At 37.5% G+C, this 57,671-nt stretch carries 56 protein-coding genes and 1 other RNA gene (2 of these 57 only partly in view); 18 read left to right on the plus strand and 39 right to left on the minus strand.

What is annotated here, in order from left to right; all coding sequences use genetic code 11:
* The 4 genes in view from FVB32_RS10945 to FVB32_RS10960 are tightly spaced (at most 35 nt apart) and all read left to right on the plus strand, a layout consistent with a single transcriptional unit that may run on beyond the window.
* On the plus strand, positions 1–1,021 hold the 3' portion of the coding sequence (locus tag FVB32_RS10945) for an MATE family efflux transporter (protein WP_147743837.1). It extends 347 nt beyond the left edge of the window; 1,021 of the gene's 1,368 nt are visible here — the last part of the coding sequence; its start codon lies beyond the left edge, outside the window; its stop codon occupies positions 1,019–1,021.
* A gap of 35 nt (positions 1,022–1,056) precedes the next feature.
* Positions 1,057–1,284, plus strand: a complete 228-nt coding sequence (locus FVB32_RS10950; protein WP_147743838.1) for a hypothetical protein — start codon at positions 1,057–1,059, stop codon at positions 1,282–1,284.
* Between the two features lie 2 nt (positions 1,285–1,286).
* Entirely contained in the window at positions 1,287–1,856 is a 570-nt protein-coding gene (locus tag FVB32_RS10955; protein WP_147743839.1) for a phosphatase PAP2 family protein, read from the plus strand.
* Positions 1,853–3,511: an ArnT family glycosyltransferase gene (locus FVB32_RS10960; protein WP_147743840.1), complete on the plus strand. Its 1,659-nt coding sequence runs from the start codon at positions 1,853–1,855 to the stop codon at positions 3,509–3,511. Before FVB32_RS10955 ends, FVB32_RS10960 begins: the two co-directional genes overlap by 4 nt.
* Here FVB32_RS10960 and FVB32_RS10965 read toward each other — a convergent pair.
* From FVB32_RS10965 to meaB, 3 genes are read right to left on the minus strand one after another with little or no spacing between them, the layout of a single operon-like run.
* A complete protein-coding gene (locus tag FVB32_RS10965; protein WP_147743841.1) occupies positions 3,508–4,380 on the minus strand; it encodes a lysylphosphatidylglycerol synthase transmembrane domain-containing protein in 873 nt (290 codons plus the stop codon). The genes FVB32_RS10960 and FVB32_RS10965 overlap by 4 nt on opposite strands.
* Positions 4,361–5,323, minus strand: a complete 963-nt coding sequence (locus FVB32_RS10970) for a glycosyltransferase family 2 protein (RefSeq protein WP_147743842.1) — start codon at positions 5,321–5,323, stop codon at positions 4,361–4,363. Before FVB32_RS10970 ends, FVB32_RS10965 begins: the two co-directional genes overlap by 20 nt.
* A 34-nt stretch (positions 5,324–5,357) precedes the next feature.
* The gene (gene meaB / locus FVB32_RS10975; RefSeq protein ID WP_147743843.1) at positions 5,358–6,404 is read right to left on the minus strand and encodes a methylmalonyl Co-A mutase-associated GTPase MeaB; all 1,047 of its coding nucleotides are present in this window, start codon (positions 6,402–6,404) and stop codon (positions 5,358–5,360) included.
* 209 nt (positions 6,405–6,613) lie between these two features.
* Here meaB and FVB32_RS10980 point away from each other — a divergent pair, with 209 nt between their 5' ends.
* The 3 genes from FVB32_RS10980 to FVB32_RS10990 are packed head-to-tail and all read left to right on the plus strand — an operon-like array spanning position 6,614 to position 9,144.
* Complete coding sequence (locus FVB32_RS10980) at positions 6,614–7,156, plus strand: RNA polymerase sigma factor (protein WP_147743844.1); 543 nt, start codon at positions 6,614–6,616, stop codon at positions 7,154–7,156.
* Entirely contained in the window at positions 7,140–7,739 is a 600-nt protein-coding gene (locus FVB32_RS10985; RefSeq protein WP_147743845.1) for a hypothetical protein, read from the plus strand. The genes FVB32_RS10980 and FVB32_RS10985 overlap by 17 nt, the downstream gene beginning before the upstream one ends.
* A complete protein-coding gene (locus tag FVB32_RS10990; RefSeq protein WP_147743846.1) occupies positions 7,711–9,144 on the plus strand; it encodes a hypothetical protein in 1,434 nt (477 codons plus the stop codon). The genes FVB32_RS10985 and FVB32_RS10990 overlap by 29 nt, the downstream gene beginning before the upstream one ends.
* 82 nt (positions 9,145–9,226) lie before the next feature.
* Here the strand turns inward: FVB32_RS10990 and msrA are convergent, their stop codons facing one another.
* Complete coding sequence (msrA, locus tag FVB32_RS10995) at positions 9,227–9,910, minus strand: peptide-methionine (S)-S-oxide reductase MsrA (protein WP_147743847.1); 684 nt, start codon at positions 9,908–9,910, stop codon at positions 9,227–9,229.
* An 86-nt stretch (positions 9,911–9,996) separates the two neighbouring features.
* On the opposite strand from msrA, the gene FVB32_RS11000 reads away from it, so the two are divergent.
* Both FVB32_RS11000 and FVB32_RS11005 read left to right on the plus strand, forming a co-directional pair.
* A complete protein-coding gene (locus FVB32_RS11000; protein ID WP_147743848.1) occupies positions 9,997–10,674 on the plus strand; it encodes a peptidoglycan DD-metalloendopeptidase family protein in 678 nt (225 codons plus the stop codon).
* A 182-nt stretch (positions 10,675–10,856) separates the two neighbouring features.
* Positions 10,857–11,090 (plus strand): hypothetical protein, encoded by a 234-nt coding sequence (locus FVB32_RS11005; RefSeq protein ID WP_147743849.1) that lies wholly within the window; start codon positions 10,857–10,859, stop codon positions 11,088–11,090.
* A 256-nt stretch (positions 11,091–11,346) separates the two neighbouring features.
* Here the strand turns inward: FVB32_RS11005 and FVB32_RS11010 are convergent, their stop codons facing one another.
* The 9 genes from FVB32_RS11010 to FVB32_RS11055 all read right to left on the minus strand — a co-directional run bounded on the left by FVB32_RS11010 (position 11,347) and on the right by FVB32_RS11055 (position 25,088).
* The gene (locus FVB32_RS11010) at positions 11,347–12,924 is read right to left on the minus strand and encodes an amidohydrolase family protein (RefSeq protein WP_147743850.1); all 1,578 of its coding nucleotides are present in this window, start codon (positions 12,922–12,924) and stop codon (positions 11,347–11,349) included.
* Positions 12,925–12,932: 8 nt separating this feature from the next.
* Positions 12,933–15,446 carry a M14 family zinc carboxypeptidase gene (locus FVB32_RS11015; RefSeq protein ID WP_147743851.1) on the minus strand — a complete coding sequence of 838 codons (2,514 nt, stop codon included), beginning with the start codon at positions 15,444–15,446 and terminating at the stop codon, positions 12,933–12,935.
* Between the two features lie 43 nt (positions 15,447–15,489).
* Entirely contained in the window at positions 15,490–16,707 is a 1,218-nt protein-coding gene (locus tag FVB32_RS11020; RefSeq protein WP_147743852.1) for a sensor histidine kinase, read from the minus strand.
* Between the two features lie 163 nt (positions 16,708–16,870).
* Positions 16,871–20,233 carry a preprotein translocase subunit SecA gene (gene secA / locus FVB32_RS11025; RefSeq protein ID WP_147743853.1) on the minus strand — a complete coding sequence of 1,121 codons (3,363 nt, stop codon included), beginning with the start codon at positions 20,231–20,233 and terminating at the stop codon, positions 16,871–16,873.
* A 134-nt stretch (positions 20,234–20,367) separates the two neighbouring features.
* The gene (locus tag FVB32_RS11030) at positions 20,368–20,592 is read right to left on the minus strand and encodes a DUF2795 domain-containing protein (RefSeq protein ID WP_013551418.1); all 225 of its coding nucleotides are present in this window, start codon (positions 20,590–20,592) and stop codon (positions 20,368–20,370) included.
* Between the two features lie 122 nt (positions 20,593–20,714).
* Entirely contained in the window at positions 20,715–21,275 is a 561-nt protein-coding gene (locus FVB32_RS11035; protein ID WP_147743854.1) for a cob(I)yrinic acid a,c-diamide adenosyltransferase, read from the minus strand.
* A gap of 241 nt (positions 21,276–21,516) precedes the next feature.
* Positions 21,517–21,801, minus strand: a complete 285-nt coding sequence (locus tag FVB32_RS11045; protein ID WP_147743856.1) for a hypothetical protein — start codon at positions 21,799–21,801, stop codon at positions 21,517–21,519.
* A gap of 217 nt (positions 21,802–22,018) precedes the next feature.
* Entirely contained in the window at positions 22,019–23,896 is a 1,878-nt protein-coding gene (locus FVB32_RS11050) for an ABC-F family ATP-binding cassette domain-containing protein (RefSeq protein ID WP_147743857.1), read from the minus strand.
* A 22-nt stretch (positions 23,897–23,918) separates the two neighbouring features.
* Positions 23,919–25,088 carry a lipoprotein N-acyltransferase Lnb domain-containing protein gene (locus tag FVB32_RS11055; RefSeq protein WP_187269559.1) on the minus strand — a complete coding sequence of 390 codons (1,170 nt, stop codon included), beginning with the start codon at positions 25,086–25,088 and terminating at the stop codon, positions 23,919–23,921.
* 101 nt (positions 25,089–25,189) lie between these two features.
* Here FVB32_RS11055 and FVB32_RS11060 point away from each other — a divergent pair, with 101 nt between their 5' ends.
* Positions 25,190–25,945, plus strand: coding sequence for a CDP-alcohol phosphatidyltransferase family protein (locus FVB32_RS11060; RefSeq protein WP_147743859.1), 756 nt, complete (start codon positions 25,190–25,192; stop codon positions 25,943–25,945).
* Here the strand turns inward: FVB32_RS11060 and lptB are convergent.
* The 4 genes from lptB to FVB32_RS11080 are packed head-to-tail and all read right to left on the minus strand — an operon-like array spanning position 25,942 to position 28,881.
* Positions 25,942–26,682 (minus strand): LPS export ABC transporter ATP-binding protein, encoded by a 741-nt coding sequence (lptB, locus tag FVB32_RS11065; protein WP_147743860.1) that lies wholly within the window; start codon positions 26,680–26,682, stop codon positions 25,942–25,944. The genes FVB32_RS11060 and lptB overlap by 4 nt on opposite strands.
* Before the next feature lie 57 nt (positions 26,683–26,739).
* Positions 26,740–27,090: a carboxymuconolactone decarboxylase family protein gene (locus FVB32_RS11070; RefSeq protein WP_147743861.1), complete on the minus strand. Its 351-nt coding sequence runs from the start codon at positions 27,088–27,090 to the stop codon at positions 26,740–26,742.
* Positions 27,080–27,916 (minus strand): twin-arginine translocase subunit TatC, encoded by an 837-nt coding sequence (gene tatC / locus FVB32_RS11075; RefSeq protein WP_147743862.1) that lies wholly within the window; start codon positions 27,914–27,916, stop codon positions 27,080–27,082. Before tatC ends, FVB32_RS11070 begins: the two co-directional genes overlap by 11 nt.
* Positions 27,916–28,881 carry a KpsF/GutQ family sugar-phosphate isomerase gene (locus FVB32_RS11080; protein WP_147743863.1) on the minus strand — a complete coding sequence of 322 codons (966 nt, stop codon included), beginning with the start codon at positions 28,879–28,881 and terminating at the stop codon, positions 27,916–27,918. The genes tatC and FVB32_RS11080 overlap by 1 nt, the downstream gene beginning before the upstream one ends.
* A 190-nt stretch (positions 28,882–29,071) precedes the next feature.
* Between FVB32_RS11080 and FVB32_RS11085 the strand changes: the two genes are divergently transcribed.
* Positions 29,072–31,273, plus strand: coding sequence for an ATP-dependent DNA helicase RecQ (locus FVB32_RS11085; protein WP_147743864.1), 2,202 nt, complete (start codon positions 29,072–29,074; stop codon positions 31,271–31,273).
* Here FVB32_RS11085 and FVB32_RS11090 read toward each other — a convergent pair.
* Genes FVB32_RS11090 through FVB32_RS11100 form a run of 3 tightly spaced genes read right to left on the minus strand, consistent with a single transcriptional unit; the run spans position 31,270 to position 32,303 of the window.
* Positions 31,270–31,584: a CCC motif membrane protein gene (locus tag FVB32_RS11090; RefSeq protein ID WP_147743865.1), complete on the minus strand. Its 315-nt coding sequence runs from the start codon at positions 31,582–31,584 to the stop codon at positions 31,270–31,272. The two genes, FVB32_RS11085 and FVB32_RS11090, sit on opposite strands and share 4 nt — an antisense overlap.
* Before the next feature lie 4 nt (positions 31,585–31,588).
* The gene (locus FVB32_RS11095; RefSeq protein WP_147743866.1) at positions 31,589–31,915 is read right to left on the minus strand and encodes a CCC motif membrane protein; all 327 of its coding nucleotides are present in this window, start codon (positions 31,913–31,915) and stop codon (positions 31,589–31,591) included.
* Between the two features lie 10 nt (positions 31,916–31,925).
* Positions 31,926–32,303 carry a DUF2752 domain-containing protein gene (locus FVB32_RS11100; protein ID WP_317132209.1) on the minus strand — a complete coding sequence of 126 codons (378 nt, stop codon included), beginning with the start codon at positions 32,301–32,303 and terminating at the stop codon, positions 31,926–31,928.
* A 22-nt stretch (positions 32,304–32,325) separates the two neighbouring features.
* On the opposite strand from FVB32_RS11100, the gene FVB32_RS11105 reads away from it, so the two are divergent.
* Positions 32,326–32,868, plus strand: coding sequence for a Smr/MutS family protein (locus FVB32_RS11105; protein WP_147743867.1), 543 nt, complete (start codon positions 32,326–32,328; stop codon positions 32,866–32,868).
* On the opposite strand, the gene FVB32_RS11110 is transcribed toward FVB32_RS11105, so the two are convergent.
* Positions 32,865–33,383: a hypothetical protein gene (locus FVB32_RS11110; protein WP_147743868.1), complete on the minus strand. Its 519-nt coding sequence runs from the start codon at positions 33,381–33,383 to the stop codon at positions 32,865–32,867. The two genes, FVB32_RS11105 and FVB32_RS11110, sit on opposite strands and share 4 nt — an antisense overlap.
* Before the next feature lie 110 nt (positions 33,384–33,493).
* On the opposite strand from FVB32_RS11110, the gene FVB32_RS11115 reads away from it, so the two are divergent.
* Positions 33,494–34,642 carry a cysteine desulfurase family protein gene (locus FVB32_RS11115; protein WP_147743869.1) on the plus strand — a complete coding sequence of 383 codons (1,149 nt, stop codon included), beginning with the start codon at positions 33,494–33,496 and terminating at the stop codon, positions 34,640–34,642.
* Here the strand turns inward: FVB32_RS11115 and FVB32_RS11120 are convergent.
* From FVB32_RS11120 to FVB32_RS11130, 3 genes are read right to left on the minus strand one after another with little or no spacing between them, the layout of a single operon-like run.
* Positions 34,639–35,292, minus strand: a complete 654-nt coding sequence (locus FVB32_RS11120; RefSeq protein WP_147743870.1) for a hypothetical protein — start codon at positions 35,290–35,292, stop codon at positions 34,639–34,641. The two genes, FVB32_RS11115 and FVB32_RS11120, sit on opposite strands and share 4 nt — an antisense overlap.
* A 9-nt stretch (positions 35,293–35,301) precedes the next feature.
* On the minus strand, positions 35,302–37,770 hold the full coding sequence (locus FVB32_RS11125; protein ID WP_147743871.1) for a TonB-dependent receptor: 2,469 nt from the start codon (positions 37,768–37,770) through the stop codon (positions 35,302–35,304).
* On the minus strand, positions 37,770–39,461 hold the full coding sequence (locus FVB32_RS11130) for a M23 family metallopeptidase (RefSeq protein ID WP_147743872.1): 1,692 nt from the start codon (positions 39,459–39,461) through the stop codon (positions 37,770–37,772). Before FVB32_RS11130 ends, FVB32_RS11125 begins: the two co-directional genes overlap by 1 nt.
* A 144-nt stretch (positions 39,462–39,605) precedes the next feature.
* Here FVB32_RS11130 and FVB32_RS11135 point away from each other — a divergent pair, with 144 nt between their 5' ends.
* From FVB32_RS11135 to FVB32_RS11155, 5 genes are all read left to right on the plus strand, one after another.
* Positions 39,606–39,896 carry a hypothetical protein gene (locus tag FVB32_RS11135; protein ID WP_147743873.1) on the plus strand — a complete coding sequence of 97 codons (291 nt, stop codon included), beginning with the start codon at positions 39,606–39,608 and terminating at the stop codon, positions 39,894–39,896.
* Between the two features lie 12 nt (positions 39,897–39,908).
* Positions 39,909–40,202 (plus strand): cell division protein ZapA, encoded by a 294-nt coding sequence (locus FVB32_RS11140; protein WP_147743874.1) that lies wholly within the window; start codon positions 39,909–39,911, stop codon positions 40,200–40,202.
* A 53-nt stretch (positions 40,203–40,255) separates the two neighbouring features.
* Positions 40,256–40,365: non-coding RNA, 6S RNA (gene ssrS, locus FVB32_RS11145), on the plus strand.
* A 50-nt stretch (positions 40,366–40,415) separates the two neighbouring features.
* Positions 40,416–41,987 carry a ribonuclease Y gene (gene rny / locus FVB32_RS11150; protein WP_147743875.1) on the plus strand — a complete coding sequence of 524 codons (1,572 nt, stop codon included), beginning with the start codon at positions 40,416–40,418 and terminating at the stop codon, positions 41,985–41,987.
* 70 nt (positions 41,988–42,057) lie between these two features.
* Complete coding sequence (locus tag FVB32_RS11155; RefSeq protein WP_147743876.1) at positions 42,058–42,477, plus strand: CBS domain-containing protein; 420 nt, start codon at positions 42,058–42,060, stop codon at positions 42,475–42,477.
* Between the two features lie 84 nt (positions 42,478–42,561).
* On the opposite strand, the gene FVB32_RS11160 is transcribed toward FVB32_RS11155, so the two are convergent.
* The 15 genes from FVB32_RS11160 to FVB32_RS11230 all read right to left on the minus strand — a co-directional run.
* Positions 42,562–44,709: a DUF349 domain-containing protein gene (locus FVB32_RS11160; RefSeq protein ID WP_147743877.1), complete on the minus strand. Its 2,148-nt coding sequence runs from the start codon at positions 44,707–44,709 to the stop codon at positions 42,562–42,564.
* A gap of 139 nt (positions 44,710–44,848) precedes the next feature.
* On the minus strand, positions 44,849–45,601 hold the full coding sequence (locus tag FVB32_RS11165) for a shikimate dehydrogenase family protein (protein ID WP_147743878.1): 753 nt from the start codon (positions 45,599–45,601) through the stop codon (positions 44,849–44,851).
* On the minus strand, positions 45,555–46,592 hold the full coding sequence (locus tag FVB32_RS11170) for a DUF368 domain-containing protein (RefSeq protein ID WP_147743879.1): 1,038 nt from the start codon (positions 46,590–46,592) through the stop codon (positions 45,555–45,557). The genes FVB32_RS11165 and FVB32_RS11170 overlap by 47 nt, the downstream gene beginning before the upstream one ends.
* Positions 46,593–46,608: 16 nt before the next feature.
* Positions 46,609–47,526: a DUF368 domain-containing protein gene (locus tag FVB32_RS11175; protein WP_147743880.1), complete on the minus strand. Its 918-nt coding sequence runs from the start codon at positions 47,524–47,526 to the stop codon at positions 46,609–46,611.
* A 24-nt stretch (positions 47,527–47,550) separates the two neighbouring features.
* Positions 47,551–48,951, minus strand: coding sequence for a tetratricopeptide repeat protein (locus FVB32_RS11180; RefSeq protein WP_147743881.1), 1,401 nt, complete (start codon positions 48,949–48,951; stop codon positions 47,551–47,553).
* Between the two features lie 86 nt (positions 48,952–49,037).
* A complete protein-coding gene (locus tag FVB32_RS11185) occupies positions 49,038–50,234 on the minus strand; it encodes an aspartate aminotransferase family protein (protein ID WP_147743882.1) in 1,197 nt (398 codons plus the stop codon).
* The gene (locus tag FVB32_RS11190; protein WP_147743883.1) at positions 50,234–51,940 is read right to left on the minus strand and encodes an OstA-like protein; all 1,707 of its coding nucleotides are present in this window, start codon (positions 51,938–51,940) and stop codon (positions 50,234–50,236) included. The genes FVB32_RS11185 and FVB32_RS11190 overlap by 1 nt, the downstream gene beginning before the upstream one ends.
* Positions 51,941–52,091: 151 nt before the next feature.
* Positions 52,092–52,649, minus strand: a complete 558-nt coding sequence (locus FVB32_RS11195) for a DUF7010 family protein (protein ID WP_147743884.1) — start codon at positions 52,647–52,649, stop codon at positions 52,092–52,094.
* 6 nt (positions 52,650–52,655) lie between these two features.
* Positions 52,656–53,030, minus strand: coding sequence for a hypothetical protein (locus FVB32_RS11200; protein ID WP_187269560.1), 375 nt, complete (start codon positions 53,028–53,030; stop codon positions 52,656–52,658).
* A gap of 33 nt (positions 53,031–53,063) precedes the next feature.
* Entirely contained in the window at positions 53,064–53,441 is a 378-nt protein-coding gene (locus tag FVB32_RS11205; RefSeq protein ID WP_147743885.1) for a nuclear transport factor 2 family protein, read from the minus strand.
* Positions 53,442–53,569: 128 nt separating this feature from the next.
* Entirely contained in the window at positions 53,570–54,307 is a 738-nt protein-coding gene (bla, locus tag FVB32_RS11210) for a subclass B1 metallo-beta-lactamase (protein ID WP_147743886.1), read from the minus strand.
* A 43-nt stretch (positions 54,308–54,350) separates the two neighbouring features.
* Entirely contained in the window at positions 54,351–55,472 is a 1,122-nt protein-coding gene (gene chrA, locus FVB32_RS11215) for a chromate efflux transporter (protein WP_147743887.1), read from the minus strand.
* 24 nt (positions 55,473–55,496) lie between these two features.
* Positions 55,497–55,892 carry a hypothetical protein gene (locus FVB32_RS11220; protein ID WP_147743888.1) on the minus strand — a complete coding sequence of 132 codons (396 nt, stop codon included), beginning with the start codon at positions 55,890–55,892 and terminating at the stop codon, positions 55,497–55,499.
* Positions 55,893–56,051: 159 nt separating this feature from the next.
* Entirely contained in the window at positions 56,052–57,176 is a 1,125-nt protein-coding gene (locus tag FVB32_RS11225) for an inorganic phosphate transporter (protein ID WP_147743889.1), read from the minus strand.
* Positions 57,177–57,517: 341 nt separating this feature from the next.
* Positions 57,518–57,671, minus strand: the 3' end of a protein-coding gene (locus FVB32_RS11230; protein WP_147743890.1) for an adenylosuccinate synthase. 1,115 nt of this gene lie beyond the right edge of the window; only the last 154 of its 1,269 coding nucleotides appear in the window; the start codon falls outside the window, past its right edge; the stop codon is at positions 57,518–57,520.

A 57,671-nucleotide genomic window follows, 5' to 3' on the forward strand; every position in this document is an offset into this window, starting at 1 on the left:
CATGAAACAACCGCCAGAAGTGGTTGAGCTAGCCATTCCGTATTTGGAACTGGTCGCTTTTTCTTTGGTGCCTCTTATCATTTTTCAGGCTTTTAAGCAGTTTTCCGAGGGACTTTCACAGACAAAATACCCCATGTATGCCACCATTTTAGCAAATGTGGTGAATATCACCATTAACTACTTGTTGATTTTTGGTTCTTTCGGATTTCCAAAACTGGGAATAGTAGGTGCGGCGATTGGCACACTGGCTTCAAGGTTTATCATGGTAGGTTATATTTGGTTCCTGTTAAAGAGAAAAGAAAAATTTCAGCCTTATGTTACTGGATTCAATTTTAAGGTTATAGAAAGAAAAGTTATCAATAAAATTATCAGTTTAGGCTTTCCATCTGCGCTTCAAATGTTTTTTGAGGTAGCCATATTCACCGCTGCTATTTGGTTGAGTGGGGTATTGGGCAAAAATGCACAAGCAGCCAATCAGATTGCTTTAAACTTGAGCAGCATGACCTTTATGGTAGGTATGGGCTTAAGTGTGGCAGCCATGGTGAGGGTTGGGAATCAGAAAGGCCTACAGAATTTTAAAGAACTCCGAAGAATTGCCGAATCCATATTTTTTCTAACCTTATTGTTAGAGGTCGTTTTCGCCATACTTTTTCTAGTGGGCAGAAACTGGTTGCCTACCATTTATTTGGATGTGGATGATGTAATGAATCAAGCGGATAATTCAGAAGTGATTATAGTTGCAGCCAAGCTATTGTTGGTAGCGGCATTTTTTCAGATTTCAGACGGAATACAAGTGGTTGTATTGGGAGCGCTTCGGGGACTGCAAGATGTAAAGATTCCAACCCTAATAACGTTTATTGCTTATTGGTTGATTGGTTTTCCTGTTTCCTATTACTTTGGATTGTTTACCGAGTTTAAAAGTACAGGCATTTGGATGGGCTTGTTATTGGGGCTAACGGCTTCGGCGGTAATGTTGTATATTCGATTTCACTATTTAACCAAAAAGTTGATTCATAAATAATCAGATTTTGCTAAGCAAAATCCCAAGTGTAAAAAATGGAGTTACCCAAGTTTCTTTTAGGTGATAATACAGATCATCCAAATTCAATTTTCATTGTTCATACAGAATACCCGCGTTTTATTATCAATCTTGAAAATGACGAAGTGGAATGGTTAGAAGAATTTTCTAAAGAAGACGAAAAGGAATTGGCAGCGGAAGCAGAAAGCTTGATTGAGGCTGCCACCGCTTTTTATGACCGTGAGGTATCCAGATATGAGAAGTAAAGATGCTTGAGGAATTAATACAACTGGATAAGGAAGTTTTTTTGTTTCTCAATGGATTGGGAACAGATACCTGGGATGGTTTTTGGATGTTTATGACCAAGACCAGAAATTCATTTCCCTTATATGCTTTATTGTTATACCTATCATTCAAAAATTTTGGTTTGAAGCGAACAGCTATAATTTTGGTGAGCATAGCCCTGTTGATAACCTGCACGGATCAACTATCCAATTTTTTCAAATATGGTATTGGGCGCCTAAGACCATGCCATGACCCAGAAGTAAGTGGAATAATGCGTTTAGTAAAAAGTTATTGCGGTGGAAAGTTTGGCTATTTTTCTGCCCATGCGGCTAATTCATTTGCTCCTGCCACTTTTTTCTCCATTTTATTCTTTAAAAAGGTCAGGCATATTGGGGACTTTCTCATTTTGTGGGCTTTTATTGTGGCCTATAGTAGAATATATATTGGGGTACATTTTCCATTGGATGTCCTTACCGGAATTATAATTGGTGCTCTTTTTGGATGGCTATTTGCCAAGTTAGCTATATTTGCATTCCAAAAATTGGGGACATGATTTCACAAACCAGGTATTGGTTTTTACTTACCCTCGTTGTTCTGGTATATATAGCTGGGATGTTCGTGACCCTTTTCGAAAATGATTCCGCCCAATTTGCTGTTATGGCAATGCGGATGGTGCAAGAAAATGACTTCTTTACACTTATTAAGGGAACCGAGGAATATCTGGATAAACCACATATGCATTATTGGTTAGCAGCGCTATCCTTTAAAATTTTCGGAATTCACGACTGGGCGTATAGAATCCCTGCCATTTTAGCCACTTTACTTGGGGCTTATAGCTGTTATGGTTTAGGAAAACTCTTGTACAATAAAGATATTGGTAAGTTTTCTGCACTAATTTTTATGACAGCGCAGACCATAGTGCTGTCAACTATTGATGTGCGCACAGATGCAGTTTTAACCGGATTTACCATTTTCACTATTTGGCAGCTGGCACTCTATATAGAAAGAAACACCATTCAAAATATCATGTTAGGTGGTCTAGGAGCGGGGATAGCCTTTTCTACTAAAGGACAGATTGCTTTGGCAGTTATTGGTGTCTCAATCCTTTGCCATTTGGCATACACTCGAAAATGGAATCGTTTGTTCAATTGGAGGGTTTTGGTAGCTTTGGTCATTTTTGGAATGAGCATCGCCCCTATGCTCTATGCGTATTATCTTCAATTTGATTTACATCCCGAAAAAATTATAAGAGGACAAAGTAATAGAAGTGGAATATTTTTCATTTTCTGGGAGCAGAGCTTTGAACGACTCAGCGGAGAAGGAGTAGGGAAGAACAGCAACGATTTCTTTTTCTTTTTTCATACATTCCTTTGGGTTTTTCTTCCGTGGACGGTACTGGCTTTAATAGCATATTGGAGAAGGGCAAAAGCCTTTTGGAAAATGCGGTTTGAATATAGGCCTCAGTTCGAATTTCTCACCTTTGGTGGAATTACGATTTTATTTTTTTTAATAAGCTTCGCCCAGTTTAAGCTTCCCCATTATATTAATATTCTAATTCCATTATACTCCATTCTTTCAGCTTCCTATTTGCATAGTTTGTACAAACACTCCAAAGGCGCTATTATAAAAGGACTTTTGGGAGTGCAATACTTCATTCTTAGTTTGGTATTTATATTTACTCTTTTGGTATGTTTCCATGTGTTTAAGTTTGAAAAAATACATTGCTACTTTATACTATTAGCGTTGTTAGGGGTAATTACCTATTTCTGTTTAAAAAGGGAGGCGTATTATATCCGAATCATCACTTTATCTGTGTACAGTTCTTTGTTATTGAATGGGGTAATGAATACACATTTTTATCCGTCATTGTTAAAATATCAAGCTGGGTCGACCATGTCCGAAAAAATTGCTGAACAAAAGATTCCAGTGGATAATGTATTTAAGATTTCTAAGCGATTTACATGGGCGTTGGATTTTTATAATAAAAAGCCAGTGGCCATTGTTCCCGTAGCTGAGTTAATGGATAAAAAAGATGTCTGGATTTATGCCAATGATACTGAATTGGAAGAACTTTCAAAATCTGGAATTCATTGGCATGATCAAATAACAGTAGACCAGTTTAGGATTACGAGGTTGCAAATCAAGTTTTTAAATCCCCTCACACGTCAGAAAAAGCTAAACAAAATGCACTTGGTGCGTTTGGACTAATCTATTACTTCCAATTTTGGTTTTTTAAAATGGTATAGTATCCCAAAAAGGGATATCAATGCAGTGATTAAAAAGAAAATAAAGCTGATACTAATTGATGTGCTTGCATCTAACCCCAACCATTTAGCACCATACAGAAAAGTTACTTCTCTGCTTCCTATACCTCCAATAGTTAAAGGAATAACAGAAACTATCGAAGAGATTAAAAAGACAAATAAATACTCAATGGTACTCCCATTTATGGATAGTGCTTCTAAAATACAAAGGATGCAAATGAGTTGGGTAAGCTGCACCAATGTTGAATACCCAAAGGATTTCCAAAAAATGGGTAAGGTATAGGAAAAAAACCTTTTATTAAGAAACCAAAAAACAGTTATACTTAACGGAATGCCCAGTCCAATTAGCCAGTAAAAGCGTTCAAAAAAAGGAGTGTTGATAGAAAGTGCCAAAATACTGGCGTAAATGAAAATCAAGAGCATACCGCTTAAACGATCTAGGAGCAAAACAGAAACTACTTTTTTAGTGCCCGATTTGTACTTTTTTTGAATAACGTAGCCTTTATATGCATCGCCACCAATTCCACCCGGTAAAAAGAGATTGTAGAACATCCCAAGCAGGTATAATTTTAAGTTACTGATTTGGGAAATTCTAACATCAATTTGATGAAAATAGAGGTTTAGTCTAAAAGCTGCCAATACTTTTGAAAGAACCACAAGTAGAACTCCTAAAAAAAGGTAGAACGGATTGCTTTGCCTTACGGTTTGTGCAACATCTTCAAGGTCTATTTTGGTGAAAATGAAGTAGATTAAAGCTGCACTTACAACAATTTTTAGTGCGGTAATTAACTTTTTACGCAGCTTTTCCGTCACCTATTGTAATTTTTTTGACACGATACGGCCTTTTTTGTTGTGATTCATAATAAGTACGAATCAATAATTCCATAACAATACCAATGGTGAACAACTGAATTCCCCCTAAAATGAACATCATTCCAAAAATCAAGAGGGGTCTACTGCCAATATCCTCGCCAAAACCAAGTTTTACAATTAAGAGATAAATATTGATAAAGAACCCGAGTATAATTAACAAGACACCAAAAATTCCGAAAAGGTGGATGGGTCTTTGAAAATACTTTCGGATAAAAAGTAGTAACATCATATCTGCAACCACTTTAAAAACGCGTTCCAATCCGTACTTGGAGACTCCTGCATGACGGGCATGATGCTTTACAGGTACTTGCTTTATTTGTGCACCTTCTAAATGGGCCAGCAGTGTTATAAACCGGTGCATTTCGCCATATAGGTTCAGCCCTTTGGCGATGTTTTTTGTAAATACTTTTAATGCACAGCCATTATCTTTAATGTCTAATTTAGTCACCCTTCGCACCAAGAAATTTGCAATTTTGGAAGGTATTTTCTTCACAAGGGAATCTTTTCTTTTTTGGCGTATACCCGTAATTACATCATACTCATCATCAATAGCATATTCGAGCATTTGAGGAATGTCGGATGGATCGTTCTGTAAATCTCCATCCATGGTAATGATATATTCTCCCTCCGCGTAGTCAATTCCAGCAGCAAGCGCCAAACTTTGACCATAATTCTTTTTCAATTCAATAAGATGCACTTTTGAATCGTCCATTTCCTTTACAACGATCCTAGTTTTGTCCGTTGAGAAATCGTCTATATAAACAATTTGATAGTTGTATCCTTCTAAATTTTCATGAATTTTTTGCGTCAATAAGACCACATTGTCTTCTTCATTGTATAAAGGAACCACTATGGATAGGAGAGAGTTGGTGACGATGCTCATGAATTGGCTTATAATCTGCGCAAATTTACTTCTTTTATTTAAGTTCTTTGGTCACCCGTTCCAGAAGAGTCTTTGCTGCATAAAAAGGCGATATTTTGTTTTCAGCAATGGCTTTCAGCATTTCATCTTGAATTGTTTTGAAGAATTTCTGTTTATGGAAGTATTGTTTTAGGTGTTCATCCACAGTTTGCAAAAACCAATTTTTGCTTTGTTTTTTTCTATTTCCTTCAAAATAACCGTTGTCTCTATTTTGTGAGATACACTCTTGAATCATATCCCATATTTCTACTATACCTGTGTTTTCAATAGCTGAGCAGCTCATTACTTTAGGAACCCATCCATTTTCTTTAGGGGGATAGAGATGTAAAGCTCTAGAAAATTCCACTTTGGCCAATTCCGCCCTTTCTAAATTCTTTCCATCCGCTTTATTTATGGCAATGGCATCTGCCATTTCCATAATTCCTCTTTTTATGCCTTGCAGCTCATCCCCAGCACCTGATAGTTTTAATAGTAAAAAGAAATCTACCATACTGTGTACCATAATTTCGCTTTGGCCGACACCAACAGTTTCCACAAGAATCACATCGTATCCAGCCGCTTCGCACAGAATAATGCTTTCTCTGGTTTTTTGCGCTACTCCTCCTAAAGACTCGCGAGAAGGGGAAGGTCTTATAAAAGCCTTAGGGTCTTTGGCTAGCATTTCCATGCGGGTTTTATCGCCCAAAATACTACCCTTGCTTAAAGAACTGCTTGGGTCTACCGCCAAAACGGCTACTTTTTTATCAAGTGCAGTTAGTGTTTTACCCAAAACTTCAATAAACGTACTTTTGCCAACCCCAGGGACTCCAGTAATCCCAATTCGAATACTACTGTTTGGTTTGGAAAGACACTTTTCAACAACCGCATTGGCTTTTTCAAAATGTTCAGCTTTAGTACTTTCCAAGAGGGTAATGGCTTTTGCCAATATGGTTTTATCTCCTTTGAAAATACCATCAACCAAAGCTTCCGAAGAGATTTGTTTCTTTCGAATTTGCTTTATTCTAGAAATTGTGTTGGTTGGTTTATCTTTTTTGTTTGCCAAGAGTAAATATCATAGTATTCCTTACGAAGGTATAAAGTTTTCGTATGGTTTCCGATAGCTGGTTTAGAACTACGGCTTTGAACGCCATTTGATGGATGAATTAGTATAGTTTTGTTAAAAATCACCCAAAACAGATCTATTTTGCAACGCCGCTTTTTTTTTAGCGTCCTTAAAGCAAACAGCCAAAATATCAAACACTACAACTAACCATGTTTCAAATTGAACTGGTAGAACAATGCAAGAAGAATGATCGTAAGGCACAATTAAAGCTTTATAGGCAATATTGTGACGGTATGTATGCGGTATGCATGCGGTTTTTGAAAAACCCAGATGACGCTGAGGATGTATTGCAGGAATCATTTATCAAGGCATTTCAGCGTATAGATCAGTTTAAGGGAGAAGTAACTTTTGGAGCTTGGTTAAAGAGGATTGTGGTGAATAGAAGTATCGATTTTTTAAAATCTAAACACCAAATGACGGTGGAATTAAAAGAAGGCTATTTACATGTAACGGATGATGATGATTGGACTATAGAAGATGACATTTCAATAGAAAAGGTAAAGGCGGCTATTGAAGGTTTGCCTAAAAAATATAAGTATGTAGTGCAATTATTTCTAGTAGAAGGATATGATCATAACGAAATAGCTCAAATATTGGAAATTTCAGAAACCGCGTCGAGGACCAGACTATTAAGAGGAAAAGCAAGATTAAAAGAAACACTTAAAGATATCGCTTATGGCACAGGATCTTAAAGAACTGTTCGCAAAAGAAAGAAAGAAGACCCATTCGCTAAAAAAAGGGCATGAGAGTCGTTTTTTGAACAGGTTGGATGGGGAATTCCCAAAAGAATTGAACAAAAAGGAAAATAAAACCTTTTTCTGGTTAGGAATTGCAGCATCTGTTTTAGTGATGTTCGGTTTGGGGTTGTACTTTTTTTCTAATCCGTCTAAAAATGACACGAACAGAAATAATCAGGTTGTTGATACGGATTCCACAGGGGCACGCACTCAAAATTTCTCGTTAGGAGATCTTTCACCAGATTTAAAAAAAATAGAGAGTTACTACGTAACCAATATTAATCTAGAGCTTTCCGGAATTGAATTCACCGGGGATAACAAGGCTATTGTAGATGGTTATATGGAAACGCTCGCTGACCTTGATAAGGAGTACAATAAATTAAATGTGGAATTAAATAAAATTGGCCCCAACGATCAAACCATAAGTGCCTTGATTAAGAACTTACAGCTAAGGCTTCAATTATTACAGAAGTTAAAAACAAAGTTGAATCAATTAAAATCATCAAAAAATGAACAAGAATCATCAAATATTATTTAACGTATTTCTCTTTTTGTTTGCAGGAGCAGTCTGTCATGGACAAGAAAAGTCAAAAACCTACAAAGAGTCCTTCAATGTCAGCGATGAGACAGTTTTAAATATAAATACTAGTCATGCAGACATTGAGTTTGAAACTTGGAACAAGAATGAGGTGGAAGTTACCGCTGTGGTGGAACTAGAAGGAGCCACCGAGGAAGAAGCCGAGTCTTATTTCGAAAATGAGGTTATTAAAATTGTAGGAAATAGTAAAAAGATTGAAGTAAGCACTTCAAGCTCAAACTTTGGACATGCATTGGATTTCAATTTTGTAGTCCCAGAGGTTCCTATGGTAGCGCCACTTTTTGAAAGCATTCGAATTCCCGAATTGCCAGAGGTGTTTGTGATTCCGGATTTGCCTCCAATGCCTCCAATGCCTTTTAACAATTTTGATTATGATGCCTATAAAAAGGATGGTGACAAGTATTTAAAAAAGTGGAAGAAAGATTTTGATAAGAATTTTGATCAGGAGTACCAAGATCGCTTTGAAGAATGGAGCGAGGAAATAGAGCAAATGGCAGAGGAGCGCGAAGAAGAAATTCAAAGACGCAATGAAGAAAGACAGGAACTCATTGAAGAGCGTAATAATTTAAGAGAAGAGGCGCGCGCCGTACGTGACAAGGCAAGAGCTAAGCGCGATCAGCTTAGGTCCGAAAGGGATGAATTAAGGCATGCACAAAGGTCCAATAGGGTATTTAGTATCCAGAGTGGGGACGACAGCAATATATTTTATTTTTCTACGGATGGAGAAGACAAAAAATATAAGGTTAAAAAGCACATTAAAATAAAAATGCCAAAATCTGTCAAACTTAAGATGAATGTGAGACATGGAGAGGTTAAATTGGCCGCCAATACCAGAAACATTAATGCAAGCTTGTCTTATGCAAGCTTGCTTGCTTCTACCATAGATGGTGATGGCACAGATATTAGAGCCTCATATTCACCGGTATCGGTGCAAAAGTGGAATTACGGACAGTTAAAAACCGATTATTCGGACGATGTAAATTTAATAGAAGTAGGGGAGTTAAAATTGAATGCTGTTTCTTCCAATATTACTATTGATAAATTGGTGAACAAAGCTTTTGTAACCAACAACCTTGGGACGCTACAAATAAATGCTGTAGCTGATGGCTTTTCAACCTTAGATATTACTGTTGAGAATGGCGAAGTCGACTGTAAAATGCCTACAGTGCCATTTTCAATTTATGTGAATGAAATTGCGTCAGACTTTAAGTACCCCAAAATTCTGGCAATTGGTGCTTCCAAAAACTATAATAACAATGTGTACAAAGGGTATCACATAAATAATAAGGGGAATAAATCCATTAACATCAGCTCAAAGTTCAGCGAAGTGGTATTGAATGAGTAATGGATACCCTAACTCCATTGTCCCAAAGACCATGCTTTATTCCTTCATCCACCTACATCTCTTTTTCTCCGAATTAATAGGCTCAGTGAGCTTCTTCCTTTAAATAAGATTTAAAATTTTCCTTAAAACGATTCAACCTGGGAACGGAAACATTTCTTATGTAAGAATTGTTAGGGTTTCTCTTTTCAAAATCTTGATGGTATTCTTCCGCTTTGTAAAAGGTGTCAAACTCCTTCACTTCTGTTACTATAGGAAGGTCATATACATTTTTAGATTCTAAAAGCAATACATAGTCGGTGATAACCTTTTTTTGAGCATCGTTTTCATAAAAGGCAATAGAGCGATATTGAGCCCCTCTGTCCGGACCTTGTCTGTTTAAAGAAGTTGGATCATGCGAACCAAAAAATACCTGCACCAGTTGGGTAAAGGAAATTAGTTCGGGGTCGTAATATACTTCAACAGCTTCCGCATGTCTGGTACGCCCGTAGGCCACTTGTTCGTATGTAGGGTTCACTTCCGTGCCACCAGCATAACCGGAATAGACCTCTTTTACCCCTTTTACACTTTCAAAAACGGCTTCCACGCACCAAAAACAGCCACTGGCAAAATACGCTGTTTCATATTTCTGAAGTTCTTCAGGATTAATCTGCACATGTTCAACCAATTCTTTTTCAACTAATACAGATTTAGTAGGAGTATTTTTGGGCTGACAACTAGCAGATGTAAGTAAAATAAGTGCTAAAAATGGAAATCTTGCTATCTTCATCTTGGTTTTTGTGTTTAGTAGCATCAATATAAGAAGTATTACTTGTGTTGCTGTTAAAAATTGTTAACCCAAATATATTCTCCTAAATGCCTTTGGAAAATTTACTTCAGGACTATAGTAAAGAACCTATTGCTATACTTGATAATACTATTCCTTTATCTAAGTATTGTCTTCTAGATTTATCAATTAAGAATGTCCATCTAGATAATATTGATATTACAAATCCTGATACCTGTCAAACCTATATTAATGAGGTCTTGGCGTTGAACAATGCCGAAGTAGCGTTTGGCGGTTACTTGGAGCATCGGTCCCTTTATACCAAATCTGAACGCTTTGTAAAAAGCGGAGCCCGCAACATTCATTTAGGAATGGATTTTTGGAGCAAGGCAGGTACAAAAGTGATAGTTCCTATTGAGGGCAAGGTGTACAGTGTTAAGAATAATAAGGATATAGGAAACTATGGACCGACCATAATTTTAGAGCACCAAATTGCGGATACTACCTTTTATACGTTGTATGGTCATTTATCTTTAGAGTCTATAGTGGAACTGCAAATAGGAACCCATTTTAAAAAAGGGGAGTTGTTAGGTACTTTGGGCACCCCAGATATTAATGTAAACTACGCTCCACATTTACATTTTCAGATTATTTGGGATATTCAGGGGTGTAGAGGTGATTATCCTGGGGTATGTGCCAAAGAAAATCTGCCTTTTTATAAAAAAAACTGTCCAAATCCCAATCTTTTACTACATCTCGATTTTTAAAACATCGATGAAATGCACATGGAATCGATAGGCTGTTTTTAACCCTAAAAACGTTTGTCGAGGATAAAATACACTTCAGCCGAAAAAGGTTCCCACACCGAAAAAATAAGGAAGTTAAGCGAGTTAAATCCAGGCCAGATGGCATGCGAGGGTACATTTACATTGTAATAATAACCCAAGTCATGAAAGCAATTTTAACCATCATCGCAATAATCTTCTTCGGAACTTTAGCTACGGCACAAGACTTTTCTAAGGAAGTTAAAGTTGAAACTACTACTGTTGGTGTTGAATTGAATATTGAAATTCAGGAAACACAAAAAGAAACTGAAGTTGCTAGATTGTATATGTTTAAAAACTCTAGAGTTAAAAAAGCACTTTCTTTTAGAACAAAAAGAAACAAATCTAAATTAGCTTAATCATGATTATGGGTGTTGCAATTCCACTTACGCTATTTTTTAGCACAGCTTTCGTTATTGCATCGATAGCTTTTTCGCTTAGGAAAAAAAGAGATTCCAGCGACTCATCTAAGATGAAGTAATGCCTTCATTCCTCATTTCAACCCTAAAAAACGCTTAATCGGATAAAATTGTAACAGACCGATAAAATACTACGGAGAATATTAAGAAGTATATTTTTGCCTCATTAAACCCCAAAACCAATAAGATATGTACACTATTTTAATCCCGGTTGCTTTATTCTGTAGTTTAATTTTTGTTTCTGTTGCTGTACTGTTTTCTTTACGTCTTTCAAAAGCGCCTTCGCGTCGTAAATAATACCATCTTTAATGGTGTATTGCACACCACCAACACGCACAACCTCATTTTCTTCTGTTAGTTTAACGGCACCAGTGCCATACAATACTTTTAGATTTTTTAGTGGATTTTCAGATAACACTACAAAATCTGCCAGTTTTCCAACTTCAACAGTCCCGATTTGGTTGGCCATGCCTAAGGCTTCTGCCCCGTTTAGGGTAGCAGACCTTATAATTTCCAATGGATGAAAACCAGCTTCGCGGAGCAATTCCATTTCACGGATGTAGGCAAAGCCGTATAATTGAAAAATAAAACCAGAATCCGAGCCAGTAGTTACCCTGCCGCCTCTATTTTTATATTCGTTTACAAAGGTCATCCATAGTTTATAATTTTCACGCCAAGCCACTTCCTGCTCTGTACCCCAATCATGCCAATACGAACCGTGAGAAATTTTACTTGGCTGATAAAAATCCCAAAGGGATGGTAAGGTATACTCCTCATGCCATTCTGCCCTTCTAGCGCGGTGCAAATCTCTGCTTGCTTCATAAATGTTAAAAGTGGGATCTAGAGTAAAATCCAAATCAATTAGCTCATCCATCACCTTGTTCCAATGTTCTGAATAAGGTTTAGCTGCTTGTTGCCAAAGTTTCCCTGCTTCCTCAAATCGATGCTGTTCGTTTTGGTAATTATAATCCAAAGGGTAGTCTTGTACCGTTCTATCCTCAAATAGTGCCTCTGGAAGACCATACCAATGCTCCATACTGGTTAAACCTGCTCTTGCAGAATGCAACACATTCCAGCGTGCAACATCCAGTTGTGCATGGTGACAAGCGGAACGAAGTCCCAGTTTTTTGTTTTCATCCAGGGCAGCAGCCATAATTTCTGGTGATGCGCCAAAAAATTTGATACCGTCCGCACCTCTTTCAGCATTCGCGCGAACCCATTTTCTTGCTTGGGCAGGTGTGCTTATGGGAGCATCGTTTAAAGGATTAAAGTCTTTGTTTTTTTGACCGAAACCGGTGTATGCAAATATTCTTGGAGCAATAATCTCATTTTTCTCGCTTTTTCGCTTTAAATCCAACGTCCAATCCACTCCACGTCCGCTAGGTTCGCGAACAGAAGTTATACCATGGGCCATCCAAAGTTTAAAAACATAATCAGAGTCTGCACCCTGGGCAACACCACCAATGTGGCCATGCATATCCACAAAACCAGGCAAAAGATACATGCCATTGCAATCCAGTTCTTTTCCACCGGGTTTGAGCACTGGTCTTTTGGATTCGTTAATTTTGACTCCAGGATAGCCAACAACTTGTATGTTCACAATCTTATTGTTTTCAACAACAATATCAATTGGACCTCTTGGCGGGGCTCCATTACCATTGATTAAGGTAACTCCACGTATTATAAGTTGGGAAAAAGGGCCTTCACTCATTTTTTCTTGACCATAACCCATCAGGATTTGGAAAAGAAATAGAAAAGAAAATAATTTTTTCATAAGATATGTTATTCTGGAATTCTGATTTTATTGCCTAAAAACAATGCATTTAAAAATAGTCGGTTGGTTCCATACCAAGATCCCCTAAAATTAGGATTATCTGCAAAGAGAACTACTCTTCCACCACCCATTTTACTCACTAGCAAAGAGGCTGATGGTTTCAGGTTTTCTTCCATATTTTTCTTGGTAATGAATCCGTCTATATGTGGGTTTTTAGCATATTTGCCCACCGTGGCATATTCATTTTTACTAGGTGCCAGCCAAACGGAATTGTTCTTATATACGGGAATGGATGTATCTGTATACCCAAATGCTAAGGGATGTGTAATATCCAAATCAACCTTAAAAATGGCGCCACCAACACTTTCTTTACCCAGATTTTCATTGGCATTTACATAGGGTTTTCGGACCACCGTTTTTGTAGAATCTTTTTCTTTTTCGGTCAATTTTTCCTCTACTAGCTTTTTATCAACCGCCCATTTTGAAGCACTTCCGATAGTAATCAGGGTATTTCCCTTACTTACCCAAGCTTTTATCTTTTCTTGTTGTTTTTCAGAAAAATCATAGCTGCCGGAAACCATCACCAAGGTATTGTATTTATCCAAATTGATTCTTCCAAAATTTCGCATAGGAATCTTGGTTATGGGCATGTGTACTCTAGTGTCCAATAGGTGCCAAACCTCTCCTGCTTCATAGGAACGCACTCCATCACCCACTAACATAGCTGCTTTCGGTTTTGTTATGGGAGAAATCCATCTACTTCCTAAATCGATGCCCTGAAGACTGTAGCCCGAGTTTGCGGCATAAACAGGAACTTGAAATTCTTTTTGTGCGTCTCGAATCAATGCATACACCTCATCTGAATCTTTCTTCTGAAGACTAACTGGAATAACCAAAGCGCCATAGTTGAATTTTTGATCTCCCGAGTTAGTTCTTATGGTAAACGGTTTGAAAGAGGAAGAAACCACCAATCCATTTGATTGGAGCTGGTTAAGCATAGCTATAGCATTGTAATCATTGTAATCAATGATATAGGCGTAGTTGGTTTTTTGAACGCCTTTTGGACTTGCTAGGTTATCCAGCGAGGTTAACTTTTCGCCTTGATTTACTGAAGTAACTGCCTTATACTTCATATTGTAAAAGTTGGCAACCGACCATGCAGAGGCATCATAATACACACTATCCCTGTATTTTCCATAGGTTTCAAACATGGTCTGCACCATTCTGTACTGTGGTTGTCGTGTGGGTACCACAAAACTGTTTCCAGAGCGGTATACATCAATTTTATGGAGCAAAAGCTTATCAATAAAAGCCTTTACACGGTTTGGGTCGTGATTATCTTTAAAGGAATACCCTCGTATTTTACTTTTTGTAGCATTGGTCAAAGCACTTTTGAAGAAATCTTGCTGATATTTTCTCAATAAAGCTTTATTCTCAACAGCCGCTTTAATAGTGGTGATACTCGAAGTATATTGGTTTCTTATGGTGAAAGGAAAAGTGATTTCCCCAAAATCCGTGGTTTGTTTATGTCCTCTGGAGCTTGCTTGTTCAAATAGTAGTCCGAGACCACCCTGTAAGTCAGGGTAGGAGGAACCATACCCAGGATAGGTACCGTCAAATACTTCTTTACTAAAGTAAAAGGAGCCGATACTGTCCAGAGCTTTGGAAAAATAATCCCCAAAGAGATTGTTTAAGTCTTCATAGTTTTCTTTCGGCATAATTGGATTAAGGGACCCATTGTCTTTCATCGGTTCAAAAAAGTATGAGCTTTGAGAACCCATTTCATGAAAATCTGTTACCACATTGGGGTACCATTCATGGTACCAGCCCAACTTACCGCGACTCTCAGGGTTTATGCCTAATAACCAATCTCTGTTTAAATCAAACCAATAGTGATTGGTCCTGCCTCTTGGCCAGTATTCATTATGCTCCGCATCCTGTGGGTCTGCTACCATAGGATTCCCTTGGTACATATTGGCCCATTGTGTATGTCTATCCCTTCCATCAGGATTTATAGTGGGGTCGATAAAAATGACTCCTTTATTTAAATAGTTAAGGATTTCTGGACTATTGGAAGCTGTTAAGGTGTAAGCCGTCAACAGTGCAGCTTCTGAACTGGAAGGCTCATTTCCATGTACATTGTATCCTAAATTGATAAAAATGGGCACCTCATCATAGTTGGATGGACTTTTGGATGGATCAGTAAATTGTAAATGTTGCGTTTTAAGTTGATCTAGATTTCCAAGGTTTTCAGGTGAGGTAATGGTTAGAATAACCAGTTTTCTACCCTCATGTGTTTTTCCATATTCATGGATGCTGGCTCTGTCGGATACTTCAGCAAGTCTGGTAAGGTAATTAACGATAAGGTCATGCCTTGTATGCCTTTCACCAATGCCATAGCCCAAAAATTCTTCTGGAGATGGGACATTGGAATTAAAAGGATGAAATTTTTTAAAGAAATAATCTTGTGCAGAAAGGGAAGTGCTTAAAAAGAATACCCCAAGGAGTAATTTTTTCAACATACTTTATTGGATTGAGTTAATCCTCTAAAGATAGGAAAAGGTTTTAATCAACTGAGTTGAATTCTTCTATAATTTCCTCGAATTCTAGACGATAATACGTACCCTTTTTTTCTGAATCTTTAGTAATCGTTCCCCGTAATTGACGTGCAAGGTTATAGATGAGTTTTAATCCAAGGGAATTGGAGGTTTTAGGATTTATATCTTCGGAATATCCTATACCATTATCTCCTAAATACATTTCGTAGCGGTTGTCCGTTAATTTGCGAAGGCTAACCGAAATTTCTCCTTCTTGATCTTCAGTAATACCATATTTTAAAGCATTGGTAATGGTCTCGTTAATAATCAACCCTAAAGGAATTACCGTATCTATACTTAGCTTGTTCTCATGGATATCAAGCTTTACCTTTATATTGTTAGAGTTGCCTTTAACCGAGCGAACTAAATATTCGCACAACTCTTTTACATAAGGTTTAAGCTCAATTTTGGATAAATAATCATCTCTTTTATAGAGCATTTCATGCACCATTGCCATGGAAACCACCCTATTTTGACTGCTCTTGATAATATTGCTGATGTTTTCATCCGCAATGGTTCTAGATTGTAGACTCAACAAGCTGGAAACAGTTTGAAGATTATTCTTGACCCTATGGTGAACCTCTTTTAAAAGTGTTTCTTTTTCCTCTATCCGTTCTTGTATTTCATTTCTTGACCTATACAGTTTATGATGCGCTTTCAATAAGTTTTTCCCAAAAACTCCTCCTAACAAATACACCGCGAAAGTCACACTCAAAAAGGCAAACCAGATTCTGGAATCTGAAGGCACGGTGTTTTCTGAAATTTTAAAATCCCCTAAATCATATAAAAAGATAATGGCTACTACCGCTAAGTTGATAATCAAATAAATCTGGCCATAAACTTTGGTGGTTACATATCCTGCAAACACCACTATGGCCAAAACAAAAATGAAAGGACTTTGGATGCCTCCACTAAACAAGGTAATCATGATTGCACCAATCATGGCCAATAGGGATGTGACATTATAGGTAATGGTCAAATTTTGATGCCGCTTAAACAAAAAAGTATTGATAACGTTAAACGCAGCAAATCCGAAAAAGACATAAGGAATTACCTCTTTTATATCTAAAAATAAAAGACAGATTAGGCCAAAAATGACCGCAAAAAAAGAAGAACTGTAGTTAACCTTGAGCACCAGCTGAATTTTGTCATGTAAACGATATTTGTCCTTATTAGGGATTTTCATATGCTGTGCTGGTTGCCTCTTTTACTTTAAATAAATGCTAAAATAAAGTGATAAAAGTAACGTATTATGGGGTGTTTACGCTATAAATCTAGTTATGTTTTTTGTATAATCAAAGGCGACAGCCATAAATGACTGTCGCCTAATAATTTTAATTTTTTTGGGATTAGTTTTCAACCAGTACCCATTCCCCTTTATCAATAAGCGGTTCCGCTTGTTTATATTTAACGGTTTTGCTTTCGCCAGACATAACATTTTTAATGGTAACCCGGTCGTTCCTGCCAATTTTCGGTTTTTCGCGAACAATGGTTTCGGTAACTTCTGGTCTTCTTCCTTGTGTTTGACCAGCGGCTCTGTTTTGGGCAGCTAATTCATCACTATTTGGAATTTCTTCTTTAGAAGTCCGCAAATTTTCCTTGGGCCTACGAACGTTTCTTGCTTCCTGAACCTGATTCGTATTTTCTGTAGGCAATTCCCCTTTGAACAAAAAAGAAATCACTTCTTTGTTCACCTTATCAATCATTTCTTTAAAAAGCTCAAAGGCTTCAAACTTATAGATTAAAAGAGGGTCTTTTTGCTCATGAACTGCTAACTGAACAGATTGTTTTAATTCGTCCATTTTACGCAGATGTGTTTTCCAAGAATCATCTATAATGGCCAGTGAAATGTTTTTCTCAAAATCGGTAATCAGTTGCTTTCCATTGCTGGTATAAGCACCTTCAAGATTGGTAACTACATTCAAGGATTTAATACCATCTGTAAAAGGAACAACAATACGCTCAAACTTATTGGATTGGTCTTCGTATACTTTTTTGATGACTTGAAAAGCTACCGTAGCGCTTCGCTCCATTTTTTGCTGATAGAAATCATATGCCGCTTTATAAACCGTATTGGCAATATCTTGGAAACTCAATCTTTTAAATTCGTCTTCGGTTACCGGAGAGGTGATCGAAAAGTATTTTATGAGTTCAAACTCAAAGTTTTTATAATCGTCCGCGACCTTATTGGTTTCTGCAATGACTTCACAGGTATCGTAAATCATATTAGCGATATCCACTTTTAAACGTTCTCCTTGCAGTGCGTGTTTTCTTCGTTTATAAACTACTTCCCGCTGGGCATTCATCACATCATCATATTCCAATAATCGTTTACGAATACCAAAGTTGTTTTCCTCTACCTTTTTCTGTGCCCGCTCAATGGATTTTGTCATCATGGAATGCTGGATTACCTCGCCATCTTCTAAGCCCATGCGGTCCATCATTTTAGCCACCCGGTCGGAGCCAAACAAACGCATTAGATTATCTTCCAAAGAAACATAGAACTGTGAGCTTCCTGGGTCTCCCTGACGTCCTGATCTACCTCTTAACTGTCTATCCACACGTCTAGAATCATGGCGTTCTGTACCCACAATGGCCAATCCGCCAGCCTCTTTTACCTGTGTACTTAGTTTAATATCTGTTCCACGACCCGCCATGTTGGTGGCAATCGTTACGATTCCTGCATTACCTGCTTCGGCAACGATATCTGCTTCTTTTTTATGCAGTTTTGCATTAAGAACGTTATGTGGAATTTTTCTTACGCTGAGTAATTTTGAAAGTAATTCTGATATTTCAACTGAAGTTGTACCAATTAAAACAGGTCTTCCAGCTTTTGAAAGGTCTGTCACCTCTTCAATAATGGCATTGTATTTTTCCCGTTTGGTCTTGTAGATCAAATCATGTCTATCATCACGAGCTATAGGTCTGTTTGTTGGAATTTCCATGACATCCAACTTATAGATTTCCCAGAACTCCCCAGCTTCGGTAACCGCTGTACCCGTCATACCAGCCAGCTTGTTATACATTCTAAAGTAATTCTGAAGCGTAATCGTGGCAAAGGTTTGAGTCATAGCCTCAATCTTTACATTTTCCTTGGCTTCTATGGCTTGGTGCAGTCCATCAGAATAACGTCTTCCATCCATAATACGACCCGTCTGCTCATCCACAATCATTACTTTGTTATCCATGACGACATACTCCACATCTTTTTCAAAAAGCGTGTACGCCTTAAGCAATTGACTCATGGTATGGATACGTTCACTCTTAACAGCGAATTCTTTAAAAAGTACTTCTTTGAGTTCGGCCTCTTTTTCTATCTCCAGATTTTGATTCTCAATTTTTGCAATTTCGCCACCTATATCTGGCATCACAAAAAAGTCTTTATCCTGGTCTCCGGAAATATAATCGACTCCTTTGTCCGTTAATTCAATTTGATTGTTCTTTTCATCAATGGTAAATAGAAGTTCCGCATCAACCTTAGGCATCTCTCTATTATTGTCTTGCATATAGAAGTTTTCCGTCTTCTGTAGCAACTGCTTTACACCTTCTTCACTTAAAAATTTGATTAGAGCTTTGTTTTTTGGTAAACCTCTATGAACTCTTAACAGTTGAAAGCCTCCTTCTTTGGTATCTCCTTCGGCAATCAGTTTTTTGGCTTCTGCCAACACACCAGTTAAATACTGTCGTTGTTTTTGAACAATATCACCTACTTTGGGTTTAAGCTCATTGAATTCATGACGGTCACCTTCAGGAACGGGTCCAGAGATGATCAATGGCGTACGAGCATCATCAATCAACACTGAATCTACCTCATCCACAATGGAATAATGATGAGGCTTTTGCACCAAATCGCCCGGAGTATGGGCCATGTTATCCCTTAAATAATCAAAACCGAATTCATTATTGGTACCATAGGTAATGTCTGCGTTATAGGCCGCTCTTCTGCCATCAGAATTGGGTTGGTGTTTGTCTATACAATCCACTGAAAGGCCGTGGAATTCAAAGATAGGTGCCATCCAAGCGCTATCCCTTTTGGCCAAATAATCGTTCACGGTAACCAAATGTGCTCCTTTTCCAGATAGTGCATTTAAATAAAGTGGAAGTGTGGCTACTAATGTTTTTCCTTCACCTGTGTGCATCTCCGCAATTTTTCCTTGATGAAGTGCGATACCTCCTATAAGCTGCACATCATAATGGATCATATCCCAAGTCACTTCCTTTCCAGCTGCGTCCCAAGAATTTTTCCAAACAGCATTATCTCGTTCAAGGGAAACATAATCTTTGGAGCCTGAAAGTGATCGGTCAAATTCTGAGGCTGTTACTGTAATGGTTTCATTGGTAGTAAAACGCTTGGCAGTTTCCTTTACCACAGCAAATGCTTCCGGAAGAATGGTGTCTAATGTTTTTTCTGAAATTTTATAAGCTTCTTCATTGAGCTTATCAATTTCCATGTAGATATCTTCATTTCGGTCAATGTCCGTGGAGTTCTGTACCTCCTTTTTTAAAGCCGCTATCTTATCATTTATCTCCTTACAATCTTCTTGTATTTGGGATTTGAAGGAAACTGTTTTTTGTCTTAGTTCATCGTGGGTCAATCCTTCAAGCTGCTGTTCAAAGGATTTTACCTCTTTTACCAAAGGCTGTAATGATTTTACGTCTTTTTCTGATTTATCTCCAACGAAAACCTTTAGTACGGAATTAATAAAGCTCATGAATAATTTTTCTTTTGGATTGCAAAAGCTGTTCCATTGTCCAGAGTAGGGTAGAAAGCTCTTACTAGGCTGTCAAAATTACATAAAAAAAAGCCTCAAATGAGACTTTTTAATTGTGTTTTGTTGTTATTGGATTAATACTCATCCTCATTCCAGAGGTAATCTTCCTCAGTGGGATAATCGGGCCATATTTCCTCGATGGACTCGTAAATTTCGCCACCTTCTTCTTCCATGGACTGCAAGTTTTCAACTACTTCCAATGGAGCTCCGGTACGGATGGCATAATCTATTAATTCGTCTTTGGTGGCTGGCCAAGGCGCATCACTTAAATATGAAGCTAATTCTAATGTCCAGTACATAGTAACGGTTTGATTTTAAATTTTTTGCAAAAATAATTTTTAAACTCAATTTGCCAAGCAAAATCGACATTATTTAAAAAAATATTTTCAACTTGTTAATCTGTAACGCAGAAAACAGGGATTTATTTGTCCACTTTTTCGGGAATCCACTTGACCTCTTCTGCCTGTAAATCCTTTGACAACTTTCGTGCCAAGACAAAAAGATAATCAGAAAGTCTGTTTACATAAGAAAGTAACCGCTCGGGTACGGGCTCATTTTCATGAAGATAAGAAATCATACGTTCTGCTCTGCGACAAACTGTACGGGCAATATGACAGTATGACACGGTGCTATGTCCGCCAGGCAGAATAAAGTGAGTCATTTCTGGAAGTTCTTCGTTCATTTGATCTATCTCTTTCTCCAGAAGCTCGATATCCTCAATAGCGATTTTAGGAATTTTCAACCGATTTTCTTTTTTAGGTTCCGTAGCAAGAATTGCCCCTACGGTAAAAAGCTTGTTTTGAATAAGCGCTAAAATTTCTTTGGAATTTGAATCCATTTTTTGGTCCCTGAGCAAGCCTAAAAATGAATTTAGCTCATCTATGGTGCCGTAACTTTCAATACGAATATGATGTTTGGGTACTCGTTTGCCTGTAAAAAGTGCTGTAGTAGCCTTATCGCCTGTTTTGGTATAAATCTTCATTATATCAGTGGTCAATTAACAATTAACAGTTATCAATGCCCAGTGTAAATTGTTCATTGCCCATTGTCAACTGTGTTTATCGTGTTTACGTTTGCCATCCATAAATTTGCGGGACTTTCTATTTCGTGTACCTCGTCTATTTTTAAAAAGGATTACCAAATAAACGATGGCCAAGACTCCTAAAATATAATATATGATGTCGCCCATAAAGGAAGTGCTTTAGATACTTAAAATTACTTTTTTAAATCCGGATGGTGAAATGTTCTTTTTCTTGTTCTTTCCTTATAAAAAGTATGCCTAAATGATACATATCAATACTGACAGTAATTTCTTTTAATGCAATAAGTTTTTCCCAATTATTTTGATTCAAGGCGTTCTGATGAATGGAATTTACCAACACCATACCGTTGTTACTGATTTTGTCATTTTGGATAGTGCTCAGAACAGAGTTGTAATCAGGGTTTTCAAAATAGACAAAATCAAATGGAGCCCTTTCATTAACTGGATAAGGTAAATTCGAATTCATAATTTTTTTAAAACCCTTATTAGCCAATACCGAAAAACCTTCACGATAGAAAAAAGAAACACTTTTTAGCAAGACATCTTCTGTTTTTGATTTTGACCTTTTTGGTTTGGAGTACAGGCATTTTGTAACATAATCATACACAAAAGGGGAGTGGACACCATGCTGATTGGTAGATTTTGACAAAAATTTTAGATATGCAAACAATCGATAGAACATGTTAACCTTCTAGAATAGCAGAAAGCTCAAACCAACGTTCTGTTTTGGTTTCAATGGTGTTTGAGATTTCCTTGAGTTCAATAGAAAGTTGCTTGATTTCATCACCGTCCAAGCTAGAATCTGTGAATTTATTCTGCAAAATTTCTTTTTGTTCTTCCAATTTTTGAATCACTTTCTCTAATTGGTTGTGCTCTTTTTGCTCTTGGTAAGTTAGCTTTCTACCATCATCCTTTTCCTTCCAACTTGTTTTTTCAGTCTTTTCCGTGCCATTGTTTTTAGCCTCTCGTGCTGCAATGGTTTTGCTGCTTTCATAAGCGCGGTAATCGGAATAGTTCCCGGGAAAATCTTCGATAATACCATCACCTTTAAAAATAAATAGGTGATCTACAATTTTGTCCATAAAGTAGCGATCATGGGATACAACGATCAAACACCCAGGAAAGTCCAATAAAAAACTCTCCAATACATTTAGAGTAACAATGTCCAAATCGTTCGTAGGCTCATCTAAAATCAGGAAATTAGGATTTTGAATGAGTACGGTACATAAGTACAGCCGTTTACGTTCTCCGCCACTAAGTTTTTCTACAAAATCATATTGCTTTTTTCTATCGAATAAGAATCGTTCTAAAAGTTGTTGTGCGGAGATTTGTTTTCCTTTTTTTAATGGAATGTAATCTCCAAATTCACGTATAACTTCAATAACCTTTTGTCCTTCCTTAACATGAATCCCTTTTTGGGTATAGTATCCGAACTTCAAGGTATCTCCCACAACCACTTTTCCACCATCTATAGCTTCTTTTTGGGTGATAATGTTTAAAAAAGTGGACTTTCCGGTTCCGTTTTGTCCAATAATGCCGACGCGTTCTCCTTTGGTAAAATTATAATCGAATTTTTCTAAAATGGTCTTTTCTCCATAAGATTTGGAAATGTTATGGAGCTCTAGAATCTTGCTCCCCAAGCGTTCCATATTCAATTCCAATTGTACCTGATGATCTGAACGTCTTTGATTTGCTTTCTGCTTTATTTCCTTAAAATCATCAATTCTGGATTTAGATTTAGTGGTTCTGGCTTTTGGTTGCCTGCGCATCCAGTCCAACTCTTTTTTAAAAAGCAGTTTTGACTTGTGCTGCTCAACTGCCTCTCGTTCCATTCGAGCTTCTTTTTCATTTAAGTAGTAAGAATAGTTGCCCTTATAGCTAAACAATTGGTTATTATCCAACTCTATAATTTCATTGCATACGCGTTCTAGAAAATAGCGATCGTGGGTAACCATAAAAAGCGTAATATTCTCTTTGGTAAAGTATGCTTCTAGCCATTCTATCATTTCTAAATCGAGATGGTTGGTTGGCTCATCCAATATGAGCAAATCTGGTTTGTTTAGTAGGGCATTAGCCAATGCCAGTCGTTTTTTTTGCCCTCCTGAGAGCATGCTTACCTTTTGATTTAGCTGGTCTAGGTGCAACTTAAATAGAATCTGCTTGTATTGCGTTTCAAAGTCCCAAGCATTATGGCGTTCCATTGCTTCAAATGCTTTTTGGTACTCATCTTCTTCTTCTGGGTTTTGAACCGCTTTCTCGTAGTTGGAAATTACTTTTAGAATTTCGTTGTCCGTACTAAAAATAGTTTCCTCAACCGTCAAAGCTGGATTTAGATTTGGTTCTTGTTCCAAAAAGGCAATTTGAATTCCCTTTCTGGTGGTAACTTGGCCGGTTTCGGAAGTGTCTTTTCCTGAGATAATGTTTAAGATGGAAGTTTTTCCACTTCCATTTTTTGCGATTAACGCAATTTTTTGGTCACTATTTATTCCAAAGGAAATATTGGAAAATAATGACAATTCCCCATAAGATTTGGATATGTTTTCTACGGTGAGCAGATTCATGGAAAAAAATTATCGTGACAAGTTACGGCTTTGAAAATTTAAGAATATAACCATAACGGACAGCCAAGGTTAAAAGCAAAGGAATTAACACAGGCGAAAAGATTTGAACCTTAAATATCCAAAGTAGAACAAGAATTCCTAAAAGAGCCAAAGCAATCTGTAAATACTTGAAAAACCATTTAGGGGGCTGGCTTTGAAAAACGAATATAAAAGCTACAATGAGATTCAAGGGAAAAGCCCATAGCATATTAAAGTTTTTGGGTGTTGAGGTGTGATCTGCGGCAACCCAAAGTAGCAACAAGAATGTGCCAATTAGCCCAGTAATTAAGAAAAGCGAGAAATCTAACCATTTGCTGCGTGCTTTGTGCTTATAATCTAAATAGGTTACAATTAAAGTGAATAAAAGCAATAGCGTAAACCAAAATAAAGGGGATAATGGGAAAAATCCATTTTTTGTATGCTCATTGTAATCGAGCACGGTGCGTTCTCTTTCTACCAAAGGTTTCCCACTTTTGGTTGTATTCTTTAATTGATTCATGGCATAGTAGGGTAAAAACATATGCTCTTGCAAAGTAGCTTTTCGGTCCACAACGGAGCCAAATGCGACATCTATTCCAAATGAAGCCCAAGAGTTTATCTCTAAGTTTTGCCTTACCAGCTGTCTAAAAGTGAACCTGTTTTCTAAGTGCGAATCATTAAAAACAATGGCATCACCAAATTGTTCCAATAAGATGTTTCCGGTTATACTAGAACAATTGTTTAGTAGAGGATCATATAAATAGTCCCTGTTTTCTGGTAGATAATTATTTTCAAAGAAGGCTAGCAACTTATTTTTTTCAGGTAAGGTCAAATCTAAAATCTGCTCTTTCACCCATCTTTTTTCCATTTCATAATCAAAAAGAAACCGATTAAAACTTCTTCTAGAAAGGGAGTAAATCATCTTCCCTTTAACAAAGTTCAAATAGAAATTTGGACGGTTAAAGTCGAAAGTGCCATAGTTGTAAACCACATCTATACCCAGTGCGGAGTCTTGAACCCTAAATGCACTATGGCCAAAGGCGTAATAAAGTTCATCTCCAGCAGCGCAAGTAAGCAAGCTTATTTGTGATTTATCTGAAAGTGTTGGGATTTGTGAAAGCCCATTTTTTCCAACCAGAAATAGTAGTGCAAAAAGTAAAATTCTATATTTCATTCGTGACGTTGTCAGAACAAATATCAGAATAAATAGTACATGTCTGGTTATGAAAATCCAGCACTTTGTTTTTTATGTTATTTTTACGAAAATCTAGCCAAATGAAGCAGTATGTTCCCAATTTTTTAACCTTACTTAATCTTTTTAGCGGTTGCATTGCGGTGGTCTTTGCGGTACTTAATCAATTGGAGTTGGCCGCCCTTTTTGTATTCATTGGAATATTTTTTGATTTTTTTGACGGTCTTGCGGCTCGTGTTTTGAATGTTCAAAGTGAGGTTGGTGTACAATTGGACTCTCTGGCCGATATGATTACCAGCGGCTTAGTGCCGGGTATCGTCATGTTTCAATTATTAAATATGGCCCATACAGGTGGATGGAATAGCTTTTTCTTTGAAGAATCGTCTTCTGCTATGGCATGGTCTGGAGTCAAGTTTTATACGCTTTCATTATCAGGATTTATTATCACCCTAGCATCTGCGTACCGATTGGCAAAATTTAATGTAGATGAGAACCAAGTTTCTTCTTTTAAAGGGCTTCCTACACCGGCAAATGCTCTTTTGATTCTTTCGTTACCGTTAGTTTTACTGTATCACAACAATGAGGTACTCAATGGAATTATTTTAAACCAGTGGTTTTTGATAGGATTGACCTTGGTAAGTGCATTTCTGTTGAATTCCAATATTGAACTTTTTGCCTTAAAGTTTAAAAATTGGAGCTTTAAAGACAATGCCGTGCGGTACTTGTTTTTGATAGGCAGCTTGGTGATGTTGTTAACGCTGAGGTTTTTGGCAATACCGTTGGTAATTGTATTCTATATCCTGGCTTCTTTGCTCAGTTCTAATTCTAAAAAGGCTTAAAAATCCAGCTTCTTTTTTCGGAGCTCAAAATTTTGTCCCAGATATACCTTGCGCACCATTTCGTCCTGAGCTAAATCTTCTGGAATCCCTGCTTTTAAAATACCGCCTTCAAACATAAGGTAAGACCGTTCTGTGATGGCCAAGGTTTCTTGTACGTTGTGATCTGTAATTAAGATACCAATATTTTTGTCTTTCAACTGTGCAACAATACGTTGTATATCTTCTACTGCAACTGGATCAACCCCTGCAAAAGGTTCATCTAAGAGTATAAACTTGGGGTCTGTGGCCAAAGCACGGGCAATTTCTGTTCTTCTGCGCTCTCCACCCGAAAGTAAATCACCTCTGTTTTTACGAATATGTCCTAAACCAAACTCGTCAATTAGGGACTCCATCTTCATATGTTGCTCCTTTTTGCTTAGTTTGGTCAACTGAAGCACACTAAGAATGTTTTTCTCAATACTTAACTTTCGAAATACGGATGCTTCCTGAGCCAAATACCCAATACCATTTTGAGCTCTTTTGTACATGGGAAAATTGGTAATTTCCATATCATCCAGATAGATATTGCCTCCGTTAGGTTTTATTAAACCAACAATCATATAAAAAGAAGTGGTTTTTCCGGCACCATTGGGCCCCAGCAAACCTACAATTTCACCTTGGTTTACTTCTAAGGAAATACCCTTTACAACTTTGCGGCCCCTGTAGGCCTTCATGATATTTTCAGCTCGTAGCTTCATAAGAATTCGCCAAAACTAAACATATTCTTTTTCTAGATTGTGGTCTTTGGGTTTTTTTTAAGCCTCGTGTTCTTCCAACGCTTCCCAAAACTCATATGCTCTTCTTAAATGCGGAATCACTATAGTGCCTCCAATTAAGGTCGCAATTCCTAAGGTTTCCATCACTTCTTCTTTGGTTGCCCCTTCTTTTTTAGAGCTTTCCAAATGGTATTTTACGCAATCGTCACATCGCATTACGGCTGAGGCAACCAGCCCTAAGAGTTCTTTTGTTTTTACATCTAAAGCGCCAGCCATAAAAGCATTGGTGTCTAGATTAAAAATTCTTTTGATGAGCTTATTGTTTTCAGCTAATAACTTATCGTTCATTTTTGCACGATAAGCATTGAATTCTTCAACTTTATTTGACATTTTCTGCTTCTTTTTTTGCGTCGCGTTTAATGACTAATCTGGAAATATAAATACTAGCTTGATACAGCATCAGCACGGGGATGGCCACAATTATCTGACTCGCCACATCTGGAGGGGTAATTACTGCACACAGAATCAATACCACGACCAAGGCAATCTTTCTATATTTCTTCAATATTTCTGGAGTAACCAATCCTACTTTGGTCAAAAAGTATATAATGATAGGAAGCTCGAACATTATTCCGCAAGCAATAACAGAGGCTCTTACCGTTGCGATAAAAGAGCTGATATCGATTTCATTGAGTACTTCCTTACTTACCTGGTACGTGCCTAAAAAGTTAATGGATAAGGGTGCCACTACATAATACCCGAATAATACCCCAAGAAAGAATAAAAAGGAAGCTGTAAAAATGAATCCCTTGGAATGCCTACGTTCATTTTTATGCAATCCGGGACTGATAAATCGCCATACTTCCCATAATACATAAGGAAAGGCAAGAATAAAGCCCGCCCATATAGAAGTCCATATGTGGGCAGAAAACTGCCCAGCCATGGTTCGGTTTTGTATGGTAAATGGTAAAGCATCTCCACAAAACTCAGAAGTAATATTAAAAAATGTGGCTATTTTACAGAAAAACTGATAGGTTGGAAAGCTCATTTTTTTAGGACCAAAAATGACCGTGTCAAAAATGAAATCTTTCATTACAAAAGCGACACATGCCACCAAAACAATAGCGATGACAGATCTAATTAAATGCCATCTTAGTTCTTCCAAATGGTCCAAAAAGGACATTTCGTCTGGGTTTTGGTTTACTGTTTTTGCCATTACAGAATACCTTCGTTTATAAGATTATGGATGTGTACAATTCCTGCGTATTGTTCGTTTTCAAAAGCTAAAAGTTGCGAAATGCCTTTTTCCTGCAACATTTTTAATGCATTCACCGCTAAAGTGTCCACTGCTATGGTTTTTGGATTGGAAGTCATGATATCTTTGGCGGTTAATCCACTGATATTATCATATTTGCTCAGCATTCTTCTAATATCCCCGTCGGTTACTATGCCAACAAGGGTATCCTTATCCATTACCGCGGTAACGCCAAGCATTTTTTCCGAAATTTCAACGATGACTTCTTTTACGCTTGAATCAATATCTACTTGTGGTTTTTGATTGTTTACTACAATGTCTGCCACCCTTAAATACAATTTTTTGCCCAAGGCGCCCCCAGGATGATATTTTGCAAAATCTGCGCTGCTAAATCCTCTTAGCTCCAACAGACTAATAGCAAGTGCATCTCCCATTGCTAATTGAGCTGAAGTGCTCGTAGTTGGAGCTAGGTTATTGGGGCAAGCTTCCTTTTCAACAAAGGTACTGATGGCCCAATCCGCCTGCTTGGCCAACATGGAATCCATATTGCCCGTAATACCGATTAATTTATTTTTCCCAATTTTGATTAAAGGAAGCAATGCTTTTATCTCAGGCGTATTTCCACTTTTTGAAATACATACCACAACATCATTCTCCTGAATAGTGCCTAAATCTCCATGAATAGCATCTGCAGCATGCATAAAAATGGCAGGAGTTCCAGTAGAATTAAGGGTGGCTACTATTTTTGATGCTATTATGGCACTTTTACCAACTCCAGATACGACGACCCTTCCTTGGGAAGCTAATATGTGTTGTACGGCATGGGCAAATTGCTCATCTAGAAGATTAACCAGATTTTGTATGGCCTTACTTTCCGTTTCAATGGTTCTCTTTGCAATGGATAAAATAGACTGAATGTCGCTCAAGGTAATAAACAGATTATCTAATTGTATTCCTAAAAGAATGTATTATATTTAAGATTACAAAACTAAACAAACTATCTCTTACTAACCATTTAAGGGAGACAGAATGCTTCTTCTTTTAAATAGACATTCAAAATTAGAAATTTTAATAACCTTCAATATAGGTTTATTGTTTTAAATCGAACATAAGGAAATGGGTTTTACAAACTCCGATTTGCACTCTTCATTAAAAAAATACTTTGGTTTTTCACAATTCAAAGGGCTACAGGAAAAAGTAATACAGAATATACTTGAGAATAAGGACACGTTTGTAATTATGCCAACAGGTGGAGGTAAATCGCTTTGCTACCAGTTGCCTGCAATCATGAAAGAGGGGACTTCCATTGTAGTGTCACCGCTAATAGCACTAATGAAGAATCAGGTAGATGCCATTAGAGGAGTATCCGAACATCATGGTATAGCCCATGTACTAAATTCTTCTTTGACCAAAACGGAAGTAAAACAGGTTAAAGAGGATATTTCCAGTGGCATTACAAAGTTGTTATATGTTGCCCCAGAATCTTTGACGAAAGAAGAAAATATAGAATTTTTAAAGGGTGTTCCGCTTTCTTTTGTGGCTGTTGATGAGGCACACTGTATTTCGGAATGGGGGCATGACTTCAGACCGGAGTATAGGAACCTTAAAAGTATAATCAATCGCCTAGGCGAGAATATCCCAATTATTGGACTGACTGCAACGGCAACTCCAAAAGTTCAGGAAGATATCATCAAAAATCTTGGAATGACGGATGCCAAGGTATTTAAGGCTTCGTTCAATAGGCCTAATTTGTTTTATGAAGTGCGCCCTAAAACTCAAAATGTGGACGCGGATATTATCCGATTTGTAAAGCAAAATCAAGGAAAATCAGGGATTATTTACTGCCTGAGCAGAAAAAGGGTAGAAGAACTTGCGCAAGTATTACAGGTAAATGGTGTAAGTGCTGTTCCTTATCATGCTGGTTTTGATGCCAAGACCAGATCGAAGTACCAAGATATGTTTTTGATGGAAGAGGTGGATGTTGTAGTTGCTACAATAGCCTTTGGGATGGGCATAGATAAACCAGATGTCCGTTTTGTAATACATCATGATATTCCAAAAAGTATAGAAAGTTACTATCAAGAAACTGGAAGAGCGGGAAGAGATGGTGGTGAGGGACACTGTTTGGCATTTTATGCATACAAGGATGTGGAAAAGCTAGAAAAATTCATGTCGGGAAAACCAGTGGCCGAACAAGAAATAGGCAATGCACTGCTACAGGAAATCGTTGCATACGCCGAGACCTCAATGTCTCGCAGAAAATTTATCCTCCATTATTTTGGAGAAAATTTTGATGCTGTAAATGGGGATGGTGCCAATATGGATGATAATGCCAGAAATCCGAAGAAAAAAGAAGAAGCGAAGGATGAAGTGGTAAAACTTTTAAGTGTAGTACAAGGCACAAATGAAAAGTTTAAGACCAAGGAAACCGTTAAAATATTGGTCGGAAAAGTAAATGCAATGATTTCATCCTACAAAACAGATGAAAAGGATTTTTTTGGAATAGGTTCTGAAAAAGATGAAGGTTATTGGATGGCTTTGACGAGACAGGTTTTGGTTGCAGGATTGTTAAAAAAGGAAATTGAACAGTACGGTATTTTGCACCTCACAAAAAAGGGAGTAGAATTTATAAATGCTCCATCATCATTTATGATGACTAAGGATCATGTCTACAGTGAGGAGAACAATGACGCCATTATTACAGCCAGCAAGTCTGGCGGGGGCGCTGCCGACAATAACCTGCTGAAATTATTAAAAGACCTTCGTAAAAATGAGGCAAAGAAAATTGGCGTTCCACCTTTTGTAGTATTTCAAGACCCTTCTTTGGATGATATGGCCTTAAAATATCCCATTAGTATGGAGGAGTTGCTAAATATTCATGGGGTAGGTGAGGGTAAAGCCAAAAAATACGGAAAACCTTTTATAACTCTGATTGCCAACTATGTTGAAGAGAACGATATAGTTAGACCAGATGATTTGGTTGTAAAAAGTACTGGAGCCAATTCAGGATTAAAACTATATATTATCCAAAATGTTGACAGAAAATTGCCCTTGGACGATATCGCTTCGGCAAAAGGATTGGAATTACCATCCCTAATTAAGGAAATGGAACAGATTGTCTTTAGTGGCACAAAATTGAATATTGGCTACTGGATTGATGAAATTCTGGATGAAGACCAACAAGAAGAAATCCATGACTACTTTATTGAAGCAGACACGGATTCCATTTCTGAAGCCGTAGAAGAATTTGATGGTGATTATGAAGACGAAGAGTTACGGCTCTATCGTCTCAAATTCATTAGTGAAGTCGCTAACTAAAACTCTCCACTCCATTCCCCACTACCTGCAACCATTGCTACGATAAATCCAAAATAAAGAATAAATAGCAATAGGTAGACCAAGGATAGACCAAGGCCTATATAGGCTAATATTTTGCCTGTTTTTATATTACTATAGTCACTATAGTTTTCTGGACTTTGCATATACAAAGCATTGGCTGTTTTGGCTTTTACAAGGGCAATTATGCTAAAAATAATTCCGAAAGGGCCACAGCAAAATATGGTGCCAACAACGGAGATAATCCCCATTGTTAGCACAGTGCTTGCCCCTGGTAAAGGTTGTTGACTCATAGTTTTATTGGTATTGTTCTAATAATTCTTGCATTCTCTCAGGGTCTTGCAATGTTTCCCATCCAAAGTAAGATACGGCCCAAATGATGTAAGCAAGGAAGAGTACATTAAGTACAATACCTATAATGGCCAATATTTTACCTGTTTTTACATTTTTAAAGCCCTCATACATTTCTGGGTTTTCCATGTAAAGCTTAGTTGCCTTATTGGCTAAAACCAAAGCAATAATACCGAAGATTAGTCCTAATACACCATAACAACAACAGGTGACAATTGAAATAATACCAAAGACTAAGATCAGTGTTGAATTTGGGAGTTTTTGTTGTTCCATAATTTAAATATTAATTGAAAAAATTGTTCATTTTTAGAATATAGCTAACGATAATAGTTCCAGCAGTCAAAAGCATCAAAAACAACTTTATGTGATGCGCATATTTGAATTTTACAAAGATGTTGGAAACCAAAAAAGTTAAGAGAATAAGGATTGGGTAAATGGCAGGGTACATTTTAAACGCTGCCACAAAATCACCATGAAAAAGTAAATGGACCGCCCGTTGCATACCACATCCCGGACAGTCTATACCAAACAACTTTTTGTTAAGACAAGGAAGCATATAGTCCTTGGTAATAAGCAATACATGGGTAAGTTGTTGATACATGGTTGTGGTTACGGCCAAGAAAAATACTACTATTTTTGCTATTGGTATTAAACTTTTCAAACTTTTTTAGATAGAAATCTCTATGGCGTTCTTTGTTATTGGTGATCAAGTTGAGGTATTGGATGAAGCCATTTCTGGAACCGTAGAGGCGGTACATGGAGACATAATTACTTTGATTACGGATGAGGGCTTTGCCATGAAATACACATCAAAAGAATTGGTCAAGATAAGCGGAGAGATTCATGTCACTAATTTTGAAGCCGCCCAAATAAAGAAGGAAAAGGACCTTTCAAAAAAGAAAACCTTTCAAATTCCTAAACCCAAAGAGCGAAATGCTCCAAAAATGGAAGTAGATCTTCACATTAACCAACTGGTGAAATCCACCCGGGGGCTTAGCAATTTTGAAATGCTGAACATTCAGTTAGATGCCGCTAAAAGACAATTGAACTTTGCCATTGCCAAACGCATTCAGAAAGTTGTCTTTATTCATGGTGTTGGTGAAGGGATACTCAAAGAGGAGCTTTATTATCTGTTCAATAAGTATGATAATCTAAAGTTCTATGATGCTGATTACCAAAAATATGGCCTGGGAGCAACCGAAGTATATATTTTTCAGAATAGCTAGTTGGCAATTACGGTGGTCACCTCCCCAAATTCATCAATGGTCAAATTCGTAATGCGCTCTCCAGCAGAATTTACAAAAGAAACACCGCTCAAACGTATGGTATGGACAAAGTTGGTGCCATCTGCATCACTTACCGTTTCAATGATGACCGAACCGTCTTCAGCTTCAATTTCTTCAATTACTGTTGGCGTTACAGGTGGGATTTCATCACAGAAATATGCCGTGGATACGTTATCGGAAAAAATACGGTATGTAATTTTTGATTGACTCGGAACAGTACTTTCCGTGGTAATAGTTTCATTCAATACACCATTATTTAATACGCCACTTTGTAAATTCAAAATCAATGCTTCATCATCATTGATCTTAAACAAAATGTTATCGGAGTCGGCTTGGGGGTCGGTACAAAATTGAGCGGTAACACTATCAAAATCTATACTTTCTATTTGCAAGTCACCATCACTGCATGAAATTAAGGCGCATAGTAGTAGATAGGGAAGGAAAAATTTTCTCATGCTTCAAATTTAAAGGAATTCCGTTTTAATACCCTAACTATGCCGAATACTTTAAAAGAAATTAACTTTATTTCCCCTATTTTTGGCCTGGTAAAAATGATAGCTAGATTATGCAAAAAGTATATCTGGATAATGCGGCCACAACCCAAGTAAGAGATGAAGTTATTGCTAGAATGCAAGAAGCTTTGGCCGTTTATTATGGGAATCCTTCTTCCACACACAGTTTTGGAAGGTCTGCAAAAACGGCCGTCGAAAAAGCAAGGAAAACAATTGCTAAAATTTTAAATGCACAACCTTCTGAAATCATTTTTACGTCTGGGGGAACAGAAGCGGACAATATGATTTTACGCTGTGCTGTTCGCGACTTAGGGATTAAGACGATTATTACCTCAAAAATTGAACATCATGCTGTTCTGCACACAGTTGAGGAACTGGAAAAGGAGTATGGCATTGCTGTTTATTTTGTGGATTTAGATCAATATGGAAATCCAGACATGGGCCATTTAAAAGAGCTTCTGGGTCAAGATGATTCCAAAAAATTGGTCAGTTTAATGCACGTGAACAATGAGATTGGCAATATAACCGATATTGGTGCCATTAGCGATATTTGTAAAGCACATGGTGCCCTATTTCACTCAGATACGGTACAATCTGTTGGCCACTACCCATGGGACGTTCAAGAAATTTCCATTGATTTTTTTACAGCCGCGGCACATAAATTTCATGGACCCAAGGGTGTTGGATTTGCTTTTATTAGAAAAAATTCCGGTTTAAAGCCTATGATTTTTGGAGGTGCGCAGGAAAGAGGATTCAGGGCGGGAACAGAGTCTTTCCATAATATCGTTGGTTTGGAAGAAGCATTTATAAGGTCTTATGATCAATTGGAGGAAGAAACCGAGAAGGTAAGGGGGTTAAAAGCATATTTTGTTGAAAAGATAAAAAAAGAAATTCCTGGAGTTGAGTTTAATGGCTTTTCTGGGGATATGGAAAATAGCACCTATACGCTTACAAGTGTCCGTTTGCCTTTTGATAAGGAAAAGGGATTAATGTTGCTTTTTCATTTGGATATGAAAGGAATTGCATGCTCTAAGGGCAGTGCTTGCCAATCTGGAAGTAATCTCGGCTCCCATGTGCTCACGGAAATTTTAGACACAAAAGAACTGGAAAAACCTTCCCTTCGTTTTTCTTTTTCTAAATATAATTCGAAAGAAGAACTCGATTATGCAATAAAGGTGCTTAAAGAATTTGCCGAAAGCTAATTTCTATTTTTTCGCTGCTTTTTTTCTTTATCGTAAGGAAACTTTCTGGAGGCAAGTTTCATCATCCTATCAATAAGTTCAGTGGTATTCTTACCAGTTTTTTTGGTAATGGCTTTTTCGTATTTCCATAGGAGCTTACCAGAATCACCATCGCTAACTTTCACCCCGATTCTTCCGTAATTGGCATCCCCGCTAAAATAGTCCAGAAGGTTAAAATCGGTAGGCACGCCTTTGGAAAGGAGAATGTTAAGGTTTAGATTGCCACTTATAATGCCATCCACTTTTAAAATTTTGCACAGCTGGGTAATGGTATAAATATCCAAATTGTCATAAGACACCCCATTTTGGGTTAGAATGGCATTGGTGTCCTCAATATTTTGGAATTCAACATTGAATTTTTTCCTTTTTTTCCTTTTTGAAAAATAAGTTTCCAGAGCATTTTGTACGGCATATCCCTCTTTCCGCGCTAAGCTTTTTAGTTCCATTTGATCTACGCTGTGTTTTAGATCTAAGTTGGCGATAAAAGGAACTATTGCTAAAACCTGATGGTCTTCGCTAAGCTCATCAAATCTTCTATTTTCATAAATATTCTTTTGCGCTGTTCCCAGAGTAACAATTAGAAAGGCAATAAGGGATATTATTTTTTTCATTTATATGGGTTAAAATCGCATTCCAAATCTTAGGTTTAGAATACGGCTTGTCAAAAAATTGGGTACTGCAAATTGTCGTTGCGTATCAACATCCCTTACCCATGTGTTCGTAATGGAATTTTGGTTATTGAACATATTAAAAATTTCAAAACCAAAACTAAATTCTTTGAACGCATGTAACCAATGTCCTTTAGGGTACTGATTTTTACCGTCAGCAAAAATATAGGAAATTCCCATATCTGCCCTCCTATAATCTCTTAATCTATTCTGAAATTGATACGGATCTGCATTGTTGGGTGAACCTCCTGGAACCCCAGTGTTATAAACTAGGTTTAAATAGAGCTTTAAATTTGGAATCGTAGGCACATAATCTTGGAACAAAACAGCGAACTTTAAACGTTGGTCTGTTGGTCTGGAAATGTACCCCCTGTCATTAATGTTTTCTTCTGTTTGTAAATAACCCAAACTTACCCAAGACTCAACTCCAGGCACAAAAGTACCAGTGAGCCTAAAGTCGAACCCAAACGCATAAGCAATGGCGTTATTTTGGGCGGCATATCTAACTCTTACATCCTCTACGGTATATGGATTTACATCCATCAAATCTTTGTAGTACGCTTCGCTGATCAATGTAAAAGGCCTATCCCAGAGATTAAAACTGTACTCACTTCCCAAAACATAATGGATGGACTTTTGCGCCTCTACACTTGGGTTTATAGTTCCTGTAACGTCTCGTAATTCCCTATAAAAAGGAGGTTGTTGATAGCTTCCTATTCCAAATCTGAAGAGCATATCGTTTTTCCAATCGGGTTTAATGGAAAATTGGCCTCTAGGACTAAATAGAGTTTGGGAATTGGAATTAAAACCTTCACCGCTTAGAATCCAATGTTGCGCTCTAGCACCGATATTATAATAGATATCATGATTTCCTAGCTTGGTTTGATTGCTGTATTGAATAAAGCCAGAAAATCTATTTGTATTAACAAAATTGGTTGCTTGTGCGCTTTCAAAGGGAAGAATGTCCTCATCAAAAGGTACTTCGGGTTGATTGTTAATAATATTAGGTTGAAAGGGCCTGATGAAAAACCCAGCGGAATCAATAAACTCCGATTCCCTTAGTTGATCACGAATATCTTCATGGGTAAATTTCACTCCCCATTCTAAAGCTTCCCCATCTTTGTTATGCTTCCCTCTATGTGATATATTAAAGATTAGCGCGTCCAATTGATTTCTAGCTCGGTTAATCTGTGATCCTACACCTCTTGAGGTGGTAACCTCGCCCAGATTATCTCCGCCTAAATTAGTATCGATATCTGCCAATTCATAAGAGGCGATGATATCTGAAAATTCTTCTTCCTGTGCATGATAGACAGAGGTTGTAAAGTTAATTTTGGTGTTCTCGTTTACAATATGTTCTGTTTTTATAGCCGCAAGTGCATTGTTATATTTAGAGTTTTCTCGTCCTTCATAAAAAACAAGCAAAGCCATAGGATCGTTAATGGTTCCAAAATTGGTTTGTCGGGTTAATGGCTCATTTTCATAGTCGTTAATAGAGAAAGTACCCAAAAAATTAAGATGAAACTTCTTGGAAAACCGATAGGTAAGATAGGTTTGTGCATCCAAGAATTTTGGATTGAAATTGGTTTCCGTCTGAAGGCTATTCACAAACAGGCTATTGTTCCTGTATCGAACCCCGGTAATATTACTGAGCTTTTTGTTTTTGGATATGGTTTCCAAGGTTGCACCAGCTCCCAATAAGCTTCCCCCTAATTGCAAAGAAAAATCGGTTGGTGTTTTATAGGTAATGTCTAACACCGAAGACAATTTATCTCCATATTTGGCTTGGAACCCCCCTGATGAGAAGTCGAGCTTTGTAATCATATTGCTGTTCACAAAGCTTAATCCTTCCTGTTGTGCAGAGCGAATTAAAAATGGACGGTATACCTCGATACCGTTTACGTAAACCAGATTTTCATCAAAATTTCCACCACGAACGTTGTATTGTGTGCTTAATTCATTGTTGAAGGAAACCCCAGGAAGTAATTTTAGAATATTTTCAACACCAGCATTTACACCTGGGATGGTCCTAACCACATCTGGTGAAACCGTTGTGATGCCTTCAATATTTTTATTCCCTGTGGCTGACACGTCTACCCCTGCAACCTGAATAATATCGGTTTTTAGTACAGGATTAAACTCAAATGTCTCGTTTGTAGTCAGAATTAAGTTTTCCAAAACCACATCTTCAAACCCTAAATGGGTAAAGGTTACCGTGCTTTTAGTCTCAGCTATTAATTGAAGAATGTAATATCCATCTGTATTTGTGGTAGTGCCAGAATCCCCACTTGTAATATTTACATTGGCAATAGGGGTGTTGTTTGCATCCAAAACCGTTCCTGCTATTGTAGCGGTCTGACTTTGCGCATTAAATGCCCAAAAAATAGCCAGTATTGCAAGAAAGAATTTTGAGTAATGCACTATTTTCTAAAAAAGGTACTCTCAAAGGTACTGGAATTGCCAACATTGTCAGTAACAACAACTTTAAGGTGGCACTCTGTTTTGTTTAAAATGGCATCATCGAAGTTATAGGTGATGGTCTGTGTTTTTGGTTCGTATTCCATGAGAATCCAATTCCCGTTCAAGGTGGCGGAATAGGAATTTATTCCACTAAGGTCATCACTTATTTTTAGGCTTAGATAGCTGTAATTGGTCAACCATTGCTTTTCTTTAAAATTTCGTGAGCTTATTTTTGGTGCAATGGTGTCCTTTGCCAGGGTATAAGTGCCGAGCGTTCGGGTGCGTGTGGTAAAAGAGTTATCCCGTTTATAGGTTTTTGTATGTCTAGGTTCGTTTTTGTCATCAAGACGGGCAATAAAAAGTTGTTTTCTGTCCGCTTGGGTATATTTTGAGACATCAAAACTAATGGTGAAGTTTCTATGTGCCGCCACTTGATTATTATGTATTGCTATGGTGTCTTCACCCTTTTTTAAATTGATATAGAAATCTTCATAAAAGGTATTGGCCGGAAAATACACCTTGGCTGCACCCAAATCAAAATTATTAGGTTTGTCCGCAATGATGAAATCATCTGTTTTAGCATTATCACGTTTTACCCGGACGGTTTCTTTTTTTCCTTCAACAGGAATAAGAAGCTTAGTGGTATTCCCTTGGATATCCGAAATTAATAATTCCACGGTGTAAGATAACCCTTCTTTTACCGTGATTTTACCATTGTTATGAAGCGTACTGTATAGGCCTAAACGGTTGGAAGGTTCTTTGAAACATTTTTGGATACGCTGTTTAAATTTCCCAAAGTGGGCATAATCTATTAACGTATTAATGTAGCGTGTTTCAGTAAATGAGAAGGTTTCAAAATCATATTCCGAATATGTTTTACCGTTAACTTTTTGCGTTACGGAATAAACACCATTTTTATTGGCGGCCATATCTTGGCGGTCAAATCCATTAAAACCAAAACCTATAGTGCCAATGGCCGTTACTTTTTCAGCTAAAAATGTGCCGTCTGCCTGCTTGGTGAAGTTGAGCTGTATTTTTTTGGCACTTTGATTAACAAGGGCATCATCTGATAAAGGGTACCCGAAAAGACCTATTAATGAAGGATTCGTGGCATCTCTTACTTCGTAACCATATAGCAATGGATTTGTAGGTCTTTCCGTGACACTGCTCCGTATTTCAAAATGAAGATGTGGTCCTGATGACCCTCCAGTGTTCCCAGAATAGGCCATGGTTTCTCCCTTTAATACTTTTAATTCTCCGTAGTCTGGAAACACCTCAACTTCGTAAGACTGCTTTTTGTACTGTATCTTTTTTATGTATGCCTCAATCTCAGGGCTAAATTTCTGAAGGTGGGCATAAACGGAAGTATATCCATTGGGATGGGCCACATAAAGTGCTTTACCATAACCCCATAGGGATACCTTAATGCGGGTAACCGTGCCATCAGCTATGGCCAGTACCGGCAACCCTTGCCTTCGTTGTGTTTTTATGTCGATACCTGAGTGAAAATGGTTAGATCTTAATTCTCCAAAAGTACCAGCTAAAATCAAAGGAATGTCCAAAGGGGACTGAAAGACGTCCTGCGGATATTTTTGTTGTGCACTAAGTGAAAGGAAAAGAAAAAAGAAAGCTCCAAAAAAGTGTGGGCGCATACTGTGGTTTATTATTACATACGAAAATAACCAATGTTTTGATTTTAAAAAGCCTAAAAACAATGCTTAAAGAATAAATACTAAAAGTATTGCGAGGTTAGGCAAGGTTGGTTAACTTTGTGTAATACGCATTGCTGTTTGCATATGGGCGAACTATTTGAGATTGTTGATTCTTTAGAAAATAAGGTAAGCAAGTTGTTGCACAAGATGGAATTGTTGCATCAGGCCAATACCAAGTTAAAGGAAGAATTAAACCTTGCAAAGGAGGAAAACGAACTAAAACAGAGCGCCGTTACAGAATGGGAAGAAAAGTACAATTCCTTAAAAATGGCAAACACGATGCTGGGTAGTAATACAAGTAAAACCGAAGCTAAGCTCAAGATAAATACATTAATTCGCGAATTGGACGTTTGTATAGCCAAACTTGCGGATTAATTTAAACAAAATATGGAGGAGAAGCTCAAAATAAAGCTTTCCATTGCAGACAGGGTATATCCATTGACTATAGACCCAAAGCAGGAGGAAGGATTGCGGAAAGCAGCCAAAAGCATTGAGAATTTGGCAAAAAAATTTGAGCAAAACTACGCAGTACGGGACAAGCAAGATGTACTTGCCATGTGCGCACTGCAATTTGCCTCTAAAATTGAGCAAGGTGGAATAGACAGTTCGGAAAATACCAAAGCTGCATTTGAACGCCTTAGAGCATTGGATGATTTGGTACACTCCAAACTTGGAGAATAAGTTCTTTTAAATAAATATTGTTACTGCCCACATTGGTAATTAATTTTTGACAAACTCAACACTATTATATTTGAAAAGGGTGAGTTTAAGTTGTAAAAGCAGGCCCTACCTGTATAGGGATCCTTGAGCAGCTTGTTAGCCCTAAACCTGTAATTTGGAGTTTGTACAAACTTCGGCTAATGTGGGCTTTTTTTATAACCAAACATAATCAACATGGATAACACTATAGTAATTGTTGTAGCTGCTGTTGTAGGGTTGGCGATAGGTTTTATAATCGCCAAGATGATGGAAAAAGGCAAGGCTACAAAGACCATTTCCAATGCAAAAAGAGAAGCTTCAGATATAATTAGACAAGCAAAGAAAGAAGGGGAAAACATAAAGAAGGATAAAATATTTCAGGCCAAGGAAAAGTTTTTAGAATTAAAAGCAGAGCATGAAAAAGTCATCATAAATAAGGATAAAAAAATTGCAGAGGCAGAAAAAAGGACCAGAGATAAAGAGTCTCAAATCAGTAATGAACTGGCCAAGAACAAAAAGATAAATGAGCAACTACAAGAACAAATAAAAGAAGTTGCCCACAAAGGGGAAATCCTTGATAAAAAGCAATCTGAAACGGAAAAACTGCACAAAAGTCAAGTGCAACAGCTAGAGGTAATTTCTGGGCTTTCCGCTGAAGATGCCAAAAGTCAGTTGTTAGAATCGTTAAAAGAAACGGCAAAGACGGATGCAATGGCCTATTTGCAGAGTACCTTGGAAGAAACCAAGCTAACTGCCCAGCAAGAAGCCAAGAAGATTGTAATCAACACTATTCAGCGTATAGGAACAGAGGAAGCAGTGGAAAACTGTGTATCTGTATTCAATTTAGAGTCTGATGATGTTAAAGGAAGAATCATTGGTCGTGAGGGGCGAAACATTCGCGCTCTGGAGTCTGCTACAGGCGTTGAGATTATTGTTGATGATACACCAGAAGCAATAATTCTCTCGTGCTTTGATTCTGTTAGGAGGGAAGTTGCTAGACTTTCCCTGCACCGTTTGGTCACCGATGGCCGAATTCATCCTGCCCGCATTGAAGAAATCGTCAAGAAAACAGAAAAGCAAATCAATGAGGAAATTGTTGAAATAGGGAAGCGTACCGTAATAGATCTTGGTATTCATGGCTTACATCCAGAATTAATTAAGGCAGTTGGCCGAATGAAATATCGCTCTTCCTATGGACAGAATCTATTACAACACTCTAGAGAAGTAGCAAAACTGTGCGGTGTGATGGCTGCAGAACTAGGTCTCAACCCTAAAATTGCCAAGAGAGCCGGTTTGTTACACGATATTGGAAAGGTTCCTAACACAGAGGTTGAGGTGGAGACTCCGCATGCCATTCTTGGGATGCAATGGGCTCAAAAACATGGCGAGAAGAAAGAAGTGTGCAATGCTATTGGAGCTCACCATGATGAGATTGAAATGAATACCTTGATTTCACCAATCGTGCAAGTTTGCGATGCCATTAGTGGTGCTCGTCCAGGAGCCAGAAGACAGGTATTGGATTCTTACATTCAACGATTGAAAGATTTAGAGGATGTTGCTTTCGGATTCAGCGGAGTTCAAAAAGCGTATGCGATTCAAGCAGGTCGTGAGCTACGTGTGATTGTTGAGAGTGAAAAGGTAAGTGATGATAAGGCTGCTGAACTTTCCTTTGAGATTTCACAAAAAATACAAACTGATATGACCTACCCAGGTCAAGTTAAGGTTACGGTAATACGAGAGACGCGTTCGGTCAACGTTGCAAAATAGACACTGACAATTATCATATTTTTCTGCAAAGAATCAGGCTAACTTCATGCATAGATTAAAATCTATCAAGATGAAGAAAAATGTGCCTGTTTCGAAAATAATGACCAAAGACTTGGTCACATTAACTACTATAGACGATTTAGTAACTGCTGAAGAGCTTTTCAAAAAGCATAAGATTAGGCATATCCCAGTAGTTGAAGGAACCTCCATTCTGGGAATATTAAGTTATACCGATTTATTGCGAATTAGTTTTGCCGATGCGGTGGATGAGCAAGAAGAAAGCGTAGATACTATGGTCTACAATATGTTTACCATTTCCCAAGTAATGGCTAGGGATGTTATTAGCGTGTCCTCTAAAACCACAATAAAAGAAGTGGCAAAGTTTTTAGCCAAAAAAGAGTTTCATGCACTGCCTGTGGTAGATGATGGAAAATTGGTAGGAATTGTAACTACTACAGATTTAATCAACTACCTGTTGGATTTGTATTAAGAATATCCAGAGTAATTATAGAAAAAAGCCCAATACATTAAAATTAACCTAATATATTGGGCTTTTTGTTTAGTAGAATATGTTCTATTCTTCTTCGTTTTGAGCATCTTCATCACTTTCTTCAGCAGCCTTGTTAAGGTTGTTTTCCATGATGTTTAGCTTTTTAAGTTTAGCCTTCCACGTTTCCAAGGCTTCCTTGTGCCTGTTTATATTGTTTACAACATCCTTTACTAAAGGACTATCTTCAGAAGCATTAGAGAAAAATTGAAGGTTATTTTCTAATTGTCTTATTTCAGATTTACTTTCTTCTATTTTCCTTCGGATGAAGACACGTTCGTTACCAATGGCCCTGTTATCATCCGTTTTGGCAAGCTGCTGCATTTTATCGCCGTACTTAAGCAATTCTGATTCTTGCTTGCTCACGCCTAGTTTTGTGAATAGCGCATCAACAATTTTGTTGAATTTCCCATTGATGTGTTTTTTGTTATACGGAATACGTCCAAGGGTTTTCCATTCTGCGATAAACTTTTTTACCGTGTTAAGGTCCTTTTCCTTATCACCCGTCAGTTGAAATGCCTTTATACGATCAAGGCAGGCACTTTTCTTCTCAAAATTGGCATATTCTTCCTTTTGGCTTTCATTTTTCTCTGCATGCAATCGATTAAAATAATGATTGCAGGCATCTTTGAACTCGTTCCAAATCTTGTCAGAGTATTTACGTGGTACATGGCCAATTTTTTTCCACTCACTTTGTATACGTTTCATTTCGGGAGTGGCCATTTCCCTATCATCACTGTCTTTAAGCGCCACTGCCAATCCCAATAAAGCCCTTTTCTTTTCTAAATTTTCGTGCTGTTCCTTTTTTTGACTCTTGTAGAAAGCGTTTTTATTCCTATTGAATTTCCTTACGGCATCCTTAAAAGCACTCCAAGTCTGCTCATTTACTTTTTGTGGAACTTTCCCAGCTTTAAAGAAGGCTTCCCGTAGCGCTTCTATTTCCTTTATTTGCTGTTGTAATGCCCTGTGATTGTTGGTGATATTATCCGCAATTTGCATAATAGAAGCTATCACCTCTTGCTTCTTCACCAAGTTTTTTTCGTAATCTTTTTCCAGTTCTTGGTAATGCTCCTGTCTTCGTTGGTGCATCGCCTTGGTAGCATTGCTGAAACGCCCCCAAACTTCTTCCCGCTGTTCTTTGGCAACAGGGCCAATATCTTCTTTCCAAATCTTATGTAAGGTCTGTAACTCACGAAAAGCTTTTCCTAAATCGGGTTCTTTTGCAAGCAATTCGGCACGTTCTACCAGTTTCATTTTTTCCTCCAGATTGTGCTTAAAATCAAGATCGCGTAATTCTCTATTTAAGTGGAGAAAGTCATAGAAAATCTCCATATGATGATGATAGGTGCGCCATACATCATTATAATTGTTTCTGGGAATAGGTCCTGCGTTACGCCAGTTTTCCTGTAAATCCTTGAAGTTTTTATAGGTAGTGTTAATATCCTCTTCAACATTCATAAGACCTTTGAGCTGTTCAATAATCTCTAAACGTCTTTTAAGATTGCTTTTTAAGTTTTGGTCTAGTTGTTTATAGTACTGGTCTTTTTTCTCTCTGTACTCACCAAAAACCTCATTAAATTGTCTTTTGGCAACGGAATTATAACGGAAGTCTATTTCATTACCACCATTGGCTACAAATTCTTCTTTTTTATGCTCAAGAAACTCCTGGAACTTTTGGTCAAACTCATATTTAATGGAGCTTACATGCTTATTTATGGCCTGTATTTTTTCGTTTTTGACCAAACGCTGCAACTCTCCAACTAAATTTTCTATAGACATGGAGTGGTAATCCAACATTGGAATATGATGGCGTTTCTCGTTGTCTACATCTTCAGCATCTTCAGCATTTGACTCCTCAATTTCTTCAATGACCTTTTCTGCCTCTGGTTCTTTAGAAGGTTCTTCGGTGGCAGTGGCTTTTTCGGCATCCTCTGCATTTGATTCCTCAATTTCTTCAGTAGCCTTTTCTGCTTCTATTTCTTTTGGAGGTACCTCGGTTGTTGTAGTTTCTTCTGGGGGAGAAGAATTTGTTTTTTCTGTGTTCTCTTGTTGTACTTTATCTTCAGATGTATTTGGTTCAGAAATGGGGCTTTCTTCCTCAGTTTTTTTTAAAGCATCTGCATTATGCTCAGTACCACCTTCAGTTTCCTGAAGTTTTTGCTCGTTTTCCTGCATCAGTAGTTTCTTTTCGTAGGATTGATGATAATATAGCCAAGTTAACAACTAAATTACCCAATAACAAAAGTAGTGATTCTTCTTTTGTTTAAGTTTTTGCTTGTATCAATTGGTCAAAATGGAGTATGTGTAACAAGTTTCAAGTCGTTGACCAAATTTCCCATGCTTTTTCTGCTTGTAACTTCAACATTTTCAAACCATTACATATTTCAGTTCCTTTCAATTCGCCTTCATGCAAAAAAGCTGTTTTTTTCGGGTTATAGATAAGATCAAACAAAAGATGCTCTTTGCATAAATGTTGATAGGGTAGGGCAGGTTTGTCATTTACATCAGGATAGGTGCCCAAAGGCGTGCAATTAATGATTACGGTATATTCCTGAATGATTTCTTTGTTCAATTCTTCATAAGTGAATCCATCTTCCCTTTTGGACCTTGAAACATAGGAATGGTCTATACCCAGTTCTTCCAGAACAAACCGTATGGCTTTTGATGCACCTCCCGTGCCCAAAATAAGTGCTTTAGTATGATGCGGTTTTATAAAGGTCTCTATGGATTTTTGAAAACCATAGGCGTCTGTATTATATCCCTTTAACCCTTTTTCAGTGAATTTAACAGTGTTAACAGCCCCAATCAACTCAGCTTTCCTATCAATAGCTGCCAAATAAGGGATTACTTCTTCTTTGTATGGAATGGTAACATTTAACCCTTTTAACTGATTCTGGGAAAGAAGCTGTTCAAATGCAGAAATGTTCTGAATATCAAAATTCTCATAACTATGATCAGTCAGACCTAGATCATCAAATTTTTGAGTGAAGTAAGCCTGTGAAAAGGAATAGGATATATTTTTACCTAGTAGTCCGAACCTGTTTTTTTTCTTTTCTATTTTTTCCATACCAATCTAGCACCAATAATAACAAAATTCCCAAGATCATAAAAAATATAGCCCACCAAGTTTCGGGGTTTCCTATTTGAGGAAGGTATCGCTCATAATTTGCTATTATTTTGTCACCGTTGGAATCAAGTAAAATGTTCCCAACAGCATCCATTTTGTACATGGTCCTTTTCCATGGCCATACGACCCCCAATGAACCTGTAATAAAGCCTAAAATAACCGCTGTAGCGCTAGCTTTATAATGCTTTAGCACATAGCTTAGTAAGTGTGAGAACGTTACCAAACCTGTGGCTGAGCCTAGGGTAAAAATCCCTAATATTTTGAGCGTTTCTATTCGCTTTGGGTTTTCTATAAAACTAAAATCCCCTGAAAACAGTTCTGAAAAAGTGTCATAAAGTGCATTTACTGAGTCGACCAATAGCAACACATAATTACCTAAAAGAATTAGGATAAATGAGCCTGAAAGTCCGGGTAAGGTCATTCCTGAAACACTAATGATACCACAGAAAAAAATGAAAAATAGATTGTCGTTTTCTTTGGCTGGGCTTAAAAAACTGATGGATATTCCAATGATTAACCCAATGATTCCAGCCGTGACGGTTCTTTTGTTCCACTTGTCAAAATCTTTTGAAATGTAATAGATGGAGCCCAAGATCATACCAAAGAAAGCGGCCCATACAAAGAGTTCTTTTTGCTCCAAAAAGTAATCCAACACTCTAGAAATACTAAAATAGCTAATAAGCATTCCTAGGATAAGTAGTATTAAAAATTGACCGTTTGTGTATTGATAAAAGCTCTTGAACCGTCCATTTATAAGCAGCTTGAAGGCCTTTGCGTTTACTTTTTGAAGGGAATAGATAAATTCCTCATAAAAACCACCAACAAACGCAACGATGCCTCCAGAAACGCCGGGAACCTTGTTGGCAGCACCCATGCAAAGTCCTTTTATTACCAAAAAAAAATTGTCCAGTAATGTTCTAGGTTGATGCATGCACGAAAGGTTTCTCTTATTTCTTGGAAGCTAGTTTTTCCAAGATAAAAATAAGCGAAAAACCTATTAAAGCTAGTATTATGGCAAGTATTAGTTGATTGTCCCCTTCAAATGCAGATGGCCATACATTCATATCATCAATAACTTTGGTTTTATCCCCAAAAGTCCTGGTTTCCAAAACTTTTTTCCAAGGCCATATTTTATTTAAAGACCCAAGAATAAAACCTGTCAATAGCGCAAGAGTGATGTTTTTGTAGTGACTGAACATCCATTTTAGCAAACGGGCAAAACTTAAAAGACCGAATATGGCACCTAAAGCAACGGTAATCACAATTTTTAGGTCTCTTTCGTGTACTGCATCCAGAATGGTTTTATATGAGCCAAGTAGCACCAGAATAAACGCCCCAGATATTCCTGGGAGTATCATGGCGCAAATTGCTAATGCACCGGAAAGAAATAAGTAAGGCAGGCTATCTGTATTTTCATTTGGTGGTAGTTCTGTTATAAAGTAGGCAACCGCGGTTCCTACTAGGAACACAACTATGGTTCCCACAGACCATTTCTTAATTTCCTTGCCTACAAAAAAGATACTGGCCAATACAAGCCCAAAGAAAAAAGACCATAGCAAAACGGGTTGGTTTTCTAAAAGCCAACTAAGTACTTTGGCCAATGACAATACACTGATGAATATCCCCGAAAAAAGAGCTAATAGAAAATTACCGTTGGCCTTCTCCCAAAAAGATTTGAACCCCTCCTTTTTTAGGGTGGTAAAAAGCGAAAGATTGATATTGTTTATAGAGGTAATCAATTCTTCATATATACCTGAAATAAAGGCTATGGTTCCACCAGAAACTCCAGGGACAACATCTGCGGCTCCCATAGCAATTCCCTTTAGTGTTATAAACACATAATCTAATAACTGACGTGTCTTCATGAATTATTTAGAGTAAAACCTAGATTAGGTAGATGCTTTTTTAATTTCGGAAACGAGGGTCTGTAGCCATTGCACTCCATTGAATTCTGGAAAATCTTCTTCGAACAATTGCAGTTTTTCAATATCTAATTGCATTGCTTCGGCTAGTTTCCCCTTGGCATTTAAAATTTCGTTGTTTTTTAAATAAACTCCTGCCAGTTTGTAGACCAATTCGGCGCTTTCAGGGTAAAATTCTAGCGCTTGTACCAATACCTGGATAGAAGAACCAAAATCTCCAATTTTTCTTAGTACATCAGCCCAGTTACACCAAGTATCCATTTCGTAATTTCCAAGATCAACAGTTTGCTTATAGGCAAAATCTGCCTCATCAAAATTCTTTAAGGCATAGTAGATTTTTGCACACTTTTTCCAATATAAAGGATTTTCACCATCAATATTTATCGCTTTATTAATATAATACAAAGCTTTTTCGTAATTCTTAAGCTTGTAATGAAAATCCGTTATGGCCAACCATCCCTTGTCCAATAAGGGATCTTCGTGAACGGTATTATAGTAGTAATATTTTGCCAAATCGTTGTTGCCCAATTTTTCATGGCATCTTCCTATGCGCAAATAGGCATGTGATGTTGGATCTTCAATGGAAATGGTTGTTTCGTAGTTTTCTATAGCCTCATTATATTTGCCCAACTTTTCAAGGACCTTTCCTTTTTCAAAGTAAGCACCAATAAAAGAATCATCGGAAATAATGGCAAAATCAAATGCGGTCAAGGCTTCAGGGTACATATCCATGATATAATACATCTTCCCTAATTGATGCCAAGCTACTTCGCAATAAGGATTTCGTTCCAAATACGTATTGAGATAATGAATGGCTCCATCAAAATCTTCTAGGAACTCAAAGCAGTAAATTACATTATAAAGGGACGAATAATCTCTATCGTCGAATTCCACACATCTCATAAAACTGCGTTTTGCCTTTTCAAAATCATCCATAAACAGGTATTCCATACCCAAAAGAGAATGGATATCAAAATTATCATCTGCTTTTTGGAGTGCTTCTAAAAGTAGATCCACAGCACCTTGATGGTTATCTTGTTTGGATTGGATATTAGCCCTTTGAATAAGGATTTCTTCGTTGTTGGCATCTATATTTTGAAGCTCATCCAATATTTTTTCTGCATCTTCATATCTATCTTCAAAAACGAGAACTTCTACGCGCAACAGTTTTAATTCTAAAGAATTAGGATGCTGCTCCAAACCAATTTGGATCGCTTTTTTTCCCAAGGAGACTTTTCCGTTGTTGAGATAGTGATGAATGATTTCCTCGAAATCCTCTGAATCAAAAAAGTACACATCATCTGTCTTGAGCATTGACTCAAATTTGCTGATGGATTCTTCAGGATGTTCGTTAGAATCTAACGCCATAGGAACGAGTTTGGTTTAACTATGGACTTAAAATTAGCCCTTTAGGGCGCTGTTTATGTCCGTGATTTGGGTATGTTATCAACAAATTAGTTAACAGCAGCGGGTTTGTAATCGTTTAAAATACTGATGATTTGGCTGCATCCTTCTGCTATTTCCGCTTCAGAAATGGTCATTGGTGGTGATATGCGAACCGCTTTGGGTTCAAAAAGCAGCCAAAACAAAATCAATCCTTTTTTAGCCGCGGTTAATATCAAATAATTAACTATTTCCTCGTTTTTCAATAGCAAAGCAAGCATTAAACCCTTACCTCGAATTTCATTAATCAAAGGATGTACCAAAAGTGTTCTGAACAGTTTTTCTTTCTCTAAAGCAGATTCAACCAGCTGTTTTTCTGTAATTTCTTGTAAAGTTGCCAAGCTGGCAGCAGCGATCACTGGATTCCCGCCAAATGTGGTAATATGTCCCAACGTAGGGCTTTCTTGCAAGCTATCCATCATCTTTTTTGAAGCGACAAAAGCACCGATAGGTAGTCCGGAAGCCATTCCCTTGCCGACTACCAAAATATCGGGTATACAGCCATAATGCTCAAAGGCAAAAAGTTTCCCAGTTCTTCCAAAACCGGGCTGTATTTCATCCAAAATCAACAAAGCGCCTACTTCATCACAACGGGTTCTCACTTTTTTTAGATAATCATTTTCAGGAAGAATAAAGCCTGCTCCTCCTTGAATGGTTTCCAAGATTACGGCCGCGGTTTGTCCTGTAATCTTCTCTAAATCGTCTGCTACATTAAATCTGATAAAAGAAACATCAGGAATCAATGGTCTAAAAGCACTTTTTCGTTCTTCATACCCCATTATGCTTAAACTTCCCATTGTATTGCCATGGTAAGCATGTTTGGCAGCAATTAGTTGTGAACGGCCCGTATACCTTCTTGCAAGTTTTAAAGCGCCTTCAATAGCTTCTGTACCAGAATTTACCAAATAGGTGGTCTCCAGATTATTGGGAAGCTGCGAGGCAAGGAGTTTGGTATATTCCACAGCAGGTTGCAGAATGTATTCTCCGTAAACCATAACGTGCATGTATTTTCCTGCTTGTTCTTTAACTGCATTGACCACTCTTGGATGGCAATGGCCTAAGCTACATGCAGAGACACCAGCGACAAAATCTAAATGCTTTTTACCCTGGGTGTCATAAATATAACTGCCTTGGGCATGAGAGACCGCCAAACCTAAAGGATGTGGCGTGGTTTGGGTTTGATATTTGAAAAAATCCTCCTTGGACATTAGGGTTGCTGTACTTTCTTGACCTCCGTTTTTTTAGGTTTTGTGCCTTGGTTATTGGAGATATTGTTTACCGGGTCGTTTTCATTTTTTTGGCGCTCTTCTTCTTCAGCATCAATATCTATTGGGTTGTCAATTCCTCTAATTTTAACCAACTCAATAGTGTTGTCATCTTCATCAAAAATATCTTCTTTTTTAAGGATTCTTTCATCTCCACGCCATATAAAGCCTTTTAGCTTCCTGCTTTCAACAGGCAGGTCCGTTTCTGGAAAAATGTCCCCATCTGGGTTGACAAAAAAGGTAATATCCTCAATATCACTGTTTGCCATCAATAATCTTATTTTACTACAGATGGTTTTATCAATTCCGATAAGCTCTTGGTCATCATTGTACATGTAATAAATAACCTCGGTATTCTGTACTAAGTCGATGATTTTGAGTTCGTTTTCAATGAACTTTCCATATAAATTCTTGCCTTTAGCTTGGTTATATCCTGTTTTACTGATAGTGTCCAAAGAAATGATAAAAGCATTTTCCAATACTTTTAACGAATCCAGCTTTTCGGTTTCGAGGTCCGAAATTAAGTGTATACTGTCCCCCGTAATTTGATTGTCGATATTCCAAAGGATGGGATCGGTAATTAATTTGGTGAGCCCAGTTTTTTCTTCTGAATGAATGGAATCACATTTACCGCTTAAATCGGTTTTATAAAATTTTGCATTCCTGAAAGCTCTTAATATTCTTGATTCTGGCTTTCCGGTAATCATTAGTGTATCTCCATGAATGTATAATGAATCTTGTTGTACTAAATTGATTGCAACTGCCCTTTTAGTAGCAAAAACGGAATCTTTTTCTTTAAACACTTCAGCATAATGGGCTCGTATTACGCCCTTGTTTATGGTATCGGTAACTTTAATGTTGTTTGTCGCTGAAGCAAATGAACTGGCCTTATCAAAATAGACACTATCGCCTTCAATAATGCGGTTACTGTAATCGATTCTGGTATTTTTCACCCCGTAACCTTGCTCTATCTTGGTGTCATAATAACCACGTTCGCAGTAAATTTTATATTCCTCGCCGGTAATGGTAGATGGACCATACATATAGGCATTTTTAGAAATGCGGTAATAGTCCAACTGTTCAGAATCTATAATGTACTCCGGATTGTCTATATGGACACTATTTTTAAATTGAACCTTTTTAAGCTCTGTAAAGTAGGTGCCAATTTTACTGGTTAAAACGTTTACGGAGTCCACTACCTTTCCTCCTGACCGATAGTAGGATAATTGCTTTTCCCGGTCAAAATATAAAGTGTCCGTTGTCAATGTCATTTTTCCATCAGACAGATCAACATTTTCCCATGCTTTGGCCAAGCTTGTATCTCCGTTCCAATCGAGTTTTGCGCTATTCATTTCAATGGAATCACCTTGTTGTAACCTAACATTGCCAATAGCTCTTAAGCGATTTTCTTGGGAGTAAAAGATGGCAATATCGCACCAAAGATCAGCTCCCTTATGTTCAAATTGTACTTGGCGTTCATCATCTTTGCTAAAAATTGAAGCACCAGGAAATTGCGCTTCATCTTTAGTGAAGTTAGCCCCGTAAACAATGTTTATTTGTGTGCTTTCGGCCTCCTGACCTTTTTCTTGGGCAGCGACAAGGAAAAAAGAAAACGCAAAAATGAAGAATGAAATTCTTTTCAAATCCACAAAATTTTGCTCAAAAGTAGGATTTTTAACGTAAGCGGAGAAAGGGTTTTGGAAAGGTTTGGCAATCTAGTGGTAAAGCGAAGCTTTTTCGAATTTTGAGACTACAATAATTGTATATCTTATTTGATAATAGCTCTGGAGATATACAGCCCTATTCTTCTGTTGGAATCTTTCTATTTCTAAGAATTAATATAGTGGCAATGTAAATCAAAACAATGGCAAATGGAATAGCTGTAAATCTATGTTCTGGAAATGCATACCACAACAATACTATTAGAACGGTTCTGGTTATTGCATGGAAGAATCCGACCCAATGTTTGATAATCCATGAAAAAGGTAACCACATTGCTCCTGTTAATATGCCTATGGTCATGGGCAATGAGGTGTAATCAACAAGAAAGAAAGGGATTGCAATTGCATATATTAAGATTGCCTGCCCAGCCATATGTAAAAAGAGTTTGTCAAATGTGTTTTTTGGCTTTTTCTTATCTAAGAAGTTTTCCCCGGTAAAGGAGGATATAAAAATTCCGAGGTATGCGATACTGCCTGTTCCAATGAATAATACCCAAACTGTTGCTGTAATGGGTAGAAAAATCCCTGCTATCCCAACAATTAACCAAACCGTAAGCCCTGCCAAAGGTGTAGCAAGGAATTTCCTTTGTATAAATTCTATTCGTTGTTCTTCAAGAGTTCTCTCGACCTGAGCCATGGGTTACTATGGAATATGGAGTTCTTTGTGGTTGGATTTTAAAAATTTAAATATACGCTGTGGTAAATGGGTTATATCTGAGCTTTTTTCAAGACAAATTGAAATATGACCATTTGCGGTGGATTTTACCAATTGATAAAAATTTCCATAGCCGATAATCAAGTAGTCAAGTCCTCCACAATCAATATTTCCTCTCTGACTTGCCAAAGTCAATAGTGTGGGATTCACCAATAATTCCTCGAACCTATCGGTCTCTCTCGAAGAGTTGTCGGTAACATTGTCTCTTTGCTGGAAAACAAGCATATCATCCAAATACAATGCAACGTACCTTATATCGGGGAAGTGTTGGAATAGGTTTTTTATTATTTGTTTTTCACTCATTTTAATATGCAATACTTCTGATGCCTATGTACTTTAATACATCGTGTTTGGATTATTGGAGGTATTGGGAATCTGTTGTATGGCATCCCAATGTTCACATATTTTGCCGTTTTCATTAAATCTAAAAAAATCCATGGTTACATACTCATCATTTCCAGGCCAAGTTTGATGTGTGTGCAGGGCTACTAAATTATCCTCTGCGATGCATCGGACAAATTCAATGGACTTTTCTGGATATTCCCGTTGCATTCTTTCAAAATAAGACACAAATCCTTCCGTACCATCAGCCACATCTGGGTTGTGCTGAATGTATTCATTTCCCACGTATTGTTCAATGGCCTTTTTGGGGTTGCCCTCATAAGCCATTTTATAAAAAGCAATAGCGTTTTCTTTATTCTGTTCTAGAGACATGTGTTTTGTTTGGTGTTGCGTATAACAATGGCTTTCCGCAGAAATACATTGTTGCGTGTTCTTAAATAGATATGCTTAAAATTAAGAACAATACGGTAATGAACAATAGTAACCAAAGAGAATAATATCTAGTGGCTAAACATTTGAATAGTGTAATCTAAAAGCGCTGTCCCTCCACTTTTACCATGTCCAGGAATGACGATTTTTAAATCGGGAATTTTCTTTTTGATTTTTTCTACTGTATTGGACCAGTCCTCCGTATTGGCATCTTCAAGATTGCCTTTACCTGCCGTATTGGATTTAATTAGACATCCTCCGAACAATACTTTTTCGTTGGGAACATAGCCCACTACATTGTCAACGGTATGACCCTCACCAAAGAATTGAGTAAAAACGGGGAACTTGCCAATGGTGATTTTCATTTTGTTTTCAAAACCATGTTCTGGTACCACCTTTCGGTTATGTTGTCTGGCCAATGTAATGGTGGTATTGTTGGCATGTGATGGTATTCCTTTTTCATGAAAGTATTGCAATCCACCCAAACAATCAACATGAAAATGGGTGACTACTACTGCTTTGACCTTCTTTTTTTGCTGATTTTCTATCCAATGTATCAGTTCTTTTGAAACAGTATCATCTGTTGGTGTATCAAAAACAATTGCCTCCTCCTCATCAAAATACACCATTCCATTGCAGGCCACTTTTCCAAAATCATTTGTACTTAAATAAGAAATATGAATGAAAACACTACTGCTTACTTGTTCAATTTTTAATGTTTCAGATTCATAATTGTTTGATTTTACCTGAGCAGTAATACTATTGTTAAGAACAATTGATACCACCAATAAAAAAAATGCTTTGTTCATAAAAAAATGTTTTTATATCTGTATGTTAGTTTTTGTTAATTGCTTAAATCAAGGTTAGTATATATCCGATGAGAGCTCCACCTAAGACAATAAAAGCACTGTTTACTTTTTTGAAAACAAATACCACAATCAAACTTGCAATGGAAATTAAAACGGTTCTCCAATCTGTTAGCGTGTCTTTTCCCATTTCTATACAGACTGCAATTATCAATGCAACTGCCGCCACGTTTACTGCATCTAAAATGGATCCAATTACTTTTGATTTCCGCATTTTGGGAATTAACGGATTTAATAATAACACAAACAAGAAGGAAGGAAGAAAAATTCCAATAGTTGCCGCTGCTGCTCCCATTGCCCCATTCATTTGCCAACCAATAAATGTTGCTGTTGATAAGACAGGTCCTGGTGTTATTTGCCCAACCGCTACGGCATCTATTAATGCCTGTCTGGTCAGCCATCCGTTTGCTACTAGTTCAGAATCCAGAAATGCAAACAATACATAACCGCTGCCATAGAGTATGGCTCCAACTTTTAAAAAAGTGAGAAATATTTTGAATGTCCCTATTTTTAATGGATTTCCTATTTGAAAGAGTAAAAGAGGCACAAAACTCTTTAGGTTAGACCTGTTTTTTTTGAAGAGGTATAGTAGAAAACCGAGAAAACCGGTACCAAAAAGTGCAATGATTTCATTCACACCAAATAAACATGCTATCAAAGCCGCAATACCTAAAATGGACAGCTCGGTTGTTTTTACCGCCTTTTTGCCTAATCTAAATGCGGCCATTATAATGATGGAAATTACGGCAGGCTTAATTCCGTAAATGAAGGGTTCTACCGTTGGTAATTGGCCATATTGTTGGTAAAGCCAAGCAAAAATAGAGGTGATTACCACTGCAGGGAAAATAAAACAGAACCCTGCAACGAAAAGACCTTTCCAACCTGCACGCTCATGCCCGCAATGCATGGTCATTTCTGTGGAATTAGGTCCTGGTATTAAGTTGGTGGCCCCCATTAGATCTAGAAAGTGCTCTTGTGTCATCCACTTTCTCTTCTTAACAACTTCATCTTCCATCATTGCAATATGGGCTGCGGGTCCCCCAAATGCAATACTTCCAAGTTTAAAAAACAACTTGGCAATTTCTTTTAGTTCAGTTTTTTGGGACATTTAAATAGGATTCAAAAATCTAATTTAATGTGTTTTTCGGTTTTTCAACACATAAGACATTAGAATGAGCGCAAATGCAATTCCAAACCCCAATACCCCAATATTGATTCCAAATAATGTTTTTTCGCTGCCATCTAAATACTTCATGGACCCTCCATAAGTTTCTTGCAGTGCATAGGCCAATAAAAATCCGCCTGTAACAAGTAGACTTAATATGGCACTGATTTTTGTCTCTTTTTTGAACCATACTAGCCACAAGCATAAAATCCCAATGCTTGAATTGGTTACAAGCTGCCATACTTCATGAATTCTTACATGTGGTGTCCAATCTGGATTTAGAACATGCGTATCATTAATTTCTAAAAAGGGAACTACAAGTGCATAAAGTAATACGCTAAAGGTGATTGCAATTTTTTTCATTGGCTTCATTCTGACGATATCCTTTGAGGAATTGAAGGGTTGAGCAGTTAGTGGAACACCCTCTTCCCGTCGAAAACCAAAGTTAGCGAAATGGAGGTGAATTTAACTAAGAGTTCTGCCAGAGTGTGCCATATATGATTTGGCTCTCTAGGTTCTTGATTATTTGAAATGTAGCAGTAACCAGTAAATTGTAGCACTGCAGATTGCCGCAATTGGCAAGGTTAAGAGCCAGGACAATAGTATGTTCCTTATTACTTTTAGATCTGCTTTTTTAGTTACGGTTCCTATTCCAAAAATCGACCCTACAGATACGTGTGTTGTTGAAACTGGTAATCCGTGTACACTAGCAGTTGTAACTAAAAGGCCCGTGACCAAATTTGCCGTGAAGCCTTGCCCACTATTCATGGGTGTGATTTTTTTGCTCATCATTTCTCCCACTTTTTTTGCATTTAACAGCCCTCCAATGGCCATGGCCAAAGCAACTGCAATCATTCCCCATTTTATGTCCAAAGTGTTTATCACTATAAGTAACCCAACAATTTTTGGAGTATCATTTAATCCTCTTGCAAAACTTACAATTCCGGCACTTATATAATGAGCAAAGTCTAGCATTTTTTGGGCATTAATTCCAATGAAGTTCCCTTCATACTTTTCAATGCACTCTTCTTGTTTCATTAAGTTAAGTGTTTGTGAAGATTCCATTTCAGCGGTTAAAAACTCTTTGTGATTCCCCGCCTTTAGAATAGCTTTTTTTTCTTGTCCCACACAGATACAAGTTTCTTTGGCTACCCCTAGGAGGCTCCGTAATTTTTTAAAGAGAAGATAGGCTAATAAACTAATTACCGCTGCCATAAGCGGACTAACAATTAAGGGCATTAAAAAAGTATTGCCAAGCTTTGCAAAATTAAACGCTGTACCAACTGCAACAACACCGCTGCCAAACAAAGCCCCTACCAAACTATGTGTTGTTGATATGGGCATTCCAATTTTTGTGGCCATAAAAACTGTTATCGCTGCACCTAAAGCAATTGAAATAGCAAATTCTGGAGATTGAATCAGGGTATCTGGAACAAGACCTTTTCCTGAGAAGTTTTTAACTAATGTACTGGCCAGAAAGATGGCCGCTATAGAACCTGCGAAAGTAGTTATGGTGGCCCAGGCTATTGCTTTTTTATAGTTGGTGGTGCTACTGCCAAATAGGGTTGCAACTCCTTTAAAATTATCATTTGCGCCGTTACTGTATGCTAGAAAACAGGCAGCTAAAAAAAGAATGATTAAAATCATGGGCTGGGTATCTAAGTTTTAAGACCGATTCCTTAATAGTCGAAGGGGTATTATCATCATTACCACAAAAGGAAAAGAAAGGAGAAAATATACCTGTTATAGTCTCGAGGATATGATTTGCTTCAATTTACCTTCGGATATCACAATACTTCGAAAGAAGTGATAAAATGTTTTACATGGGATGAAACATGCCTTTCAAGTGATTCAATCCGTCCTAAATCAACAGGTAGTTCCTTCCCATGATTATTTTTAAGAAAGTCATACTGCTGCATGGGGTCTTATTATTCCATTAAAATAATAAAAACCTTGAATTATTAGGCTTTACTAGCACGTTAGCAACCTTATCTGTGAATGGTTTGAAGTCTATCTGGTCCTACAGAAACAATTTTAATGGGCACGTTGAGCTGCTCTTCCAAAAAGGCAATATAATCGTTAAGCGCTGGGGGAAGTTCTTCAGCCTTGGTTAATTTGGTAAGGTCTTTGCTCCACCCCTTC

Origin of the sequence: Flagellimonas hymeniacidonis (genome assembly GCF_008040165.1) — a bacterium.
Lineage (GTDB): Bacteria > Bacteroidota > Bacteroidia > Flavobacteriales > Flavobacteriaceae > Flagellimonas > Flagellimonas hymeniacidonis.

Coding starts and splice junctions, on each gene's coding strand:
- FVB32_RS11095 (WP_147743866.1), bottom strand. CDS start 31,915: ATGGAACAACAAAAACTCCCAAATTCAACACTGATCTTAGTCTTTGGT.
- FVB32_RS11170 (WP_147743879.1), bottom strand. CDS start 46,592: ATGCATCAACCTAGAACATTACTGGACAATTTTTTTTTGGTAATAAAA.
- FVB32_RS11140 (WP_147743874.1), top strand. CDS start 39,909: ATGGAGGAGAAGCTCAAAATAAAGCTTTCCATTGCAGACAGGGTATAT.
- FVB32_RS11225 (WP_147743889.1), bottom strand. CDS start 57,176: ATGATTTTAATCATTCTTTTTTTAGCTGCCTGTTTTCTAGCATACAGT.
- FVB32_RS11155 (WP_147743876.1), top strand. CDS start 42,058: ATGAAGAAAAATGTGCCTGTTTCGAAAATAATGACCAAAGACTTGGTC.
- FVB32_RS11105 (WP_147743867.1), top strand. CDS start 32,326: ATGGCGTTCTTTGTTATTGGTGATCAAGTTGAGGTATTGGATGAAGCC.
- FVB32_RS11060 (WP_147743859.1), top strand. CDS start 25,190: ATGAAGCAGTATGTTCCCAATTTTTTAACCTTACTTAATCTTTTTAGC.
- FVB32_RS11005 (WP_147743849.1), top strand. CDS start 10,857: ATGAAAGCAATTTTAACCATCATCGCAATAATCTTCTTCGGAACTTTA.
- FVB32_RS11035 (WP_147743854.1), bottom strand. CDS start 21,275: ATGAAGATTTATACCAAAACAGGCGATAAGGCTACTACAGCACTTTTT.
- FVB32_RS10980 (WP_147743844.1), top strand. CDS start 6,614: ATGTTTCAAATTGAACTGGTAGAACAATGCAAGAAGAATGATCGTAAG.
- FVB32_RS11110 (WP_147743868.1), bottom strand. CDS start 33,383: ATGAGAAAATTTTTCCTTCCCTATCTACTACTATGCGCCTTAATTTCA.
- FVB32_RS11220 (WP_147743888.1), bottom strand. CDS start 55,892: ATGAAAAAAATTGCAATCACCTTTAGCGTATTACTTTATGCACTTGTA.
- FVB32_RS10950 (WP_147743838.1), top strand. CDS start 1,057: ATGGAGTTACCCAAGTTTCTTTTAGGTGATAATACAGATCATCCAAAT.
- FVB32_RS11030 (WP_013551418.1), bottom strand. CDS start 20,592: ATGTACTGGACATTAGAATTAGCTTCATATTTAAGTGATGCGCCTTGG.
- msrA (WP_147743847.1), bottom strand. CDS start 9,910: ATGAAGATAGCAAGATTTCCATTTTTAGCACTTATTTTACTTACATCT.
- FVB32_RS11055 (WP_187269559.1), bottom strand. CDS start 25,088: ATGAAATATAGAATTTTACTTTTTGCACTACTATTTCTGGTTGGAAAA.
- FVB32_RS10960 (WP_147743840.1), top strand. CDS start 1,853: ATGATTTCACAAACCAGGTATTGGTTTTTACTTACCCTCGTTGTTCTG.
- lptB (WP_147743860.1), bottom strand. CDS start 26,682: ATGAAGCTACGAGCTGAAAATATCATGAAGGCCTACAGGGGCCGCAAA.
- FVB32_RS11085 (WP_147743864.1), top strand. CDS start 29,072: ATGGGTTTTACAAACTCCGATTTGCACTCTTCATTAAAAAAATACTTT.
- FVB32_RS11175 (WP_147743880.1), bottom strand. CDS start 47,526: ATGAAGACACGTCAGTTATTAGATTATGTGTTTATAACACTAAAGGGA.
- FVB32_RS10970 (WP_147743842.1), bottom strand. CDS start 5,323: ATGAGCATCGTCACCAACTCTCTCCTATCCATAGTGGTTCCTTTATAC.
- rny (WP_147743875.1), top strand. CDS start 40,416: ATGGATAACACTATAGTAATTGTTGTAGCTGCTGTTGTAGGGTTGGCG.
- FVB32_RS11185 (WP_147743882.1), bottom strand. CDS start 50,234: ATGTCCAAGGAGGATTTTTTCAAATATCAAACCCAAACCACGCCACAT.
- FVB32_RS11200 (WP_187269560.1), bottom strand. CDS start 53,030: ATGAGTGAAAAACAAATAATAAAAAACCTATTCCAACACTTCCCCGAT.
- FVB32_RS11205 (WP_147743885.1), bottom strand. CDS start 53,441: ATGTCTCTAGAACAGAATAAAGAAAACGCTATTGCTTTTTATAAAATG.
- FVB32_RS11130 (WP_147743872.1), bottom strand. CDS start 39,461: ATGCGCCCACACTTTTTTGGAGCTTTCTTTTTTCTTTTCCTTTCACTT.
- FVB32_RS11020 (WP_147743852.1), bottom strand. CDS start 16,707: ATGAAAATCCCTAATAAGGACAAATATCGTTTACATGACAAAATTCAG.
- FVB32_RS11115 (WP_147743869.1), top strand. CDS start 33,494: ATGCAAAAAGTATATCTGGATAATGCGGCCACAACCCAAGTAAGAGAT.
- FVB32_RS11045 (WP_147743856.1), bottom strand. CDS start 21,801: ATGAATTCGAATTTACCTTATCCAGTTAATGAAAGGGCTCCATTTGAT.
- FVB32_RS11165 (WP_147743878.1), bottom strand. CDS start 45,601: ATGGAAAAAATAGAAAAGAAAAAAAACAGGTTCGGACTACTAGGTAAA.
- FVB32_RS11195 (WP_147743884.1), bottom strand. CDS start 52,649: ATGGCTCAGGTCGAGAGAACTCTTGAAGAACAACGAATAGAATTTATA.
- chrA (WP_147743887.1), bottom strand. CDS start 55,472: ATGTCCCAAAAAACTGAACTAAAAGAAATTGCCAAGTTGTTTTTTAAA.
- FVB32_RS11180 (WP_147743881.1), bottom strand. CDS start 48,951: ATGGCGTTAGATTCTAACGAACATCCTGAAGAATCCATCAGCAAATTT.
- FVB32_RS11050 (WP_147743857.1), bottom strand. CDS start 23,896: ATGAATCTGCTCACCGTAGAAAACATATCCAAATCTTATGGGGAATTG.
- FVB32_RS11135 (WP_147743873.1), top strand. CDS start 39,606: ATGGGCGAACTATTTGAGATTGTTGATTCTTTAGAAAATAAGGTAAGC.
- FVB32_RS11090 (WP_147743865.1), bottom strand. CDS start 31,584: ATGAGTCAACAACCTTTACCAGGGGCAAGCACTGTGCTAACAATGGGG.
- FVB32_RS11160 (WP_147743877.1), bottom strand. CDS start 44,709: ATGCAGGAAAACGAGCAAAAACTTCAGGAAACTGAAGGTGGTACTGAG.
- FVB32_RS10990 (WP_147743846.1), top strand. CDS start 7,711: ATGAACAAGAATCATCAAATATTATTTAACGTATTTCTCTTTTTGTTT.
- bla (WP_147743886.1), bottom strand. CDS start 54,307: ATGAACAAAGCATTTTTTTTATTGGTGGTATCAATTGTTCTTAACAAT.
- secA (WP_147743853.1), bottom strand. CDS start 20,233: ATGAGCTTTATTAATTCCGTACTAAAGGTTTTCGTTGGAGATAAATCA.
- FVB32_RS11120 (WP_147743870.1), bottom strand. CDS start 35,292: ATGAAAAAAATAATATCCCTTATTGCCTTTCTAATTGTTACTCTGGGA.
- FVB32_RS11000 (WP_147743848.1), top strand. CDS start 9,997: ATGCCTTTGGAAAATTTACTTCAGGACTATAGTAAAGAACCTATTGCT.
- tatC (WP_147743862.1), bottom strand. CDS start 27,916: ATGGCAAAAACAGTAAACCAAAACCCAGACGAAATGTCCTTTTTGGAC.
- FVB32_RS10955 (WP_147743839.1), top strand. CDS start 1,287: ATGCTTGAGGAATTAATACAACTGGATAAGGAAGTTTTTTTGTTTCTC.
- FVB32_RS11010 (WP_147743850.1), bottom strand. CDS start 12,924: ATGAAAAAATTATTTTCTTTTCTATTTCTTTTCCAAATCCTGATGGGT.
- FVB32_RS10985 (WP_147743845.1), top strand. CDS start 7,140: ATGGCACAGGATCTTAAAGAACTGTTCGCAAAAGAAAGAAAGAAGACC.
- FVB32_RS11070 (WP_147743861.1), bottom strand. CDS start 27,090: ATGTCAAATAAAGTTGAAGAATTCAATGCTTATCGTGCAAAAATGAAC.
- FVB32_RS11015 (WP_147743851.1), bottom strand. CDS start 15,446: ATGTTGAAAAAATTACTCCTTGGGGTATTCTTTTTAAGCACTTCCCTT.